50 protein-coding genes (2 of these 50 cut by a window edge) are annotated in these 57671 nt (G+C 42.6%); 20 read left to right on the forward strand and 30 right to left on the reverse strand.

The window, feature by feature from the left end; genetic code table 11:
- The 7 genes from prmA to ORQ98_RS04675 all read left to right on the forward strand — a co-directional run.
- A protein-coding gene (prmA, locus tag ORQ98_RS04645) for a 50S ribosomal protein L11 methyltransferase (RefSeq protein WP_274687616.1) crosses the window boundary here: on the forward strand, nt 1–780 show its 3' portion. It extends 102 nt beyond the left edge of the window; only the last 780 of its 882 coding nucleotides appear in the window; the start codon falls outside the window, past its left edge; its stop codon occupies nt 778–780.
- A gap of 266 nt (nt 781–1046) precedes the next feature.
- On the forward strand, nt 1047–2348 hold the full coding sequence (locus ORQ98_RS04650; RefSeq protein WP_274687617.1) for a DUF3426 domain-containing protein: 1302 nt from the start codon (nt 1047–1049) through the stop codon (nt 2346–2348).
- A gap of 388 nt (nt 2349–2736) precedes the next feature.
- A complete protein-coding gene (gene dusB / locus ORQ98_RS04655) occupies nt 2737–3726 on the forward strand; it encodes a tRNA dihydrouridine synthase DusB (protein ID WP_274687618.1) in 990 nt (329 codons plus the stop codon).
- The gene (gene fis, locus ORQ98_RS04660; RefSeq protein ID WP_274687619.1) at nt 3723–4043 is read left to right on the forward strand and encodes a DNA-binding transcriptional regulator Fis; all 321 of its coding nucleotides are present in this window, start codon (nt 3723–3725) and stop codon (nt 4041–4043) included. The genes dusB and fis overlap by 4 nt, the downstream gene beginning before the upstream one ends.
- Nucleotides 4044–4121: 78 nt before the next feature.
- Nucleotides 4122–5699, forward strand: coding sequence for a bifunctional phosphoribosylaminoimidazolecarboxamide formyltransferase/IMP cyclohydrolase (purH, locus tag ORQ98_RS04665; RefSeq protein WP_274687620.1), 1578 nt, complete (start codon nt 4122–4124; stop codon nt 5697–5699).
- Nucleotides 5700–5713: 14 nt separating this feature from the next.
- Nucleotides 5714–7000 carry a phosphoribosylamine--glycine ligase gene (gene purD, locus ORQ98_RS04670; RefSeq protein WP_274687621.1) on the forward strand — a complete coding sequence of 429 codons (1287 nt, stop codon included), beginning with the start codon at nt 5714–5716 and terminating at the stop codon, nt 6998–7000.
- Between the two features lie 150 nt (nt 7001–7150).
- The gene (locus ORQ98_RS04675) at nt 7151–9967 is read left to right on the forward strand and encodes a hybrid sensor histidine kinase/response regulator (RefSeq protein WP_274687622.1); all 2817 of its coding nucleotides are present in this window, start codon (nt 7151–7153) and stop codon (nt 9965–9967) included.
- Nucleotides 9968–9979: 12 nt separating this feature from the next.
- Here ORQ98_RS04675 and ORQ98_RS04680 read toward each other — a convergent pair whose 3' ends face one another.
- From ORQ98_RS04680 to ORQ98_RS04780, 21 genes are all read right to left on the reverse strand, one after another.
- Nucleotides 9980–10888, reverse strand: a complete 909-nt coding sequence (locus ORQ98_RS04680; protein ID WP_274687623.1) for a hypothetical protein — start codon at nt 10886–10888, stop codon at nt 9980–9982.
- A gap of 108 nt (nt 10889–10996) precedes the next feature.
- The gene (gene dnaB, locus ORQ98_RS04685; RefSeq protein WP_274687624.1) at nt 10997–12391 is read right to left on the reverse strand and encodes a replicative DNA helicase; all 1395 of its coding nucleotides are present in this window, start codon (nt 12389–12391) and stop codon (nt 10997–10999) included.
- Between the two features lie 189 nt (nt 12392–12580).
- Nucleotides 12581–13027, reverse strand: coding sequence for a 50S ribosomal protein L9 (rplI, locus tag ORQ98_RS04690; protein ID WP_180568713.1), 447 nt, complete (start codon nt 13025–13027; stop codon nt 12581–12583).
- A gap of 32 nt (nt 13028–13059) precedes the next feature.
- On the reverse strand, nt 13060–13941 hold the full coding sequence (locus ORQ98_RS04695; RefSeq protein ID WP_274687625.1) for a hypothetical protein: 882 nt from the start codon (nt 13939–13941) through the stop codon (nt 13060–13062).
- Between the two features lie 40 nt (nt 13942–13981).
- On the reverse strand, nt 13982–14206 hold the full coding sequence (gene rpsR, locus ORQ98_RS04700; protein WP_274687626.1) for a 30S ribosomal protein S18: 225 nt from the start codon (nt 14204–14206) through the stop codon (nt 13982–13984).
- A gap of 41 nt (nt 14207–14247) precedes the next feature.
- On the reverse strand, nt 14248–14637 hold the full coding sequence (rpsF, locus tag ORQ98_RS04705; RefSeq protein WP_274687627.1) for a 30S ribosomal protein S6: 390 nt from the start codon (nt 14635–14637) through the stop codon (nt 14248–14250).
- A gap of 259 nt (nt 14638–14896) precedes the next feature.
- Nucleotides 14897–15862 carry a D-2-hydroxyacid dehydrogenase gene (locus ORQ98_RS04710; RefSeq protein ID WP_274687628.1) on the reverse strand — a complete coding sequence of 322 codons (966 nt, stop codon included), beginning with the start codon at nt 15860–15862 and terminating at the stop codon, nt 14897–14899.
- A gap of 5 nt (nt 15863–15867) precedes the next feature.
- Complete coding sequence (rlmB, locus tag ORQ98_RS04715; RefSeq protein ID WP_274687629.1) at nt 15868–16629, reverse strand: 23S rRNA (guanosine(2251)-2'-O)-methyltransferase RlmB; 762 nt, start codon at nt 16627–16629, stop codon at nt 15868–15870.
- Between the two features lie 51 nt (nt 16630–16680).
- On the reverse strand, nt 16681–19215 hold the full coding sequence (gene rnr / locus ORQ98_RS04720) for a ribonuclease R (protein WP_274687630.1): 2535 nt from the start codon (nt 19213–19215) through the stop codon (nt 16681–16683).
- Nucleotides 19216–19630: 415 nt separating this feature from the next.
- Nucleotides 19631–20923 carry an adenylosuccinate synthase gene (locus tag ORQ98_RS04725; RefSeq protein ID WP_274687631.1) on the reverse strand — a complete coding sequence of 431 codons (1293 nt, stop codon included), beginning with the start codon at nt 20921–20923 and terminating at the stop codon, nt 19631–19633.
- A 63-nt stretch (nt 20924–20986) separates the two neighbouring features.
- Nucleotides 20987–22159 (reverse strand): ATP phosphoribosyltransferase regulatory subunit, encoded by a 1173-nt coding sequence (locus tag ORQ98_RS04730; RefSeq protein WP_274687632.1) that lies wholly within the window; start codon nt 22157–22159, stop codon nt 20987–20989.
- Nucleotides 22160–22308: 149 nt separating this feature from the next.
- The gene (locus tag ORQ98_RS04735; RefSeq protein WP_274687633.1) at nt 22309–22503 is read right to left on the reverse strand and encodes a DUF2065 domain-containing protein; all 195 of its coding nucleotides are present in this window, start codon (nt 22501–22503) and stop codon (nt 22309–22311) included.
- Between the two features lie 151 nt (nt 22504–22654).
- Nucleotides 22655–23731, reverse strand: a complete 1077-nt coding sequence (gene hflC, locus ORQ98_RS04740; RefSeq protein ID WP_274687634.1) for a protease modulator HflC — start codon at nt 23729–23731, stop codon at nt 22655–22657.
- Complete coding sequence (gene hflK / locus ORQ98_RS04745) at nt 23728–24909, reverse strand: FtsH protease activity modulator HflK (protein WP_274687635.1); 1182 nt, start codon at nt 24907–24909, stop codon at nt 23728–23730. The genes hflC and hflK overlap by 4 nt, the downstream gene beginning before the upstream one ends.
- A 187-nt stretch (nt 24910–25096) precedes the next feature.
- Entirely contained in the window at nt 25097–26392 is a 1296-nt protein-coding gene (gene hflX / locus ORQ98_RS04750; protein WP_274687636.1) for a ribosome rescue GTPase HflX, read from the reverse strand.
- Between the two features lie 11 nt (nt 26393–26403).
- Entirely contained in the window at nt 26404–26658 is a 255-nt protein-coding gene (gene hfq, locus ORQ98_RS04755; protein ID WP_163831748.1) for an RNA chaperone Hfq, read from the reverse strand.
- Between the two features lie 271 nt (nt 26659–26929).
- Nucleotides 26930–27841: a tRNA (adenosine(37)-N6)-dimethylallyltransferase MiaA gene (gene miaA, locus ORQ98_RS04760; RefSeq protein WP_274687799.1), complete on the reverse strand. Its 912-nt coding sequence runs from the start codon at nt 27839–27841 to the stop codon at nt 26930–26932.
- A 93-nt stretch (nt 27842–27934) separates the two neighbouring features.
- A complete protein-coding gene (mutL, locus tag ORQ98_RS04765; RefSeq protein WP_274687637.1) occupies nt 27935–29836 on the reverse strand; it encodes a DNA mismatch repair endonuclease MutL in 1902 nt (633 codons plus the stop codon).
- A 38-nt stretch (nt 29837–29874) separates the two neighbouring features.
- Nucleotides 29875–31194 (reverse strand): N-acetylmuramoyl-L-alanine amidase, encoded by a 1320-nt coding sequence (locus ORQ98_RS04770; protein WP_274687638.1) that lies wholly within the window; start codon nt 31192–31194, stop codon nt 29875–29877.
- 81 nt (nt 31195–31275) lie between these two features.
- The gene (gene tsaE / locus ORQ98_RS04775; RefSeq protein WP_274687639.1) at nt 31276–31743 is read right to left on the reverse strand and encodes a tRNA (adenosine(37)-N6)-threonylcarbamoyltransferase complex ATPase subunit type 1 TsaE; all 468 of its coding nucleotides are present in this window, start codon (nt 31741–31743) and stop codon (nt 31276–31278) included.
- A complete protein-coding gene (locus tag ORQ98_RS04780; protein ID WP_274687640.1) occupies nt 31736–33271 on the reverse strand; it encodes an NAD(P)H-hydrate dehydratase in 1536 nt (511 codons plus the stop codon). Before ORQ98_RS04780 ends, tsaE begins: the two co-directional genes overlap by 8 nt.
- Nucleotides 33272–33525: 254 nt before the next feature.
- Here ORQ98_RS04780 and queG point away from each other — a divergent pair, with 254 nt between their 5' ends.
- Complete coding sequence (gene queG / locus ORQ98_RS04785; RefSeq protein WP_274687641.1) at nt 33526–34620, forward strand: tRNA epoxyqueuosine(34) reductase QueG; 1095 nt, start codon at nt 33526–33528, stop codon at nt 34618–34620.
- On the opposite strand, the gene orn is transcribed toward queG, so the two are convergent.
- Entirely contained in the window at nt 34617–35183 is a 567-nt protein-coding gene (orn, locus tag ORQ98_RS04790) for an oligoribonuclease (RefSeq protein WP_274687642.1), read from the reverse strand. The genes queG and orn overlap by 4 nt on opposite strands.
- 149 nt (nt 35184–35332) lie before the next feature.
- Here orn and rsgA point away from each other — a divergent pair, with 149 nt between their 5' ends.
- Entirely contained in the window at nt 35333–36367 is a 1035-nt protein-coding gene (gene rsgA / locus ORQ98_RS04795) for a small ribosomal subunit biogenesis GTPase RsgA (RefSeq protein ID WP_274687643.1), read from the forward strand.
- Nucleotides 36368–36399: 32 nt separating this feature from the next.
- On the opposite strand, the gene motB is transcribed toward rsgA, so the two are convergent.
- Nucleotides 36400–37365, reverse strand: coding sequence for a flagellar motor protein MotB (motB, locus tag ORQ98_RS04800; RefSeq protein ID WP_274687644.1), 966 nt, complete (start codon nt 37363–37365; stop codon nt 36400–36402).
- Between the two features lie 2 nt (nt 37366–37367).
- A complete protein-coding gene (motA, locus tag ORQ98_RS04805; protein WP_274687645.1) occupies nt 37368–38219 on the reverse strand; it encodes a flagellar motor stator protein MotA in 852 nt (283 codons plus the stop codon).
- 234 nt (nt 38220–38453) lie between these two features.
- On the opposite strand from motA, the gene ORQ98_RS04810 reads away from it, so the two are divergent.
- The 5 genes from ORQ98_RS04810 (at nt 38454) to ORQ98_RS04830 (ending at nt 43644) form a co-directional block, all read left to right on the forward strand.
- A complete protein-coding gene (locus ORQ98_RS04810) occupies nt 38454–40115 on the forward strand; it encodes an HDOD domain-containing protein (RefSeq protein ID WP_274687646.1) in 1662 nt (553 codons plus the stop codon).
- A gap of 645 nt (nt 40116–40760) precedes the next feature.
- Nucleotides 40761–41753 carry a penicillin-insensitive murein endopeptidase gene (locus tag ORQ98_RS04815; RefSeq protein ID WP_274687647.1) on the forward strand — a complete coding sequence of 331 codons (993 nt, stop codon included), beginning with the start codon at nt 40761–40763 and terminating at the stop codon, nt 41751–41753.
- 5 nt (nt 41754–41758) lie between these two features.
- Nucleotides 41759–42889 (forward strand): HEAT repeat domain-containing protein, encoded by a 1131-nt coding sequence (locus ORQ98_RS04820; RefSeq protein WP_274687648.1) that lies wholly within the window; start codon nt 41759–41761, stop codon nt 42887–42889.
- Nucleotides 42890–43000: 111 nt separating this feature from the next.
- Nucleotides 43001–43288, forward strand: a complete 288-nt coding sequence (locus tag ORQ98_RS04825; protein WP_274687649.1) for a hypothetical protein — start codon at nt 43001–43003, stop codon at nt 43286–43288.
- Entirely contained in the window at nt 43267–43644 is a 378-nt protein-coding gene (locus ORQ98_RS04830) for a Na+/H+ antiporter NhaC family protein (protein WP_274687650.1), read from the forward strand. Before ORQ98_RS04825 ends, ORQ98_RS04830 begins: the two co-directional genes overlap by 22 nt.
- An 87-nt stretch (nt 43645–43731) precedes the next feature.
- Here the strand turns inward: ORQ98_RS04830 and ORQ98_RS04835 are convergent, their stop codons facing one another.
- The 3 genes from ORQ98_RS04835 to ORQ98_RS04845 form a co-directional block, all read right to left on the reverse strand.
- Entirely contained in the window at nt 43732–44367 is a 636-nt protein-coding gene (locus ORQ98_RS04835; protein ID WP_274687651.1) for a LysE family translocator, read from the reverse strand.
- Nucleotides 44368–44547: 180 nt separating this feature from the next.
- Nucleotides 44548–45129, reverse strand: a complete 582-nt coding sequence (locus ORQ98_RS04840) for a CBS domain-containing protein (RefSeq protein ID WP_274687652.1) — start codon at nt 45127–45129, stop codon at nt 44548–44550.
- Between the two features lie 74 nt (nt 45130–45203).
- Nucleotides 45204–45497: a hypothetical protein gene (locus ORQ98_RS04845; protein WP_274687653.1), complete on the reverse strand. Its 294-nt coding sequence runs from the start codon at nt 45495–45497 to the stop codon at nt 45204–45206.
- Between the two features lie 251 nt (nt 45498–45748).
- On the opposite strand from ORQ98_RS04845, the gene ORQ98_RS04850 reads away from it, so the two are divergent.
- Nucleotides 45749–46567, forward strand: coding sequence for a sulfurtransferase (locus ORQ98_RS04850; RefSeq protein WP_274687654.1), 819 nt, complete (start codon nt 45749–45751; stop codon nt 46565–46567).
- Between the two features lie 46 nt (nt 46568–46613).
- Complete coding sequence (gene asd / locus ORQ98_RS04855) at nt 46614–47480, forward strand: archaetidylserine decarboxylase (RefSeq protein ID WP_274687655.1); 867 nt, start codon at nt 46614–46616, stop codon at nt 47478–47480.
- Nucleotides 47481–47571: 91 nt separating this feature from the next.
- On the opposite strand, the gene ORQ98_RS04860 is transcribed toward asd, so the two are convergent.
- On the reverse strand, nt 47572–49470 hold the full coding sequence (locus ORQ98_RS04860; protein ID WP_274687656.1) for a flavin monoamine oxidase family protein: 1899 nt from the start codon (nt 49468–49470) through the stop codon (nt 47572–47574).
- Nucleotides 49471–49710: 240 nt separating this feature from the next.
- A complete protein-coding gene (locus ORQ98_RS04865) occupies nt 49711–50838 on the reverse strand; it encodes an extracellular solute-binding protein (protein ID WP_274687657.1) in 1128 nt (375 codons plus the stop codon).
- A gap of 818 nt (nt 50839–51656) precedes the next feature.
- Here ORQ98_RS04865 and ORQ98_RS04870 point away from each other — a divergent pair.
- The gene (locus ORQ98_RS04870; protein ID WP_274687658.1) at nt 51657–52580 is read left to right on the forward strand and encodes a DNA-binding protein; all 924 of its coding nucleotides are present in this window, start codon (nt 51657–51659) and stop codon (nt 52578–52580) included.
- Between the two features lie 118 nt (nt 52581–52698).
- On the opposite strand, the gene ORQ98_RS04875 is transcribed toward ORQ98_RS04870, so the two are convergent.
- Nucleotides 52699–53142, reverse strand: coding sequence for a hypothetical protein (locus ORQ98_RS04875; protein WP_274687659.1), 444 nt, complete (start codon nt 53140–53142; stop codon nt 52699–52701).
- Nucleotides 53143–54341: 1199 nt separating this feature from the next.
- On the opposite strand from ORQ98_RS04875, the gene ORQ98_RS04880 reads away from it, so the two are divergent.
- The 3 genes from ORQ98_RS04880 to ORQ98_RS04890 all read left to right on the forward strand — a co-directional run.
- Nucleotides 54342–55622: an aminotransferase class III-fold pyridoxal phosphate-dependent enzyme gene (locus ORQ98_RS04880; RefSeq protein WP_274687660.1), complete on the forward strand. Its 1281-nt coding sequence runs from the start codon at nt 54342–54344 to the stop codon at nt 55620–55622.
- A 490-nt stretch (nt 55623–56112) separates the two neighbouring features.
- On the forward strand, nt 56113–57252 hold the full coding sequence (locus tag ORQ98_RS04885; protein ID WP_274687661.1) for a hypothetical protein: 1140 nt from the start codon (nt 56113–56115) through the stop codon (nt 57250–57252).
- An 11-nt stretch (nt 57253–57263) separates the two neighbouring features.
- Nucleotides 57264–57671, forward strand: the 5' portion of a protein-coding gene (locus tag ORQ98_RS04890) for a hypothetical protein (RefSeq protein WP_274687662.1). The gene runs 261 nt beyond the window's last position; the window shows 408 of its 669 coding nt (coding positions 1–408); its start codon is at nt 57264–57266; the stop codon falls past the right edge of the window.

Here is a 57671-nt window from a genome sequence, read left to right on the forward strand (position 1 = left end):
GGCCAAGATCAACCAGTATTTGAGCCAGCCTTAGGTACAACACCACTTTGGGATAATACCCAGGTCATTGGCTTGTTTGAGGCAAACACAGAAATAGACTTGGTATTGGCATATTTAGCTAATGAACTTAGCCCACAACCATTACCCAACTACAAAGTAGAAATAGTTGAAGATAAGGATTGGGAACGGGAGTGGATGGATAACTACCATCCTATTCAATTTGGGAAAAGGCTCTGGGTTTGCCCAAGCTGGCGAGAAATTCCTGACCCTAATGCAGCTAACTTAATTTTAGACCCAGGCCTGGCCTTTGGCACTGGCACTCACCCTACCACAGCGCTGTGCTTAGAATGGCTAGGTAACAATGAAGTCACTAATCAACAAGTGATTGACTATGGCTGTGGCTCAGGGATCTTAGGTATTGCTGCATTAATTCTGGGTGCAGCCAATGTGGTTGCTATTGATAATGACCCTCAAGCATTAGAAGCAACGATTGCTAATGGCCAGCGTAATAATATAGCAGCTAACCGTTTATACACCTTTTTACCTGAACAGGCACCTGATCAGCCTGTAGACATTATGCTAGCGAATATCCTAGCAGGACCTTTAATCAGCCTTGCAGAACGGTTAGCTTCTTTAACCAAAACTGGTGGTAAAATCCTGCTTTCAGGCATCCTCAAAGAGCAAGCTGAAGCCGTAGCAGAATGTTATAGCCAGTGGTTTACAATGGAGCCACCAACAATCAGGGAAGACTGGGTCAGCATTTGCGGAGTGAAAAACTAATTCATACTGGTTATGTCGTCATTATTTGCCGTGGTGAGTAGCAACTACAAACTTAAACCTTAATGGAAACACCTTGCAAATATGAGGTCATATTTTTAGCCAACGCTAGTAATTGTAGTGTCTATAAAGCGAACATAAAAACTGCGAATACCTACACAATACTGGCTATTATTACTAATCATTAGTTAAGATATACCCCATGTGTAGGGCTTAGCCACCCACATTGGGTATAACACCAATTCAGTCGCTGGGAAGTTACGCGTACTATGGCAGAAACCTGGGTAACCCGCTGTCCTCAATGTGGCACCTCCTTTAGGTTAACCAAAAGCCAACTTAATGCCGCCAACGGCTCTGTACGTTGTGGTTCCTGCTTGCATGTCTTTCTTGCAACCAACTACTTAGTACCTGAAAAACAGTACTCCCAACAGTCTTCTGCTGTTAATTCACCAGAGAGCATTTCATCATCAAAACACCAGTCTTCTTCACCACCACAAGTGGATTATGATGAGCAGGGAAACGACAATGGCCTGCTGATTCATGATGATATGGATGAAGATGATGATACTGATCTTAGTGATGAAGTGTTGGCCATTGACAAGAAACCTGAGCCTAGCGCTTCACCAGCAAGCAAACCCGCTACTGACCATGAGCATAATAACAATACTGATGAGTCTTGGGCTCTAGCACTCTTAGAAGAACTAGAGCAAGAGGAACAGCGAGAAGCAGACGTTATTAACCAGCATTCCACCCAAAAAAAAGCGCAAGAGCACAAATATACTCCAGCGCCTCAACCAGCTGCGACCAGGGCACCTCAATCAACCCCAGCACCAGCAGTCAAGATCAGCAAACCTGCTATTGAAACAGCTGAACCGAAAGTTGAGCCTAACGTTGCTAAAAAGCAGGGTGTAGAGAAACCTGCAGTTTCATCTAAACCCTCAGTTGCTGAACCACCTACCAGATCATTGGCAGAAGCAACTGCTGTGAAAAGGCAGCCACCACTTGAAGCTTCTACAAACGACCATGATGACCTTTTGGGTGACCTTAAAGCAGACCCTATTGAGTTGGTTTACCCCAGCAAGTTTGCATGGCTGAGAAAAATCGGATGGTTATCAGTTAACCTGATAGCGATTGCTGCTATTGTCACCCAGCTGGCCTGGTATAACTTTGACGAATATGCCACTAAGCTCAGTTGGCGCCCGTATTATGCAACCGCTTGCAAACTGATTGGCTGTGAGCTCCCACCACTGGTTGATGTTGGTAAAGTAGTCAGCCGCAAGTTGATTGTAAGAAGCCACCCTAAATTCCAAAACGCTTTAGTTATTGATACCGTCATCATTAATAAGGCTAGATTCCAACAACCTTTCCCACTTATTGAGTTCAGCTTTTCAGACTTAAGTGGCCAGCTGGTTGCCACCAGACAATTTGCACCTGATGAGTATTTATCAGGAGAAGCAGCAGGCTTGACGATGATGCCTTCAAATGTACCAGTCAGACTATCTCTTGATGTAGTAGACCCAGGCCCTACTGCGGTTAACTACAATATTAGCTTTTCTCCAACCCCTAACTAAGTTAAACCCTATCGTTTTCAAGTTAAGCGGAGCCACCACCTTTCACTCATGTTTAGTCATCATAAATGCTTAAAGACATGATTTAACAGAATGTTTTAGAGCAACAGCTATGGTGAGTGAGTTAATGAACAAACCTCAATGAACTAGCCAACTTACAGCATTTACTTAACCTGGCTACTGATATCCACAGATTACTGACTTTAAAACAAACAATTTTTTCTTTCAGGTGCTTTATCCATAGCCAGCAACAGAGTATGATAGCCACCCCTTCCAATCAGTGAAGACGAACCCTAAAAACCTAATCGCTATTCAATCAATCAATAGTATCTGATATGTTTGATTGATGAGGCGATTTGTTTGTAATTTAACCAGATACTAAAGGCAAACAGTGTTTCAAATTGGCCCCTATGCAATTGAACCACCTGTTGTACTTGCACCTATGGCTGGTGTAACTGACAGGCCCTTTCGGCAGCTATGCAAGCGCATGGGAGCAGGCCTGGTCGTATCTGAAATGGTAACGTCAGATACCCGCTTATGGCACAGTAGAAAATCTCAGCTTCGCCTGGATCATACAGGAGAAACTGAGCCTCGCTCCGTGCAAATTGCTGGTGGTGACCCAAAAATGATGGCTGAAGCCGCAGCCATGAACGCCGACCGAGGCGCTCAAATCATTGATATTAATATGGGCTGTCCTGCGAAAAAAGTATGTAATAAAGCAGCAGGCTCAGCGTTACTGAAAGACGAACAATTAGTAGAAGCTATTTTAAAAGCGGTTGTTCAGGCTGTGTCCCTACCGGTCACCCTGAAAATACGCACCGGTTGGGATCAAGCAAACCGTAATGGTATAACCATTGCCAAAATTGCTGAGGACTGCGGTATCGCTGCACTCGCTGTACATGGCCGAACTCGTGCTTGTGGTTATAAAGGCGAAGCAGAATACGACACCATCGCAGCAATCAAACAATCGATCAATATCCCGGTTATTGCCAATGGGGATATTCGATCACCTGAACAAGCCAAAGCGGTTTTAGATTACACCGGTGCTGACGCGGTAATGATCGGCCGGGCTGCTCAAGGGCGACCCTGGCTATTTCAAGAAATTAACCATTTCCTGCAAACAGGCTCACATTTACCGCCTCCCAGCCTCAGTGAAATCAAAGCAATACTGCTCACACATTTGGATCACCTGTATCAGTTTTATGGCGACTATATGGGGATACGTATTGCTCGAAAACACGTCGGCTGGTATTTGGCAGCGCAACCTGGTGGTAGCTGTTTTCGCAAGCAGTTTAACCAGCTTGAAACAATTAGTGCTCAGCGCGCCTGCGTTCAGGAGTATTTTGAACGTTTAATTAACGGAGAGGACATTGCGGCATGACTGCATCTGAAACTACTTCTCAAGAACAAGCTCACTCTGCAACTGAAAACCTTGAGCTTCGTCAACACTTGACTAGCCCAGAGCAAGAGTCACAAACATTACGTGACAGTGTAGAAAAAGCTCTTAGTAATTACTTTTCTCACCTTGAGGGTCAGTCTGTAACTGATGTTTACCAAATGGTGCTTTCTGAAGTTGAGGCTCCTCTACTAGAAGTAGTCATGAGCTATGTCAAAGGTAACCAAACCAAAGCTTCACAAATTCTTGGCTTAAACCGAGGTACACTTCGGAAAAAGCTAAAGCAGTATGGCCTGCTATAATTAGTTCAAAAAACAAAAGGCGGATTATATCCGCCTTTTTTATTTAACTTTAAAAAACTGCCACTTTGTAATATCGCTATGCAAACTCCAACCATTCGACGCGCGTTGATCAGTGTTTCTGATAAAACTGGCATTGTAGAATTCGCCTCAGCACTTCACCAACAAGGTATTGAAATTCTCTCCACTGGCGGCACATTTAAACTACTTCAAGAACAGTCCATTCCAGCTATTGAGGTTTCTGACTACACAGGCTTTCCAGAAATGATGGATGGGCGAGTAAAAACCCTTCACCCAAAAGTACATGGTGCTATTTTGGGGCGCCGAGGCCAGGATGACCAAATCATGGCTGAACATGGCATCCAAGCCATCGATTTAGTTGTTGTCAATCTCTACCCCTTTTCCCAAACCGTTGCAAAGCCAGACTGTTTACTAGCCGATGCCATTGAAAATATTGATATTGGTGGCCCGACTATGGTACGTGCAGCAGCGAAAAACCATAACGATGTCGCCATCGTTGTTAATAGCACGGACTACTCAGACGTATTAAAAGAGCTGACAGAAAATAACAATGGTTTGAGTGACCGTACTCGTTTCGATTTAGCAGTAAAAGCCTTTGAGCATACAGCTGGCTATGATGCAGCCATTGCTAATTACTTAGGCAAACAAGTATTGCTATCAGGCGATCAAACTACTGATTTTCCTCGCACACTAAACTTGCAGTTCAATAAAGTGGAAGATATGCGCTATGGTGAAAATCCTCACCAGCAGGCCGCTTTTTATGTGGAAGCAAACCCAGTAGAAGCCAGTGTCGCCACTGCCAAACAGTTACAAGGTAAAGCACTCTCTTTCAATAATGTAGCTGATACAGATGCTGCTTTAGAGTGCGTCAAATCCTTTGCTGAACCCGCCTGTGTCATTGTTAAACATGCCAATCCCTGTGGAGTCTCCGTGAGCAGCGATATTTTGCAGGCCTATAACCTAGCCTACCAAACTGATCCTACCTCAGCTTTTGGTGGCATTATCGCCTTTAACCGGCCACTGGACTCGCTCACCGCTCAAGCCATTATCGAGCGCCAGTTTGTTGAAGTAATTATTGCCCCTGAAATTGATGAACCCGCTTTAAACATTCTTAGCCAAAAGCAGAATGTGCGAGTGCTTCAGTGCGGTGAGCTACCACAGATACCTAGCCCCCAGCTCGATTACAAAAGGGTAAATGGCGGGATATTGGTTCAAGATAGCGATATCCATCAAATCAGCATAGAAGATTTAAAAGTCGTTACTGATCGTCAGCCTACTCAAGAAGAGCTGATAGACCTACAGTTTGCCTGGAATGTAGCAAAGTTTGTGAAGTCCAATGCTATCGTCTATGCCAAGAACGGCCAAACCATTGGGGTGGGTGCAGGACAAATGAGTCGGGTATACAGTGCCAAAATTGCTGGTATTAAGGCCAAAGATGAAAATTTAACTGTTGCTGGCTCAGTCATGGCATCCGATGCATTCTTCCCTTTCAGAGATGGAATTGATGCAGCCGCAGCTGCAGGCATTACCGCAGTCATTCAGCCTGGAGGCTCCATGCGTGATGAAGAGGTTATCCAAGCTGCCAATGAAGCTGGGATGGCTATGGTGTTTACTGGGGTTCGTCACTTCCGTCACTAAGGTTAAATAACAGAATGAAAGTATTAATTATTGGTAGTGGTGGGCGTGAACATGCCCTGGCCTGGAAAGCAGCTCAAGATGAGCAAGTCACTGAAGTGTTTGTTGCCCCCGGTAATGCAGGTACCGCACTGGAGCCAAAGCTTACCAATGTAGCAATTGATGTATTAGCAATTGATGAGCTAATAGCCTTTGCTCAGACTAATGATATTGGCCTAACCATTGTTGGCCCTGAAGCACCGCTAGTAGCGGGTGTTGTTGATGCTTTTGAAGCAGCCGGTTTAGCTTGTTTTGGTCCCTCTAAAGGAGCAGCTCAACTAGAAGGCTCAAAAGCCTTTACCAAAGACTTCTTAGCTAGACACAAGATTCCTACTGCAGAATACCAAAACTTCACGGAAATTGAGCCAGCTAAAGCCTATATCCATGAAAAAGGTACGCCCATCGTAATTAAGGCCGACGGTTTAGCTGCTGGTAAGGGCGTTATCATTGCCCAAACTGAAGCTGAAGCATTTGCTGCTATTGATGACATGTTGGCTGGTAATGCCTTTGGTGAGGCCGGCCACCGCGTGGTGGTAGAAGAGTTTCTGCAAGGGGAAGAAGCCAGTTTTATCGTGATGGTTGATGGTGAGCAGGTTTTACCACTGGCAACATCACAAGACCATAAAGCCCGTGATGATGGTGATAAAGGTCCAAACACAGGTGGAATGGGTGCTTATTCTCCAGCACCAGTCGTTACGCCAGAAATTCACCAGCGCGCCATGGAAGAAGTGATTATGCCAACCGTTCGTGGCATGGCTGCTGAAGGTAATCGCTACCGAGGTTTTCTTTATGCTGGCTTAATGATAGCTGAAGACGGCACACCTAAAGTACTGGAGTACAACTGCCGGTTTGGCGACCCAGAAACACAGCCAATTATGATGCGCCTAAAATCCAGCCTGATTGAGCTTTGCCTGGCGGCTATTGGAGGCAAGTTGGATCAAGCTAAATGTGAGTGGGAAAATCAAGTAGCGCTCGGAGTGGTTATGGCAGCAGGAGGCTATCCAGAAAGCTATGCCAAGGGTGACACAATCAATGGCTTGAGCAATGTTACCGATGCCAAGGTTTTTCATGCAGGAACCAAGCAACAAAACAACCAGGTTGTCACTAATGGCGGCCGGGTACTCTGTGTTACTGCGTTAGGTAAGACTGTCCAACAGGCGCAGCAAGCGGCTTATCAGGCAACCCAGCAAATTTCCTGGAATAATGTCTACTACCGAAAAGATATTGGTCACAGGGCTATTGCAAGAGAGCAAGCTAAGTCATAATACATAAGCAACCTACCACCCAGTCTGTATTTTCACTAATAATAACTGGGTGGCAGCCTAAAAAAGCAGCATAAGTTTATGAAATCTATAGGTTAAACAACCTTTTCACATTCGTTATAATGGTAATTTAGTCTAGAAGGGATATCGCTCGTGCACAGGTCTGAAGTACAGGCTAACCGCCACAACATGCTCCAATACCTGCTTGCGATACTGCTCTGGGCTTGTCTGCCTGCAACAGCTGAAGTTGTTATCAACAACACTAATTACCAAATCGATCTAGCTAACTACTTTGAAATCTACGAAGACAAACAAGCGCAGCTAGCTATCGACCAGGTAAAGTCAGAGGGTTACACCCATCGATTTGCCCCCTACCGGCAAAAGTTTTTCCAATTTGAACAAAGCCCATCAGCAATTTGGCTTCGTACAGCGATTCATAACAATACCGCTACTGCTCAGTCACCTTTTATCACCTTAGTAGGGACCAACCTCAACTGGATTGATGTGTATATTGAGCAAGATAACCAGCTAAAAAAAGTAACCTCCAGTAATCAACGTCAAACGAATGGCCCACTGACCAGCCACCACCGTTTGCTCATTCCATTACACTTAGCCCCAAACCAAACAGCGGTTGTTTTTCTACGCATTCAACCCCAGCAGCCTCTTCACTTTGCCAGTCATTTAAAGTCACCCTCACAAGCACTTGTCAGCAGTAACCGTAACCAATGGCTAAGCGGGTTATTATTTGGCCTATTTTCCTGTGTGGCGATATATAATCTGCTGGCGTTTTTTCATCTAAAAGAGCGCAACTTTTTGTATATGTTTGCCTTGGTTAGCTGCTCTTTGATATTCCAAGGCACCTGGCAAGGGGTATTCAGCCAATTTAGCACTCTATCTGTTGCATCCCAATCACAGCTTAGTAATATCGCTCTGCTACTTGGCTGTGCCTTTGCTAGCCACCTTAACCGTCGTTACTATCAAATTGGTATCGACCACCCCAAATTAGACCTCTACTTTGCCTGGCTTTGCGGCCTTTGTCTGCTTGCTACACTGTTTGGCATCTTGTTTCCTGCTTGGCAGCCCACCGAGCTGAGCTTGTGGCTAACCAGCTTTATCGTGTTGAATATTTTTGGTTGTTCCCTGTACTACCTAAAGCAAGGAAATAAATATGCCCGCTTTATGCTAGCTGCTCAGTCCCCGTGCGCATTAGCAATTTTGATTAATATTGCCCTTACTCTCAATATTATTCAGCTAGCACCGTATAAAGCTGACTGGCTATTACTAAGCATTACCAGCTTAACCTTATTCGGTGTTTCATATGCATTTAGCTTACAGTTTCATTTACAAGCTAAGGAGAAACTAGCTGCTGCTGAACAACTTACCAGGCGCCCAAATAACCAGTTAAATCAAGCGGATTTTCTTGGCAAAGTTAGTCATGAATTACGTGGTCCAATGAATGGCATCCTGGGAATGAGTGAGTTGCTGATGGATACCAGCCTTACCCCCAAACAACAGGACTATGCCAACACCATTTACCATGCAGGGAATGAACTGCTTAACCAATTAAACCAAATGCTCGACATCAGCCGCTTAGAGCAAGATACCCTTAAGTTGGAAAAGGTTGATTTTGAGTTACCAGGATTAGTCGAAGCTTGCGTTAATATGTTCAGGCTAACGGCTGAGCAGCGTAGTATTGAGTTGATCAGCTATCTACAACCCGATGTTCCCGCGGTGATTAATAGCGACCCAAATCGACTCCAACAAATACTGCTTTCGTTGTTAAACCATGCTTTCAAGCAAACGAATGCTGGCGAAATACTATTGGCGGGAACTGCTGAGCAAAGCGAGCAGGGCCAGCAATTACGCATTGTTATTAAAGATACCAGTGAGGGCATGAGCCAATTTGAAAGACAGCAACTGTTAGCTAAAAAAGTGACGACAGCTGAATTACTTAGCAGTAATCAGCCTGACATTGCCATTGGTATTATTGTCGCCAAAGCACTGATTCAAAAAATGGGTGGTACCTTTGGTATCAAGAGTGAAATAGGTATAGGCACTACCTTTTGGTTTACCCTGCCACTGACACCAGTGAAACAAGCTAAGCAGCCACAGCAGGACTTCGACTTTAAAGGTGTTCGCGTATTAGTTGTTGATGATAATGAAACCTGTAGAAAAGTCCTTACCCAACAATGCCTAAGCCTGGGTATGGATGTAACATCTGCACAAAATGGTAAAGAAGCCTTAGCTCTACTACGAACCAAAGCAAACCTACAAGCGCATTATGATTTAGTTATTTTGGATCAAAATATGCCTGTAATGAATGGGCTACAACTATCGGCAAAAATCAAAGAAGACCCCAATATCAGCAATGATGTTCTGGTCATCATGCTCACAGGTGTCAGCCATATGCCTAGCATTGTTGAGGCCAGAAATGCCGGGGTTAAGCGAATTCTAACCAAGCCTATTGCTCACTACACCCTAGAGAGCGCACTAAAAGAAGAGCTGGCCAAATTTCAACCTCAGTCCAGCACAATGGCAAAAGACTTTTTAACCCAACAAGAACTGCCACAAAACTTAAAAGTACTGGTGGTTGAGGATAACCCCACCAGTGCAAAAGTCATCAAAGGAATGCTTGCCAAGTTGAGTGTAACCCCAGAGATAGCTGCGAATGGTAATGAAGCAGTTGAAGTGTTCAAGAGTAAGCGCTTTCAGATTGTTTTTATGGACTGTGAAATGCCTATTATGGATGGCTTTGAGGCGACTGAGCGGATTCGCCAATGGGAACAGCAGCAAAGCCTATCCCCTACGCCCATTATTGCACTCAGTGCCCATGGAATTCAGGATCAAAAGCAGCGAATCGCTGCGGTAGGCATGAACGGGCAGTTAACCAAACCCCTTGAGCTGGCAGCACTTCATGAAGTACTCCAGGTTTGGGCACTACCCACAGCCGAGCCTGTAGTCGAAAGCTAACCTCTTTCCTTATCACACATCAAATGACTCAATAATCTGCCGTTCTTGATCACTTAAGGCTACTTGCCGGAATTGATCAATCGCTGCAGCAGTGACAGTAGTTGCTGGTTCTTCCACTGTGGTAGCTGCTGCAGTAGCATTATTAGGCTGCTCTGCAGCTACTTCATTAGCAGGTGGGTTAAGGTTTGGGTTAGCAATTGTTACCCCTCCTGCTTGAGCATTTACTTCACTGGCAACAGTTATGTCGTTTTCTGCATCTGCCCCCACATTGACAGTTTGATCAGCTGAGCTTGCCTGATTTTGCTGAGCTTGATTAACTACCTGCTCACTTTCCTCATCAGCATCAGGAATCACTTCCCGAATATCAATAGCTAATACCACTTCATTGGTTATTTCATTATTAGCTGGTTGATTTAAAGATGCTTGGGGTTGACTAACCACTGTCGACTGAACACTTCCATTGGTAGCCGCAGGTTGATTAGTGGGGGTGTTTTCAGCAGTTGTGTTTTGTGGGTTACCAGCTGCTTGCTGGGTAGGTTGCTGCACTGTTTGTGCTTGCTGTGTTTGTGCAGTCGTTTGCTCAGGAGCCTGCGCAGGCTGCCTTGCTTCAGTATTATTATTAGGTAAGGCACTGACATCCCTCTCTGCCACACGAGCCTGAGGCTCATTATTCAAACTAACAGTGACAGGCCTTGATTCAATCGCGCTCGTTTGTGCACTTGGGGGTGGTTCTGAAAGGGTTAGTGGCTGAGTGGCTAAACTGGCTTGAGAAGCAAGTGTATTACGTGCCTCACGGCTGATCTGTACTTCTACCCCAACAGGCTGCTGGGTTCTAGCTTCTCGTTGCTGTTGCTCTTGGTTTAATTCAGGGCGTTGTGCCACTCTATTAGATACAACCGCTAAAGTATGACTCACTTCCATCGTCTGAACCACCATTAACCTTGGCTAATACCCCTTTTATAGCATATCTGCTCAGCATCTTTTAATGATGGTTAGATGGTTTATTAATAACCATTATGGCTTTATGGTCTATTCAAACCCCTCATAAGCACCTGGAGCCAAGTTTTCAAAACGAGTGTACTTGCCAATAAAGGCCAGTTTAACAGCTCCGATAGGGCCATTCCGTTGCTTACCAATAATGATTTCTGCCACCCCTTTCTGTTCAGTGTCAGGGTTATAAACTTCATCTCGGTAAACAAACATGATTACGTCAGCATCCTGCTCAATCGCTCCAGATTCCCGCAAGTCAGAGTTAACCGGACGTTTGTTAGGTCGCTGCTCAAGACTCCGGTTAAGCTGGGAAAGCGCAACAACTGGGGTATTAAACTCTTTTGCCAGTGCTTTTAGGGAGCGCGAGATTTCTGATATTTCATTAGTTCGGCCTTCGTTATTACCAGGCACTTGCATCAGTTGCAGGTAGTCCACCATGACTAAGCCAATATCTCCATGCTCTCGAACAATCCGGCGTGCTCTTGAGCGCATTTCGGTTGGACTGATACCGGCCGTATCATCTACAAACAGTTTTTTTTCATTGATCATGTTGACCGCTGCCGCAAGCTTTGGCCAATCATCTTCTTCCAGTTTACCGGTCCGAACCTTGGTTTGATCTATTCTCCCAAGTGACGATAACATCCGCATCATCAACTGCTCTGCAGGCATCTCCAAGCTAAAGACCAGTACAGCTTTATCAGAGTTGAGTAGCGCGTTTTCTACCAGGTTCATGGCAAAGGTTGTCTTACCCATCGAAGGACGCCCTGCCACAATCACCATATCTGATGGCTGCAACCCTGCTGTCATGTCATCAAGGTCATTAAAGCCGGTGGTGATACCTGTTAAGCTATCACCGGCATTGAATAATTCATCAATTCTATCAATGGCTTTATTCAGCAGCTCTTTTACACCAACAGGCCCACCATCTTTGGGTCTGTCTTCAGCAATCTGAAAAACTTCACGCTCAGCCTCATCAAGAATTTCACTACTGGAGCTACCATTAGGGTTATAAGCTCGATCAGCAATCCCTTGGCTTACTTTGATCAGCCGCCGTAAGATGGACCGTTCATACACAATGTCAGCGTAAGCACGAATATTTGCTGTACTGGGCGTGTTTTGTGCCAGATCGGTTAAATAAGCTAAGCCTCCACTTCCTTCCAACTGGTCAAGCTGAGTTAGCTCTTCAACAATGGTAACTGGGTCAAAGGGTTTTCCAGCGGCTACTGAGCTGGCAATAATTCGAAAAATATCTCGATGCGGGCGGTGATAAAAATCAGCAGAAGTAATTCGATCAGATACTGAATCCCAGGCATTATTGTCTAATAACAAACCACCAATGACAGACTGTTCAGCCTCCATAGAATGAGGAGACTCCCGTAATGACAGGGCTGTCTGTTCAGCTTGTTCAGTTTCTAAAGTGGGGCCTTGATCCATTGCCTACATTACCTGTTCGGCTAGGTATTCAATACAGGTCATCAATCCATACACTACTTACAATTTACTCATACACTATAAGCAGTATAGTTAGATCGATTTATAGAAAAATGCTTATAACACAGAATAAAAAGCACCCGCAATTACAAGCATTGCGAGTGCTTTTTACAGACTGAGTAAATAATTTAATTACTCAGCTTCTACAGTCACTTTCAGGGTTGCATCGACGTCAGTGTGCAGATGAATATTTACATCAAACTCACCGATGTGACGCAGAGGCCCTTCAGGTAAACGAATCTCACTCTTACTGACTTCAACACCTGCAGCAGAAATTGCTTCAGCCAAGTCACGAGTACCGATAGATCCAAATAGTTTACCTTCATCACCTGCTTTAGCAGTTAAAGTAAGCTCAAGCTCACCAATAACTTCTGCGCGTTTTTGCGCAGCTGCTAAGTTTTCTGCAGCAGCTTTTTCCAGCTCAGCACGACGAGCTTCAAACTCAGCTACATTCGATTTAGTAGCAGGAACAGCCTTATTGAAAGGGATCAGAAAGTTACGGCCATAGCCAGGCTTTACTGAAACCTTGTCTCCTAAATTGCCAAGGTTGGCAATTTTCTCTAACAAAATCACTTCCATCTTGCTTACCTCAAGATATTTTCCCACATAGACTAGCCTACTGGCTTATTCAGCCGACCACGAAAGTCAATAAAGCTATCTAAGAGGGCAACTAAAACCGTCAAAAAGAACATAATTGGGGCGAGTAAGATTTGCGCTGCATAAAATATTGCTAAGCCTAGAGTATTATTGCCTTTAGCCACAATAATGGAATGACACATTGCTAGACCAGCAAAGAATAGTGGTGTTAAAACAATTGGCAGTGTAGCTGCAAAACCAATCCCTACATTTACCCCTAAAAAAAACAATATCAATATTGTTATTGCTACCCTAGGAGGGAAACGCAGGTTAAATAGCTCTTTATAGAACCCACCAGGTACATAAAGTACTGATTGCCACCACCGAGCGAGCATCAGTGCTACCACTGATAATAATAAACACCTGCTAGCTTTCGAGCCGGCTGCTGCTGGCAGTAAAAACTCTTTGACATAGCCAACAACTTGTTCACCACTAGGCTCATTTGATAGCTGCTGATAAAAGCCTGCCTGAGTTAACGCCTGATGAAGCTGCCCAGCGACTGCTTTTAAGACATCAGGCTGAAATATCAACAGCGCTAACATCATGACTAAACCAACCAAAATACTGGTTAGCAAAGCCACCTGCCAGGATATTGATTTTCTTAATACCAGAGCTAAAACACTCGCGCCCAGAATAGTCATGACTGGGCTAATATCATGCTGAAAGGCTACCAGCCCTATTGCTGGCACCAGCCCCCAGGCTAATACCATACTACCGGCCTGCCAGCCTCGGCGTAAAATTACCAGGGCTACCGTAGCAGCGCTTAACCAATATGCAAAAGGCACTATAGCAGCTACAGCGGCTACACCCGCTGCATGCCTAGGGCTACGCATAATGAGTTCAGCTAAGCCTCGCATTATATTCCCTTTATACTCAACAACCGTCGCCGACTACTGATTAGTGACGATCAGTGTATGGTAGTAATGCGATATAACGCGCACGCTTGACAGCTGTTGCCAACTGGCGCTGATACTTCGCTTTAGTACCTGTAATCCGGCTTGGGACGATCTTGCCAGTTTCAGAAACATAGGCCTTCAGGGTATTGGTATCTTTGTAATCGATTTCCTTTACGCCTTCAGCGGTAAAGCGACAAAACTTTCTGCGACGAAAAAAACGTGCCATAGCAACGTCTCCTATTAAGTGTTAGGAAAAACCCAAATGAATTAATCTTCCGCTTGATCAGCTTCTTCAATATCAGCTTTTGCTTGATCATCACGACGCTGCTCACGAGTATCTTCTGGCTTCATAATAATTGAAGGCTCAGTGATAGCTTCGTTACGACGAACCACCATATGGCGAATAACTGCATCGTTGAAACGGAAAGAGTTTTGCAATTCATCTAGTGCTTCATTGCCGCACTCAACGTTCATCATCACATAGTGTGCTTTATGAACTTTCTGAATTGGGTAAGCAAGCTGGCGACGTCCCCAATCTTCTAAACGATGGATCTTACCTTCACCCTGTTCAATCAGCTTGGTATAGCGATCGACCATGGCGCCAACTTGTTCACTTTGATCAGGGTGAACGAGAAATACAATTTCATAATGACGCATAGCATCTCCTTTCGGATTAATAGCCTTCTGCTCAAGCTAACAGCACTATTGCTATTAACTGCAGTAAGGCAAGGAGCTAAGAGGGTTGTTTAACAACACTGCCTGACAGTGTATTAAGACAACTTCATTGACTAGCCAGAAAGTCAATTAGATTTATTTCTGGCTTAAGGGTACCTCTAAGTGAACCGCGCATTCTAGTGAAGCCGGCTCAAACTTGCAAGCACCTACAAGCTTAGCTTGAATTTGCAACCTTGATTATCTAGCAAACCTGATTAATAGGCTTTCCTGATAAAAAAGCAGCCAGGTTTTCACCCGCCATATTCACCAAGGTCTGTCTCGCCGCTTGAGTTCCCCAAGCGTTGTGAGGTGTAATATAAAGGTTAGGAATACTGGACTGAAATAAGGGATGATCAACAGGTGGAGGCTCTTCGCTCACCACATCCAGTGCAGCACCACCCAGCCACCCAGCGTGTAAGGCATCAACCAGCGCTTGCTCTTCAATGAGTCCGCCTCTCGCAGTATTTATTAGCAGTGCACCAGGTTTAACTAGACGCAAAGTATGGCGGTTAAATAAATGCTCTGTTTGCTCAGACAAAGGACAGTGCAAGGAAATAACATCAGCTTGCGGTAACGCAGCTTCAAAAGGCAAGCGCTCAACTCCCTGAACTGACTGACTTTGATGCCCTTCAAAGGTTGCTGCAATTACCTTCATTCCCAGCGCTTTAACCAGTTTAGCCACAGCCTGCCCCAACTCACCCAAACCAACAATAAGACAGGTTTTACCAGCCAGCTCTAGTATAGGTTGATTTAATAGACAGAAGTGTTCGCTTTGCTGCCACTGCCCCTGCTTAACGGCAGCTAAGTAATCTGGCTGACGGGTAGCCAGATTAAGAATTAAGCCTAAAGTATGTTGGGCAACACTATGAGTACCATACCCTCGAACATTGCTCACCACTATCTGGCGAGCTTTAGCTGTTGCTAAATCAACATTATTTGTGCCTGTTGCTAATACACCAATATATTTAATTTGCGGATTTTCAACTAAAACCGCTTCAGTCATAGCCACTTTATTAGTTAATACTATTTCTGCACCAACCAACCTTTCATTTAATTGCTGAGCTGTCGTTTGGCCATAACTCTGCCACTCCTCCAGCTGTCGTGTAATTGGCTGCAAATTGAGATCATCCGGTGCTAATGAAGCGACATCAAGAATAATCCCTTTCATAAAAGCTACTCCACAGTTGGTTTTTGCTTTAATTGACGCTGGCGAACTGCCTCAAATAAACACACCCCAGTGGCAACAGATACATTTAAGCTGGAAACTGTACCAGCCATCGGGATATTAACTAAATAGTCACAATGTTCTCTGGTCAGGCGACGCATACCTTTGCCCTCTGCTCCCATGACTAAGGCAATTGAACCACCTAGCTCAATATCATAAACCGTTTGCTCTGATTCTCCTGCGGTGCCCACAATCCAAATGCCTAACTCTTGGATTTGCTTAAGTGTACGCGCCAAATTAGTCACAGAAAATAATGGTATGGCTTCTGCCGCACCACAGGCCACTTTTCTAACCGTAGTATTTAACCCAGCTGATTTATCTTTGGGGATAATAACTGCATCAACGCCTGCTGCATCAGCTGTTCTTAAGCAGGCCCCTAAATTATGGGGATCAGTTACCCCATCAAGGATTAGCAACAAGGGATCATGGGATAAACCTTGTAAAAAGCTTGTTAGCTCTTTTTCTCCTGCTGCAGTGATCGGTTTGACTTTTGCCAACACACCTTGATGCACTCCAGCAATATCTCTAAAAAATGTCTTATCGGGATAGCTGACTCGAACTCCATACTGATGAGCCAACTCCGTCAATTTAACCAGGCGGTCTGGTAGTTTTTTCGCTTGCTGAACATTCAACTCAATCACTTGCTCAGGGTGCTGTTCTAATAATGCTTGAACCGCATGCACCCCTATAACCCAATCTGGTTTTGACATATGTTTACTATCAGTTACTAAAAAAACAATTTATGCTGTTTAACCCAAGTTTCAACTTACAGACTTTCGTTTAGCTGGCCGCTTTCTTGGTGTTTTTGCTCCACTGTTAGGAGTTACTGCCTGACCAAGTGTCTCTTGATTAGAAGACTTCTTGTTTTTATGTTTAGGCTTATTTTTCCTTTTCACATTTTTTTCTGAGTCAGCTTTGACAGCTTTTCGCTTTTTTTTACCTGACTGCGCCTTTTCTGCTGAGCCTCTAGAGAGAGATTTTCTTTTAGTTGTTTTTTTTCTCGATTTATCTGCTGACTTAGCTTCTTTTCTTTTTCCTTTATGCTTTCCTTTGCGTTTGGAAGGAGTAAACTCAGCCACTTCAAAATCAATTTTCTTGTCGTCTAAATTAACGCGAGCAACAGTAACAGTAATCGGATCTCCCAAACGATAAGTCACGCCAGTGCGCTCACCCCGCAAACGTTGATGAGCAGGATCAAAATGATAATAATCTCCTGGCAGATTACTAATATGCACTAACCCTTCAATATAAAAATCAGTCAGCTCAACAAAAATACCAAACCCAGTTACTGCTGAGATTACTCCAGAGTAGGTTTCACCAATATGACCCTGAATAAACTCACATTTTAACCAATCAACAACGTCACGAGTTGCATCATCTGCACGCCTTTCTGTCATTGAGCAATGCTCACCCAGTGCCATCATATCCGCTGGCTGGTATGGGAGAATATTTTTCTTGGCTATCACCCGAGCACCCTTTGCTCGTTTCACATTCACCGATTCTTTATTGCTACGAATAACATGACGAATGGCCCTGTGAACCAGCAAGTCAGGGTAACGACGAATAGGTGAGGTAAAATGGGTATAGGCCTTATAAGCTAAACCAAAATGTCCTTTATTTTCTGGCTGATAAACAGCCTGACTTAATGAACGTAATAACATGGTTTGAATAATATGAGCATCTGGCCGATCAGCTATTTGCCCCATTAAATCCTGGTAGTCAGCAGGCTTTGGCTTATTCGACTTTAGGGTCAATCCCAACTCGCCTAAAAAGCTCTTTAAATTAAGCAGCTTTTCTGACTTTGGCCCTTCATGTACTCGATATAATGCTGGCAACTGATGTTTTTCCAAAAACCGCGCAGTGGCAACATTAGCACACAGCATACACTCTTCAATTAGCTTATGAGCTTCATTGCGCTCTGTTGGAATGATCCGCTCAATTTTACGGTTTTCACCAAAAACAATTTGTGTTTCTGTCGTTTCAAAATCAATCGCCCCCCGTTTTTCTCGGGTTTCACGCAGCACATGATAAAGGCCAAATAAATTATTCAAATGCGGCAACAGTGGTGCAAACTGTTTACCCAATGACCTCCCTTCCTGGCTGTGGGCCTGAGTCAACATTTTATTAACCTGGTTATACGTGAGTCGGGCATGAGAGTGAATCACAGCCTCATAAAAACAATAACCACTGAGTTTACCTTTGGCGCTTACAGTCATTTCACAAACCATTGCCAACCGATCAACTTTTGGGTTTAACGAGCACAAGCCATTGGACAACACCTCTGGCAACATAGGTACTACATGCTCTGGAAAATAAACTGAGTTGCCTCGTAAAAATGCTTCTTTATCTAGCGCCCCATCTACTTTTACATAGTGAGATACATCTGCAATTGCAACGTATAGCCGCCAGCCTCCACCGCGCTTGACCTCACAATAAACTGCATCATCAAAGTCTTTGGCATCCTCACCATCAATGGTAACAAAAGGCAGCTGCCGTAAGTCATGACGGGCTTTTTTATCTGCTTCATCAACATGATCAGTAAACTGCTGAGTTTCTGTCAGCACCGGTTCTGGCCATTGATGGGGAATATTATGGGCACGAATGGCCACATCAATTTCCATCCCTGGCGCCATATGATCACCTAACACTTCTTTAACGATACCAATAGGCTGTCGGTGTAGAGAGGGCTGTTCAACCAGCTCAACTATCACATATTGGCCGTGTACTGCCTGCAAAGGACCAGGCTCAATTTGAATATCAACACTGACTCGTTTGTTATCTGGCACCACAAAGGAAACACCACTTTCAGTAAAATAGCGCCCCACTAACTGTTGGGTATTACGTTCCAGCACCTCAACAATTACACCTTCTCTTTTCCCTTTTCGGTCTACCGAGGCCACGCGGGCCATTACCCGATCACCATCCAACACCTGACGCATTTGTTTAGCAGATAAAAATAAATCATCACTGCCATCTTGCGGGATTAAAAAACCGTAACCATCTCGGTGCCCCATTACCAAACCTTGGACCAAGTCCATTTTGGACGCCAAACCAAATGCGCCTCGACGAGTTTGCAGGAGCTGTCCATCCCTTTGCATGGCTCGCAGCCGCCTGCGAAGGGCTTCTTTATGTTCATCAGAAGTTAAATCAAGTGCTTTGCAAATTGCTGCATGACTAGCCGGTGCTCCACGCTCCTCAAGTAGCTCCATGATCAGCTCTCGGCTAGGAATAGGATTTGCGTATTTTTCTGCTTCTTCCGCTGCTTGCGGGTCTTTTTCTTTCCACCATTCAGGCATATTGTTACTTTTTTTCCTAAATATTGTGGGCTGTTAGCCCTTAATGGCTAAATATAAATGCCCTTAAATTGTTAATTATAAAACCTCCTTTTTGAAGGTCAGTATATATACACACGACTTGTCGTAACAAAGGCTATGGATAATCTTCAAACCAACAACGTTCATCTTACATCATTAAAAGATGTTGTCAGTGGACTGTTAGCTCATCGTCAACTAAAGAATATACCTTTAGTGCTGGCTATTCAAAAATGAGAGGATCTATTGGAAGGCTACAACTTTTTTTCTAACGTGATATCAATTTTTACTTCGCTGTTTATTTTTAATTATAAATCACACTGCTTACTAATGAGCTTGCTTATAAAAATACTACCTCACCCAGAACACAAGTAAGGTAGATTTTTAGACTGCTCAAAGTTTAACTAAAAGGATGCCGTAATACAATTGTTTCCTTTCTGTCTGGCCCTGTTGAAATAATATCAATAGGCGCACCAACCAGCTCTTCTACTCGCCTAATATAAGCTTTAGCATTTTCAGGCAGCTGATCATAAGACTGTAAGCCGATGGTAGACTCCTGCCAACCAGGCATTTCTTCGTAAATTGGCTTCATATCTTGATAATTATCAGCATCAAATGGTGAGCCGGTAATATTTTCACCCTTAGCTTGATAGCCTTTACAAATTTTAATGGTTTCCAGGCCATCCAACACATCCAGCTTGGTTAAGCACAACCCAGAGATACTGTTAATTTGTACGGAGTAACGTAAAGCCTCTGCATCAAACCAGCCACACCGGCGTGCACGCCCAGTAGTCGCTCCAAACTCATGGCCTTTTTCAGCCAGATGTTTACCAACACTACAGTCTAATTCTGTTGGAAATGGGCCTGCTCCAACACGTGTTGTGTAGGCTTTGGTAATCCCTAACACATAATCTAAATATAACGGACCAAAACCACTACCAGTGGCTGTACCGCCTGCGGTTGTATTGGAAGAAGTTACAAATGGGTAAGTGCCATGGTCGATATCAAGCAGTGAGCCCTGGGCACCTTCAAATAAAATATCATCACCCGCTTTACGATAGTTATGTAAGTCTTCTACAACATTACTAATTAGTGGCGTAAGCTGTTCTGCCATTGCCAAAGCATCAGCTAATACCTGCTGATAATCTAAAGGTTGTTCTTGATAATATTGAGTAAGGACAAAATTGTGATAGTCCATTACTTCTTTTAGCTTAGTTGCAAACCGCTCTTTATTCAGCAAGTCACCTAGCCGTAAGCCACGACGAGCCACTTTATCTTCATAAGCCGGACCAATACCACGGCCAGTGGTACCAATTTTTTCTTTACCACGGAATTTTTCGCGCGCTAAATCCAGAGCAACATGGAAAGGTAAAATTAACGGACAAGCAGGGCTAAGGCGTAGCCGCTCTCTGACAGGCACACCATTTTTTTCCAGCTCAGCCATTTCTTTTAGCAATGCATCAGGTGCCAACACTACTCCATTACCGATATAACACTTGACGTTATCGCGTAAAATGCCAGAAGGAATTAAATGCAATACTGTTTTTTTGCCATCAATTACCAAGGTATGACCTGCATTATGGCCACCCTGAAAGCGTGCAACAGCTGCTACACGTTCTGTAAGCAAATCAACAATTTTCCCTTTGCCTTCATCACCCCATTGTGTGCCAAGCACAACAACATTTTTACCCATGATCACATCTCTAAATTTAAATTAACTTAAATAACCTTTAGTCACTTATTAACCAAAAACAAATCAAAATGGAGCGATTTGCCAGCTCTCATTTATAAATTGCAGTTTTCGGTTGCATCCTAACTCTTTTGGCTGTTGCTCTTGATCAGGCAACTCTCTGATAACCCTCTCTCCCTGAGTTCGCAAAGCCTGGATAGTTTCAAACGGCACTTCAACAGGTGCCCAAACAGCATTATCAGCAGGTTCAGTAGGTGCTATTAAATCAAGCAATACTTTTAAATCAGAGCTAAACCCTGTTGCCGGGCGAGAACGACCAAATACTTTACCAATACCATCATATCGGCCACCTTGCGCTACTGCCTGCCCCTGGCCAGGCACATAGGCCGCAAATAAAATACCTGTATGGTAGTTATAACCTCTTAACTCACACAGATCGAAATAAATCGTTAGCGATGGGCTAAACTGGCGAATAGCTAACCCTACTTGCTCTAAAGTGCGAATGGCATTATGAACGTTTTCATTAGCATTCGATAAAACGTCTCTGGCTTCTTTTAAAATATCAAAATCACCCGCCAATTCAGGTAAGGCCAACAGCATGTTGGCAACATCAACGTCATCGATATTATTAGCAACAAAACTCGACAGTTCAGTGGCATCTTTGCGCTGTAAAATATCAAACAACTCCTGCTGCAATTCCTCTGATAGTTGAGCCTGAGCCACTAAGCCACGAAATATACCCACATGCCCCATATCCAAATAAACATTTTGAATACTTAAGCTGCTCAGGGTTTCCAACATTAAGCTAATGACTTCAACATCACTGGCTATACCAGAATGACCATACAGCTCAGCACCAACTTGAATGGGGCTACGAGATGCTACCAATGAACAAGGCTTAGTATGAAAAACACTGCCTGCATAACAGAGCCTGACTGGGCCTTCACGCTTTAATGTATGGGCATCAATTCTTGCTACAGAAGGCGTAGTATCAGCACGCAGCCCTAATAATCGCCCAGTTAGCTGATCGATTATTTTAAAGGTTTGTAAATCGAGATCATGGCCCGCTCCTGCTTGGAGGGATTCTAGATATTCAAGATGAGGAGGAATAACCAGGTCATAGCCCCAGCAATGATAAAGGTCAAGTAGCTGCCGCCTTAGCTGCTCAATTTTCATTGCTGCAGGCGGTAGCACTTCATCTATACCGTCCGGCAATAACCAACGATCTGCAATTGTCATGTTATATCCGGCCTTTTTATGGACAGTGTCTCTATATGCTTTTTTAACTTCAGCTTCTTTAAATTAAAAAAAGCTCTCAATCTATTTAGCTTAAGGAGTGCACACTTACAATCTACACTGACAAGAATCTTTTGGGCTTTACCCGCCAGCTACGAGTTAATTAAATATAACAAGCCAGTTCCTACCAACATACTGACCAAACCAGCTAGTCGTAATTGACGATCATCGAAGGTCGCTAGTTTTGCCACTAAGTCGCGCCACCGGCTGGGGTATAAGAAAGGAATAATCCCTTCAATAACCAACATCAGGCAAAATGCAACTAATAACTCGTGCCAAAAATTCATGCTTTCCCTTAGGCAATAAAAAAACCGGGTGATAACCCGGTTTGGATGATACTAACATGATTTATTAGCAGAATTGAAGCGATTTCAACCAGCTTATTACAAGCAGCTGATCAAATAACCAGCTACTTTGCCAATAGTACTTCCACCATGTTTATTGATTAATTTCTGCACTAGAAGTATTTGTTATTGCATGAGGTGCTTTCAAATATTTAAAGAAATCACTTTCAGGCTTTAATACCATAATATCGCCTTGCTGGTTAAAGGCCTGACGATACGCTTGTAAGCTGCGGTAAAAGTTATAAAACTCTTGGTCACTACCATAAGCCTCTGCATAGACACCAGCTGCCTCCTGATCACCTTCGCCTCGTAACTGCTCAGCAATCTGATAGGCTTGCGCCAACAACTCACGACGCTCACGGTCTGCTTCAGCACGAATTTCTTCTGCTTTTTGCTTACCAAATGAACGAATTTCCTGAGCCTCTTTTTCCCGTTCAGTTATCATCCTTTCATATACTGAATCACTGACCTGCTCTGGCAAATCAATGCGCTTAAAGCGTACATCTACGATTTCAATGCCATATTTTTCTTTAATTTTCACTTGCTCATTCAAGCTTTTTTTAATGCTGAAAATCAGCCTATCACGTAGGTCTGCAGGTTCTTCTTCTGTAGCATTTACGGATTTAGCTGCTTTTTGCTGTGCTTGTGCGGCAGCTTGTGCTACATCAACGCCTGAAGCAAGCTGAACTACACTGTCATCCAGTATTAGCGTTTCCTTGGCACATTTAAAGCGAGAACGCTTCTTAATGTTAGGCTTACCTGAAACAACTTCTTTTAGCTCACACTGAGCAATTAAGTTACGCAAGCCTGACTCAATCAGCTGCGAGAGTAATCGGTTAGCCTGGACAATATTGCCTGATGTTGCAGTATAAAAGCGTTGCACATCAGCAATTCGCCACTTAACAAAAGAGTCTACTACTAGCGCCTTTTTTTCCTGAGTAAAAAAGCGCTCTTGAGCTGCATCTAACGTTAGTAGTCGGCCATCAAAGATTTTCACCTTATCAATAAAGGGCACTTTGAAATGGAGACCGGCAGGTACATCTGGGTTTTTAACTTGACCAAACCGTAACACCACTGCCCGCTCACGCTCGCTGACAATGTAAGCTGACTCCCAGCCAATAATGACAATGACCAAGGCAATAATAATGGTTGCTAAGCTTTTACCTGTCATCTTGCAACCCTCCCACCAGTTCGATTTGAAGAAGTACGCTTACGTAATTGTCCAGCTACTTTATCAGCTATGGCATCCATCTCTTGCTGAGTAAGAACAGGCTGACCCGTTAGGGTGGTAGTTGCCTTTGAGCTAGCTCCCATCAGTTTGTCCAGCGGTAAATACATCAGGTTATTACCACCTTCCACATCAACAATCACTTTATTGGTTTCACCTAGTACATCTTGAATCGTTTCTATATACATCCGACTACGGGTAATTTCTGGTGCTTTTTTATACTCAACTAACACTTGCTTAAAGCGAGCAGTTTCACCATTGGCCTTCGCCGTTATTTCAGCTTTATAGGCTTGAGCCTCTTCTGTTATCCGCTTACTTTTACCCTTTGCCTGAGGAATAATGGCATTGCGATAAGCGATGGCCTTATTTTGTACTCGCTCACGGTCTTCACGCGCACGAATCACATCATCAAAAGCTGCTTGGACTTCTCTTGGAGGCTGAGTGCTTTCTACGTTGATTTTGCTAATGTAAAGCCCAGAATTATAGTCATTCAGGTAAGCTTGCAGTCTTTCTGCTACATCAGCAGCAATAATGCTACGGCCTTCTGTTAATACTGAGTGCATTTTTGAAGTACCGACTACATGACGCAAGGCACTTTGAGTCGCCTGCTCCAATGTACTGATTGGATCAGCAATTTTCAGCACATAATTTTTCAGGTTAGAAATGTTGTATTGAACTGACAAAGAAACCTCGACGATATTTTCGTCTTCAGTCAGCATCTTCTGTCTTACATTGTAAGTCCGCAGCTCAGTTACATTTTCCTGATACTTAGAGTCAATGGGTGGAAAATAAAAGTGCAAGCCAGGCCCCACGGTTTCTTTATATTCACCAAACCGCAAGATAACCACTTGCTCCTTTTCATCCACAGTAAATGCAGCATTCCAAATATATAAGATGGCAAGCAAAACAAAAGCGAGAGGGAAAATACCACCCGCAGCAGAGCCAGATGATCTGCCTCCTTTACCACCGCCTTTACCACCAAACAGACTGCCAATTTTTTCATTTAATTTACGGAAGGCTTCATCCAGATCAGGGGGCCCCTGGTTGTTATTGCCACGATTCCCCCCGCTGCCCCAGGGATCTTTATCATTTCCGTTACCACCCGGTTCGTTCCAGGCCATAAACTTCTCCATTACACCAGTGTTGGATTAGTAAGCTAATAGGCGCACTTCCCAATAACACACTCGTTATATATAGAAGGTGCTCCTGAACAAAGTTGTTGTTATGGCTATGATACTTGTTAATTCGGATAAATCTACGACTGTGCATTGTAAGAGCGACAGTTGCTACCTTCAACCTGTACTCTTGTTAATGAGCTTCTGACAATAAAGCTTCTGGTTTTACCCCAGAACGACCTAACAATCTGTCGTAGTCTTGTTTTGGCATTCTGATTTTTACTAGTGTATTACCAGCTGCATCTATTGATTCAGACTGTACTGCTCCCAACTCATAAAACTGCGCTCTTAACCGGCTTTGCTGAGGGGTTAAAGTAATTGTTTGCTGAATTAATTGATCCCCCATATGCTCAGCAATGGCTTTCGCTAATAACTCAGTACCATTACCTTGTTGAGCAGACAACCAAACCCGGGTGGGCACTCCCTGTTCATTATAATCGACTCGTGGCTGTACATCAGACAATTGGTCTATCTTGTTGTACACCTGAAGACTAGGCAACTCATTTGCACCAATTTCTTTTAGAACAGCTTCCACCTGCTCAATATTGTCTTGATAATTTGGGTCACTAACATCAACTACATGAACCAACAGATCAGCCATTACGGTTTCTTCAAGAGTTGCCCTAAAAGCCTCTACCAACTTATGCGGCAAATGCCGAATAAAGCCCACAGTATCAGCTAAAACAACCGAGCCTAAATCTGGTACTTTTATTCTTCTTAGGGTTGGGTCCAGTGTCGCAAATAATTGGTCAGCAGCATAGACATCAGCTGCTGTTAAATAATTAAATAACGTTGATTTACCAGCGTTGGTATATCCTACAAAGGAGACACTTGGTACTTCTGCCCGTTTGCGAGCTCGACGCCCTTGGTCACGCTGTTTTCGCACTTTTTCCAAACGTTTAGTAATTGACTTAATTCGTGCACGAAGCAAGCGCCGGTCTGTTTCTAACTGAGTTTCACCAGGTCCACGTAAGCCTATCCCACCTTTTTGTCTTTCTAAGTGAGTCCAACCTCTTACCAAGCGTGTACTCATATGTTGAAGCTGAGCCAGCTCGACCTGCAATTTACCTTCATGGGTGCGCGCTCGCTGGGCAAAAATATCCAGAATCAGACCAGTACGGTCTAGCACTCGACACTGTAATTCTTTTTCCAGATTGCGTTCTTGAGAAGGACTTAAAGCGTGATTAAAAATCACCAGCTCTGCTTTATGGGCTTTAACCTGCTGGCGAATTTCTTCGAGCTTACCACTACCCACCAGGTATTTCGGGTTGGGTTGTTGCTTGGAGATGGTTAGAAAGGCTACTGGGTTCGCCCCCGCAGAGCTAACCAGCTCTTTAAACTCACGGGGGTCTTCCCTATCTTGGTCACTGATTAACTCAGGATGTACCAATACCGCTTGTTCGCCACCTTGATGGCGTTCAAAAAACAACGACAAACTCCTTAATTATTACCGGGCTCGCCACTTTGCTCCTGCCCTTGCATTGGCAGTCTGACTGCACGGGTGGGAACCACTGTAGAAATAGCATGTTTATATACCATCTGGCTGACAGTGTTTTTCAGCAAAATAACAAACTGATCAAAAGACTCAATTTGTCCTTGCAGCTTAATACCATTAACCAGGTAAATGGAAACAGGTATACGGTCTTTGCGCAACACGTTCAAGTAAGGGTCTTGTAGAGAATGCCCTTTTGACATTGCTGTACTCCTTTAATTAAATATCAAAAAAAATTAAAAAATGCTTACTAATAAATAAAATAATCCGCTTATAAAACTTCAAACCTAGAAGTTATACCCAACACGTAGTGTAAAATCATTTATGTCGGGTATAGGTCAACTGCTTTAGCAAAGCCAATAGCTCTAGTTAAAGCCTCTATACCTGTTACCATTTCCAGTGTTAGCAGCGATAAGCGCAAACGTTAATAGCCGAGCTAGCTGTATATGATAGCTTAAAATTAAAACTTAAGCTCTATATAAGTGCCTGCTCCACAAATTTCAAGGCCTGAGCTGGTAAATCCTGATCAAGGCTATCAAACCAATGCAGCTCAGGCCAACTGCGCAACCAAGTGAACTGGCGCTTAGCCAGCTGACGCGTAGCAACAATGCCTTTTTCGATCATCTCTTCATAGCTTAGTTCCCCCGCCAGATAATCCCAAGCCTGGCGATAACCCACCGAGCGGATTGATGGCAGGTTACGATTGAGGTCAGAGCGCTGCTTAAGTGCTTTTACTTCTGCCAAAAAACCTTGATCAATCATTTGTAAAAAACGCTTTTCAATACGTTGATGCAAGACTTTGCGCTCTTCAGGCGCAACAGCCAAACTAACGATCCGATAAGGAAAACACTGCTGCTGAAGCTGCTGCTCCTGTCGAAATTGAGTCATGGTTTTTCCAGAACATCTATACACCTCCAGCGCCCGTTGCAACCGTTGCGGGTCATTTGGGTGAATCCGTTGTGCAGACTCTGGATCAACAGCTGCTAATTGAGCATGGATATAGGTCCAACCATGTTCGCTTGCTTCAACAGAAATCTGTTGTCTAATTGCGTCATCAGCCGCAGGCATTTCCGCAAGCCCATCTTTAAGGGCTTTAAAATAAAGCATGGTACCCCCTACCAATAAGGGAGTTTTTTTTCTGGCGATAATGTCTGCTATTAATTGCATTGCATCAATACAAAAATCAGCTGCAGAGTAAGACTCAGCAGGGTCTTTTATATCAATTAAATGATGAGGGAACTCAGCTAATATTTCAGGTGCTGGCTTTGCCGTACCAATATCCATCCCTTTGTATACCAGTGCCGAATCGACACTAATCAACTCACAGGGTAATTGCTTATAAATTTCTATGGCTAAATCAGTTTTTCCTGATGCTGTCGGCCCCATTAAAAAAATAACAGGAGGCTTAATCTGACTGGTCAAGTTATTTTGAATATCTTTCACTACTTACTACGCTTTAATCACAATATTTTTTAAGGGTTATCGGCCCCTTAAAAATAGTTTATCCAGCTCAGCAAGAGAGAGCTGTGTCCAGGTGGGTCGGCCGTGATTACATTGACCACTTCGCTCGGTTCGCTCCATATCACGAAGCAATGCATTCATCTCTGGGTGAGTGAGTTTACGGTTAGCACGCACTGAACCATGACAGGCTATTGTCGCCAAAATTTCATTGATATGTGCCTGTATACGATCGCTGGTACCATGCTCCATTAAATCAGCCAGCACATCACGAACCAATTGGCTGATATTGGCTTGCTTTAACAGCGTGGGAATCGCTTTAGCTACTATAGTTTCAGGCCCCATTCTTAATAGTTCAAAGCCCAGACTGGTAAATAATGTTTGAAATTCTTCAGCACAGTCTGCTTCTCGCTGGCTCACTGCTACAGACTCCGGCACCAGCACCGGTTGACACTTAATTCCTTCGGCTTGATATGACTGTTTCATCCGCTCATAGGTAATTCGCTCATGAGCCGCATGCATATCTACCAACACTAAGCCATGCTGGTTCTCAGCCAAAATATAGATGCCTTTTAGCTGCGCTAAGGCAAAACCCAGTGGCGGCACTTCTGGCTCACTATGCTCATCAGTGGATTCATCTGAGGAGGCAACGACATCAGACTGGGCTGCAATAATTTCATCAGCTGCTTCTGCCAACTTGCCATAGCCAGCCAGTTGCTCAGCAACCTGATGCTTGTTTGGTGGCTGAATTGGCACCTTAGGCTGACTACCAAAAATAGATTGGCTAGCTGCAGGTTGATTAAAGCGAATTTGTTCTTGCTCTTTAAACTCTCCTACAGATGCACCTGTAGCAGCTGTACCTGTAACCACAGTTGAACGGCTGTCAGCAGCAGGTGTTGCAGAAGACAGCTGATCACCAGGACGAACCTCTGCTAAGGCATGATGCAAAGTGCTGAATAAAAAGTTATGAACAGTACGACTATCTCGAAACCGCACCTCATGCTTGGTGGGATGAACATTGACATCCACTGTGGCAGGATCAACGCTCAAGTACAATACAAAGGTTGGATGTCGGCCATTATAGAGCACATCCCGATAAGCCTGCCTCACTGCATGGCTTACTAGTTTGTCACGAATCACCCGGCCATTAACAAAGAAATACTGCAAATCTGCCTGACTGCGCGAATAGGTAGGTAGCCCAACCCAGCCCCATAGCCTCATACCTGCCGACTCAACATCCAAGCAAACCGCATTTTCAATAAAATCTGGACCACAGGCTTGAGCCACTCGCCGATCTTTTTCCTGCTGAGTAGTAGCTGCTTTTAGCTGATGAATAGTGCGTTGGTTATGTCGCAAATTAAAATTAACATCAAAGCGGCTTAAAGCCAGTCGTTTAACTACTTCTTCCAGGTGGCCAAATTCAGTTTTTTCTGTTTTAAGAAACTTACGCCTGGCAGGCGTATTAAAAAATAAATCCCTAACTTCAACCGTAGTACCTACCGGATGAGCAGAAGGTGACACCACTGGCTGCATATCACGCCCTTCAGTTTGTACGCGCCAGGCACTGGATTGCCCTTTAACTGCTGAGGTAAGTGTCAACCGAGAAACCGAGCTGATACTTGCCAGCGCTTCCCCTCTAAAGCCTAAACTAGAAACAGCTTCAAGGTCTTCCAGCTCAGTAATTTTACTGGTGGCATGACGGCTTAACGACAACGGCAAATCATCTTTGACAATACCTGAACCATTATCTCGGACTTTGAGCAGTTTGATACCACCCTGCTCTACCTCAATATCAATACGAGTTGCCCCAGCATCAACGGCGTTTTCCAGCAGCTCTTTGGCAACCGATGCAGGCCTTTCTACTACCTCACCAGCCGCAATCTGGTTAGCTAATCGAGTACTTAATAATTGAATTCGTTTCATACAGCGTCAGTTCAGTCGACTAGTTTTATTTCAAGCCGTTAGTTAGGAATTTGCAGGACCTGTCCTTCACGTATCACATCGACTGCCAATTTATTGGCTCGACGGATACTAGCAACAGACACTTTGTGACGAGCAGCAATAGTAGAAAGGGTATCCCCTCTGCGAATGACATAATGAGTAAGCGTACGGCTTACTCTAGCGGCCAGTAGTGTACCTGGTGGCGGGCGATCTTCAAAATATTCTTTAATGCCTGAAAAAATAGCCCTAGCCAATTGCCGCTGGTGCGATTTATTAGCAAGCTTCTTTGACTCTGCTGGATTCGAAATAAAACCAGTTTCTACCAAGATAGAAGGAATATCTGGTGACTTCAGCACCACAAAAGCGGCTTGTTCCACATGCCGTTTATGCAGTCGATTAAAGCCTCCCAAGCGCCTTAACACCTTGCTACCTACATCCAGGCTGGCGGTTAAACTAGCTGTCATTGATAGATCCAGCAACACCCCCGCTAGGACTTTATCTTTATCATCCAAGCTGACACTACCGACCCCACCAATCAGGTCTGCATTATTTTCACGACTTGCCAGCCAACGAGCAGCTTCAGAGGTTGCCCCCTTCTGCGATAATGCAAATACAGAAGCTCCCCGGGCACGCCGGTTTTTAAACGCATCAGCATGAACTGAAATAAACATATCTGCATTGGCTTCTCTAGCCATTTGGGTTCTGCGTCTTAGTCCAATGTAATAGTCCCCTTTACGCAGCAATACCGGTTTAAAGCCCGGCTCTTGCTCCAGCAAGTACGCCAACTTTCTGGCAATCGATAGTACTACGTCTTTTTCTCTCAGCCGACCAAAGCCAATGGCTCCTGGATCCTCACCGCCATGACCAGCATCAATTGCAATAATGACATCTCGCTGACCAATAGGTGCCGTAGTTTTAGCTACATGATCAACTGACTTGATAGGGGTTTTAACCTGATCATATAAATCAATAACTAGGCGATTGCCATAGGTACTATTAGGCTTCAGCACAAAGCTTTTTGGCTTAAGTGGCTGCTTTAAGTCCAACACCACTCGAAGGCCTCCGGTATTACGGCGGCCCGAGCGGATTTTCTGAATAGGTGTTTTACTTATATTCAACTTATCAAGCGATGTTTTCAGGCTGGCTGACTCTAGATCAATCACCAACCGATCTGGGTTATCCAGCTTAAATACTTTATGCTCAACAGGGCCTGACAGGTCAAATACCAGCCGGGTATTATCAGGAGCCGGCCAAACCCGGACCCCTTCTACTATTGCGGCTTGGCTGCCTGTCACCCCCAAGCCAAGCCAGATTAAGACAAAAAGACAACTGAGTCTCATCTATCTGATGACTCCTTATGATCATTTGTTAGAGGCCGTGCAAAATGTCATGTGCTATAGCGTTTTGCAAGGCACTTGTCGTCATTTATTCGTTATTCTGTGACAAACCTGCCGACCCTTTTCTGTATGAGCAACAAGCTTAACCGTCCTCCCTTGACCTTGATAACTCAGTGTCACCGTAAGGTCTGCTACGGGTAAAAAGCCTTCTCCTCTTTCTGGCCACTCAATCAAGCACAGGTTATCATCCAGCAGATAATCTCTTACCCCTAAGAACTCCAGCTCTTCGGGTTCTCCTAATCGATATAAGTCAAAGTGGTAAACCTTATAGCTGGCTAGTTCATAAGGCTCAACCAAGGTATAGGTAGGGCTTTTTACTGAACCTTGATGGCCTAGTGCTTGCAGCACACCTCGACACAATGTAGTTTTTCCAGCCCCTAAATTACCTTCTAAATAAAAAATTCCTTTACCACCTGCGGCTAATGCAAGCTGCTTACCAAAATCAACCGTTGCAGCCTCATTTGCCAGCAAAAATGTAATATCTTCAACCATACTTACTCTTCACTGCGATCTGGTTTATCTGCTTTCTAATCAAGGGAATCAGCTCTGTTGGCTTCAACCCGTAATGACCACCGACTATCTCTGCCAGCTGGTCAGCGCTACGGCTATGCAACCAAGTACCTAGCCCTGCAGCTTTAGCTGTCGTCATTCCTTGCGCTAACAACGCACCAAGTAAACCACTTAACACATCTCCCATTCCCCCTACAGCCATCCCAGGGTTACCTACATTAGCCAACTGAATCAGCCCTTTGGTGCAGACCAAGCTGCCTGCACCTTTCAGTACAACCGTACTTTGGTATTGGTTGGCTAGCTGCTCCACTGAGGCAAAGCGGTTTTTTTGTATCTGCTGGGTAGATACTCCTAGCATCCGCGCTGCCTCACCCGGATGGGGTGTCAATAACCAGTCGCTTTGCTTGTGCTCCAGCAAAGTTGGCTCCATTGCAAGTAAATTCAACCCATCTGCATCGATTACCAAGGGTAAGCCTGAATTAATGGCTGCCAATAAGCACTGCCGTGACCAGGGACTCTGGCCTAGCCCAGGCCCAATAACAAGCGTTGTTTTCTCAATCAGTAATCGGGGGATTTGGTCAGGATTGTCACAACCGACTGTCATGATTTCTGGACAGCGCGCCTGTAAACCACCAACATGAGCAGGGCGAGTCACTACTGAAACCAGCCCAACACCTGCATGCAAGGCTGTTTCAGCTGCCATGGTAATAGCCCCCCCCATACCATGATCACCACCAATCAGCACCAAGTGGCCAAACTCCTTTTTATGGCTGTTTTTGTGGCGCCTTGGTAAAGCACTCACGAAGTGGCTGGGGTCAAGCAAGTAGCTACTACAAGGCGTCGTATGATAGACCATCTCAGGCACAGCTAAACCAGCAAAGTGAACGTCGCCCGCCAGCTCCCGTCCTTGATGGGTATAGAGGCCCTGCTTACGCCCAATAAAAGTGATGGTGTGGCTTGCTTTAACCGCTACTCCTAATTCAGCACCTGTATCTGCACACAGGCCAGAGGGAATATCAACCGCAATAACTGGCTTGTAGGTATTATTAAGCTGTTCAATAACATGAGCATAGGTTTCTCTAACTGGGCCTTTTAATCCTGTGCCCAGTAATGCATCCACAAACACATCAGCAGTTAGCTGTAGATCTGTTTGCCAGGGGATTATTGGCACCGACTGTTCCTGACACCACTGGTATGCAGTCAGAGCATCCCCTTTGAGCTTATCAGGATCACCTACAGCCACGACTTTAACGTCAATACCTTTTTGCCCTGCTAAACCAGCAACAATATAGCCATCACCCGCATTATTACCTGAACCACACAACACCTGTAGTTGGTAAGCATCTGTACCAAACCATTGCTGACAACATCGCAGGAGTAATTGAAAAGCAGCTTTACCAGCAAGTTCCATTAAGGCATAGCCAGGTATACCCTGGTGTTGAATCGCATTATGATCTAGCTGCCGAACTTGTTCGGCAGTATAAAGTGCATGTGATAAACTGTTGGCCATAAGCGTTGTTGGTGTTGATCCTCCAATAAGCTTTGAAAATGCACTTTGAAATTACATTTTCTGAAACTGAAATGAATGTTGAAATTAAATGTATTTAGCAATTATACGTCAGCTATCTTCTGTCACCAATGAAAGCTAGTTTTTGCGTAGTCTGTCTGCTGCTGGCATACCAATACCAGCATGTAGAAATATTAGTTCGACCAATAGCCAACTATTCAAGTTCCCAATAGTCGTAGCCAGATCCCTCTCCTATCATGAAGCAGTTACCTGAAACTAAGCTGAATTCACTTGTAACCGATATAAAACACTGGGGAAGAGAGCTCGGCTTTCAAGCAATTGGTATCAGTAGCATTAATCTTGGCCCCCACGAGCAGTACTTAAACGATTGGCTGGCTGCTGGATATCATGGTGAGTTAGACTATATGGCAGCTCACGGTACTAAACGCAGTCGCCCTGCAGAGCTTGTGCCTGGCACATTAACGGTGATTAGCGCCAGAATGGACTACTTACCTGGTGATACGGAAGCTGTTCGAATGCTAGATGACCCCAGCCAGGCTTACATTTCTCGCTATGCGCTTGGGCGTGACTACCATAAAGTTATTCGCAAGCGCTTAGCCAAACTGGCGACCAGAATCACCGAGGCTGTTGGCGAGTTCGGCTATCGAGCCTTTGTCGACAGTGCCCCTGTTTTAGAAAAAGCCATTGCCGAACAAGCAGGTTTAGGCTGGATTGGCAAAAATACACTAGTACTTAATCGGAAAGCAGGCTCCTGGTTTTTCTTGGGTGAGCTATTTACTGACTTACCATTACCTGTTGATCCTCCCACCAACAAAGATCATTGCGGTCGATGCACAGCCTGCCTGGATATTTGTCCAACTAATGCTTTTGTTGGCCCTTATCAGCTGGACGCCAGGCGCTGTATTTCTTACCTGACTATTGAACTGAAGGGCTCGATTCCTGTTGAGCTTAGAAGCAAAATGGGTAACAGAGTGTTTGGCTGTGATGACTGTCAGCTGGTTTGCCCATGGAATCGGTTTGCCAAGCCCACCCAGGAAACAGATTTTTTGCCCCGTCATAAACTGGATAGCTCATCTTTAGTAGAACTGTTTTTATGGACTGAAGAAGAGTTTCTAAGTCGTACTGCAGGTTCGCCTATCCGTCGTTCAGGGTATCAAGGCTGGCTTCGAAACTTAGCGGTTGGCCTTGGCAATGCGCCTACCTCAACAGCCGTGATAGAGGCTCTGAAAAGCCGCTTGGCAGACGCTTCTGAGCTGGTCAGAGAACACATAGAATGGGCTCTCGCACAGCATGTTAAACCCAGCCCTCTGACACAAGAAAATGGAAACTAGCTATGCTCTTTTGACTTGGCATCTAAGCGAATAAAGTGCTCTCGATAATAGCGAAGCTCTTCAATTGATTCGCGAATATCTTCTAAGGCTAGGTGAGAGTTCTTCTTATTGATGTGCTTCAGAATTTCTGGGGTCCAGCGTTGAGCAAGTTCTTTGAGAGTGCTGACATCAATACTGCGATAATGAAAGAATTTTTCCAGCTTAGGCATGTACCTAACCAAAAAGCGCCGATCCTGACCAATAGTATTACCACACATCGGTGATACCCCAGCATCAACATATTGCTGTAAAAACTCAATAGTGAGCTTTTCTGCATGCGCTTCATCGATATTGCTATTTTTTACTCGTTCAGTAAGCCCAGTTTGCCCATGCGTCGTGGTACACCACTCATCCATAGCTAGCATATGCTCTTCTGGCTGATGAACAGCAAATACAGGGCCTTCAGCAATCACTTCTAAATCCCGATCTGTTACGATAGTAGCAATCTCTATAATCCGGTGCTGTTCAGGGTCTAGCCCTGTCATTTCAAGGTCAATCCAGATCAGGTTTTCAGCTTTCGACATCAACGCATCCTTAATCGGATAAAGCGGCTTACATTTAATTTAAACGCGCCTTAATACATAGTGATAGTATTGATTCACAATTTTCGCCCAATGATAATGCCGATTAATGGCTTCTAGCAAACTGTTTGGAATTATGAAATACCACTTTTATGAGTAAACGCCGCCTAAACCGCCGCCAAGCTTGGCGAATTGAAAAAATCCAACAAGAGCGAGCCAAGCGAGCCGAAAAAAAAGGCGACTCGTTTGAGCAGCAACTGACTTCAGGCAAACTTGGCCCTGAACAGCATGGGCTTATTACTACCCACTATGGCACTCAAATTGATGTTGAGCCATTAAATCAGCCTGGTGCTCGCTATCGCTGTCATATTCGAGCCAACCTACCCGCCTTAGTAACTGGTGACCAGATTGTTTGGCGTGCTGGTGCCGACTTTACTGGAGTAGTTGTTGCCAGCCTGCCAAGGAAGTCTCTCCTGTCTCGTCCTGATAGTCGAGGCCAATTAAAACCCGTAGCTGCCAATATAGATTATATCGTGATTGTAGTGGCTCCGCGGCCCACACCTTATGCAAATTTAATTGACCGCTACTTGGTTGCTGCTGAGCTGACTGATATAGAGCCTGTTATCCTGCTCAACAAAACTGACTTACTAACTACTGAACCTGAGCTTGAAGCACCACTGGCAGAAATGCTAAAGATTTACAGCGATATTGGCTACCAGGTATTGCAAGCTTCTACTACCCTTGAGCACGGCCTGGATCAGCTCACTACTCTACTTGATGCCCACACTAGTGTATTTGTTGGCCAGTCTGGGGTTGGCAAGTCATCTTTAGTTAACATGCTGCTACCTGATGTCGAAGCCAAAGTAGGTGACTTATCAGCGGTCTCTGGAAAAGGCACCCATACCACAACAGCCGCAACCCTATTTCACTTCCCTACTGGCGGTAAGCTGATTGACTCACCAGGCATTCGTGAGTTCGCCCTTTGGTCAATGGACCGTTTTACTTTAGCGCAGGGTTTTAAAGAGTTTAGGGAAGTGCTCGGTCTGTGCAAATTTCGCAACTGCCAACATGAACAAGAACCTGGCTGCGCTTTACGCCAAGCGGTAAAAGATGGAAAAATTCATCCAGACCGAGTGGCCAGCTTCAAGCACATCGCCCAGTCTTTAGAGGATAACAATAGCTACTAACATCTCCCTTCAGCACACCCGCTTGCTAGAACTTATGGCTGATTTAACTTAGCTTTATCTTGAGCATCAAAGATATTTAGCTGTTTACGTTCTAGTAATGGTTGTTGCGGGTTAGCAGACTCTTTCTCCACAGCTTTGGATTTGCCCGATACTCCCGATAAATTCAATTCGGCTTGCTTGCTTAAAATTAAAATATCAATTCGGCGGTTAACCGGACTCTTCGGTTTTTTAACATCAAATAATACGGAGTCTCCCAGCCCTACCACTTGTGCTATTTGCTGTTTTTTTACACCTCCAAATAACAAGGTTCTCCGTGCAGTATTAGCCCTGTCAGCAGAGAGCTCCCAGTTGCCATAATCATCCCGGGTGCCAAATGGAGTAGCATCTGTATGGCCACTGATGCTTATTTTATTGGGCACTGAAGCCACCATGGGGGCCAGCTCTAATAAAATATCTTCAAAGTAAAATTTTAACTCAGCACTACCACTAGCAAACATAGGCTTTTTATCTGCATCAACAATCTGAATGCGCAAGCCATTTGGTGTAACATCCATAATCAATTGATCTTTAAACTTCCTTAATACGGGATTTTCTTTTACTTTTTTCTTTAGCTCCGTCAGCAAAGACTCCAGTCGTTGCTTTTCCATTTGTTCAGCCATAGTGGTCTTGGCACCCACCTCGGTTAGCTCATCCATCTTATCTTGCTGTTTTTTGTATTCTTTTGGTGAGCCAATACCAGCTTGATTGGCAACCATTGGACTACCACCTAAATCAATTGCATAGGGGCTGGCTTTGTCGCTTTGGCCTGAAGGGTCTTGAAAGTAGCCCGCAATTATAACTTTTTGCTCTTCTGTGGATTGGGATATCAACCAGAGGACCAGAAAAAACGCCATCATTGCTGTAGCGAAATCAGCAAATGCAATCTTCCATGAGCCTCCATGATGGCCATGCCCCCCTTTTTTATACCGCTTGATGACTATTGATTCTTCACGTTCCATAACTACCGTGATCTAATATGCTGCTCCAATTCAACGAAGGATGGGCGAGAGTGTGCATAGAGTGCCTTACGGCCAAATTCGACTGATAATGCTGGCGGCATTCCTCCTAGAGATGCCACCAAACATGCTTTCACACACTCATATGCATTGAGTTCTTCCTGTACATTATGTTCCATTGCCTGAGCCATAGGGCCTACAAAACCATAGGCAAATAAAATCCCTAAAAAAGTCCCAACCAGTGCTGCGGCAACATGAGCACCCAGCTCTTCAGCAGGCCCACCCAGATCTTTCATAGTAATGACAATGCCTAATACTGCAGCCACAATCCCAAACCCTGGTAAACCGTCAGCTACTTTAGTGACTGCATGATAGGGGTGCTCCAGTTCTTCAGCTCGGGTTTCTATTTCCATATCAAACAGACTTTCCAGCTCATGCGGTGCCATATTGCCAGACGACATCAACCGTAAGTAGTCAGCAATAAACTCGGTCAAGTGATGATCACGTAAAATAACGGGATAGCGGGAAAAGATGGCACTGCCAGCAGGGTCTTCCAAATCAGCTTCAATTGCCATCATGCCATCACGACGACTTTTATTTAAAAGTTCATATAATAAACCCAATAAATCCATAAAAAAGGCATTATTAAATTTTGAACCAAATAAAACAGTAGGAATTTGCTTCACTACATCAGCAAATGTAGAAAGGGGATTAGCAATAAAAAAAGCGCCTAACGCAGCCCCACAAATAATTAATAGCTCAAGAGGTTGCCAAATAGCTAACAGCTCTCCTTTTGCCAGGACATAGCCACCTAGCACGCTACCAATAACTGTCAAAATACCTATGATCTTAAACATCTTCGCTTAAGCTCCAAGGTTAAACAAACTCCACCTGATGACAAGTTGATAATCATGACAATATTTTCTAAATACAGCATTTAATAGTCAGGATAGCGGGGTTTACACAGCTCCGGTTGTGTTTCACTCTATTGTCATTAATGTTTAAGCAGAAAAGCTAAAATTCACCAATACTTAATAACCACTGACTATAATCAAGTAAAGGCCATTTGACTGTTTTAGACAAATTCAACCATGGAAACAACACAACCAGTGCATGGAGTTGCCGCATGGCAGCAGCTATTAAAAAAACAGACGTTACCAATTCCAACAACCACCCAAGCTGCGCTATCAGAAGCTATCACTGAAAATAATACCCTACCTCCACTGGCAGCTATTATCAGGCATTGCCCGTTGACCGCTTTCCATATGTTTCATCAAGCAAATAAAAGCCGTGAAACTACTCATGACATTCGGGTAAAAAGCCTTGAGCATGCTATGGCAATGCTCGGTGTAGATGCTATTAAAGTGTTTATCAATTCAGTTAGGACTTTCAATCCACTCAGTGACAATCCAAAAACCAATTGCCTTACAAAAGAAGTAAGCAATAGCATTCACGCCGCCCATCAAGCCCAATACTGGTTCAAGCAAAAAACCCGTAAAACCAGTGAAGAAGTTTTCTGGTCAGCACTTTTTTTTAATGTCACCCGCTGGGCACTGGCTTTACAAACCCCTACACAAATGCAGCTCATCCAGCAGAGTGGCGGTAAGCATGCGCAGGCAATAGAGCGTCAAATATTAGGCTGTACTATTTCAACCCTGCAGTTAGCCTTAGATGACTACTGGTCACTACCTTGTATTAGCCACCATGCGTGGGAGCAACTTCGAGCAACCAAGCCCAGCAGCTGGATTGCCATGAGCCGATTTGGCAGGCAAAAACCAGAGCATGGTTATACCCACGCCAGTGAGAGGGCTGAACGACGCTTTCAAGACAAAAAGGAGCAAGACCCACAGTTTAGATTGTTACTGGGTACTCCCGCTGCATTTATATTTTGGGCAAATGCCCTAGCTCAATGCAGTCGCTATAGCTGGTTTAGTATAAATAGCAGCCGGCTCAGTGGTCTAATGGCAGCGCTACTTAATAAAGGCTGGGATAAAACCACACAAACAATCCATCAAGAAGCTGTTAACCTTTCCCACAAACTAACTTATGGCTATGGACCTGCACCTGCAGTAGGGCTGGTTAATAGTGAAGTTCTTTACCATGAACCTAAATTAACTAGGCCCCAGAAAAAGCCCTCGCCTACCAGCCCTTCTCAAACCAAAGAAGCTAAGCCCACAACGCCTGCGATTAAACCTATACCTGCACCTGTCACACCACAAAGCATTGCTGAAAAGCAGGGGGATATAGCTCACTTTGAGCAAATTGTTGAAAATCTAAAGGAGCAACCAGAAAGATATCCAACACTAGCATCTCTAATTGATATCTTAACGGAAGCAATCATAGAGGGTTTAGCCTATGAACGGTTAATTATTGCCTTAACCAATAAAGAAAGAACCCGGCTAAAAAGCTATCGCTGCCACCCCAAAACAGAAAAAGTACAATTTGAAATAGTTCTAGCAACTGCTCCTTTTTTTAATGACTTACTAAAAAAACAACAAACTATTTGGGTTAAAGGTAAAGAACAACCCGATACTTGGGCTAAAATACCCGGCTCATTTAAAAAGGCAGTTGAACATGACCACTTCATGCTACAAACCCTCACCATGCCAAGAAAAGCAATTGGAATGCTATATGTAGATATGCCCTACTCTAATAGCTTATTTAAAGTGGCTGACTTCAGATATTTACAAGCTTTAGGAAACGCTAGCCGTATAACACTGCTATCAATGGCGCAAAGCAAAAAGCGGCGTTAGGCCAAATATTTCCTTAGGCCTCAGTCATGTCACATAAAGCTTAACACATAAAAATCTCTGTAAATTTCACTGACAAATCAACACTGATAAAACCAACATTAACTATCCATTCAGTTATTTTAATATTGGCTACTGTCACTAACGCAAAATAAGTTTATCCACTCTTTACTAACCAGCCTTTTTTAGTCAGCTTTATTAAGCCCTTAGCCTAGACAGTTAATTTGGAATATATTTTACCTCCCCCAAAAATAAGAACTGCACCACAAATAAAAGAGAGCACATCAACACTCTTTTAAAAATTTGATCAGTTTTACATCAACAAAATAAATACACGCGAAGAAGAATATAAAGCTAACCAAATTCTTGGAATCATTCAAAGTATTACGCCTCTAATGCTTGCTAAAAAAAATCACGTGAGTATTTTAATTAAACATCGTATATGACCTGACAGCAGTTTATTAGGTAAATAAAAAAGTAATCTGCAATCAGCTAAATCAATAAAGCCTTATATTTAATAGCGCTTTATATAAATAAGTTTGACATACAACTAACTATTTTTGTGACTCTTTTCAATTAATAACTGATTTTCTATTAACAGGTTTAGTAGCAATTAACTTTTATACCAATAACCAGAGGAGCTATTGAATGTCCCAATCAAACAGAACAAAGCTATACCAGTGGTGTAGTCTCTTGCTTTGTCTGGTGGGCAATATGTTCAGTAGTTCTGCCATTGCCAGCCAAACAGTTCGTATTGAAGTCGACCGGCTTAATGTAAGAGCTGCTCCTAATACCCAAGCCAGTGTCATAGGCACTGTTTCTGTGGGCCAGGTTTATGTAAGCATTGCTAGCCAAAGTGGCTGGAGAAGAATCTGGTTTGATAGTCGCACGGGTTGGGTAAGCAGCCGTTATGTCAGCCGTACAAGCAAAAAGTCCAAAAAAGTTAAAGTGGGATCGTTAAATGTCAGAAGTGGCCCTGGTACTCACTATCGAACTATTGGCCAAACCTCTAATAATGCAGAATGGGCTATTGCAGAAACGCGGGGAGGCTGGGACAAAATTTACTTTGGAGGCAGTCATCGCTGGATTTATGGCAAGTTCCTCAACAACCCCAACCCCCCCCGAGCGCCAAAATCCAATGCAGGCTTTATTCAGCTTCCAGCCAAAGGAAAAGGCTTTTATTCAACTAAGCCAGCCAACCGTTCCTGGGGATTACCTCGCTTAGTCTATGGCTTACAAAAATCTTCTTTAGCCTGGCATCGCGATCATCCTAACTGGGGCAAAATTGGCATAGGCGACCTTTCTCTTAAGCAAGGTGGCCGAATGTCAGGCCATGTCAGCCACCAACGTGGAGAGGATGTTGATATCCGACTTATTCGCAAAGATGGTGCAGCCAAAGGCACGACAATTTATCAAAAACACTACTCCAGCAAAAGAAATCTAGAATATATAAAAACCTATCTCAAAAAATACTTTGAAGTTGATTTAATTTTCTTTAATGACAACAAAGTTTTTAGCATGCTGCCTTCACACAATGGCAAGCGCTACGGCGATTGCCGTAAAAAACCTGGTACTACAGGTGTAGCCTATGTGATGTGCTGGCCTAATCATCATGATCACTTTCACCTACGTATTAAGTGATAGATATGGACGTTACAGGACTCATCAACCAAACCGAGCAGAAACTAAAAAAACAGCTTGCTATCAGTATTTGTATTTCTAGCCTGATCAGCGGTGCTATTGGCTACTCACTTGGGCAATATAATACAGTTGCAACAGATACTCAGATTGCTGCAACTGAATCACCTTCTCAAGAAAAACCCGTTGTTCAAGACAGTCCATTTACAGCTTCACCTAAACCAGAAAATCAAGAATTAGCTGTTGATGAAGAAGCTGCTAGCCAACAAAATGAACCAGGAAAGAGCAGTGAAGTTGTAAAAGCTCGTCCAGAACAGGTAATTATTGATTTATTTGCAAAATTAGAGTCGCTAGCTGGACACCCAACACCTTTTGCTGAAGGGCTGCAACAACAATTAGAAGCAAAGCTTTTACAAGAAATACAACAAAACCCAGCAGCATTAAAGTGGGCAATTGCCAAATTCCGCTCTAACCTAAACGAAATACCAGGACAAATGCTTGGTGTATTACTTGGCACCATCCAAGACCCTGAAGTAGAAGAATTATCTTTAGAACTAACTGGCAGCACAGTTAAATCTGAAAAAGTCGCTGGCTTAGAATTAATGAGCCGCCTGGGGATCTTCCAGGAAAAGCAGCGAGATAAAATTCTCAATGTTATTAATAGTGAAACTGATCCCGAAGTATTAGGTGCGGCTATCTTTGCAATGCAAAAACACCCTACCAGCCCCGATGATTCCCAACTAATAATGGATAGCTTTCAATCATTAAGTCAGCACCCAAACCCCGAGTTAAGAAGGCGATCCTTAATAGCTATTGCCGACTGGGCCTCTAGCACAGACCAACTCCAACCGGTAGTAACAGCTTTAAGCGATAACTCTGTGGATGTACGTGCTGGTGCTGCATTCGCCTTAGCACGATCACGATTTGTTAATGAGTCAGCTACCAGCGCCCTCATCAGCACCCTGCAAGATAATGAAGAAGATTGGGCTGTACGAGAACTTGCCTGGCAAGCGCTAGCTGAAATACCCATGAGCAAAGAGCAATATCAAGCTTTTAAAGAGTTTGATGATCAACGCGCAGTGATGTTTGAAGCAAAAGATTACTCACCTGGTGCAAATACTGATGTGATGGCACCTTAGTCTATCCTATATTTGTCGTATCTCTCCTTTTACTGGTCGTATTCAATACCCTAACACTTTGAGGAGTTGTTAGGGTATGGTCATTTTCGTTACGGAATGACCTAAAGAATAATGACTCACCTAGCCAGTAAAAAAGAACCCAGCTTTATTATTGCCACTCTCCCTATCGCTATTACTCTGCTCCTGATGTGTTGTCAGATTCTTTATTTTGGTGACTTTACTCCCCATATACCGCTCATAATAGGGATTATCGTCACAGGTATGACAGGCAAATATTTAGGTATCAGCTGGTTAAGGCTTGAAAGCGCTATCGTTAAGGTAGTCAAAGCTGGGCTACCTTCAATTTACAAAATGGCTACTCAATTAAAGCCAGCATCGTGGCTGTCGATCAATTACTAAATCGGGGCGGTATATTATCAATAGCATTACCGGGTCGAATGTTTGCTCCTGCCTATAAAAAGATCGGCTATTCTAAATTAAACTTATCTCGTGCTATAGAAGAAGGTGGTACCCTTATTTCCCCTTTAATTCCTTGGAATGCTGGTGGTGCAGTTGTTATTACAGCCCTGAGGCTAGGAATCACTGCTGATAATTTAGAGAACTTATTATATATGCCATTGGCTTTTGCCTGCTGGCTATCACCTATTATTAGAATCACTTACGCCTATTTGGGGATATTCAGTCCAAAAGAGTCGAGCCAGCCAGTCAATAGATCTCAAAAAAACAGAGTAAGAATGGATATAACTACAGCTTAAGAAGGGGAACCTGTCCCCTCTGTTAAGGAATATAAAATTATAAGTCAGGAAATCGTTGTTTGTATCGACCTGTTATTTAAATAAGGCCTAGGCTTGACTATTTTTGAGTTTCAGTAACGAAAGCCCCATCATAATGAATAAGCCACCAGTGATACGATGAAACCACTGCATAAATACACGCTTTGCTAATAACCCCTTGGCCGATTTTGAGATAAACCCATAACTTAAAAGACTGATAAATGACAGCAGCATAAAGATGCCTGTGAGTACTAAAAACTGTGGTAATAGGGCATGTTGCACATTTAAGAACTGAGGAAATAGTGCAACAAAAAATAAAATTGGTTTAGGGTTTGTAGCAGCAACAATAAAGCTTTCAGTAAAGTAAGACAATGCACTGCGTTTAGGTAAAGCTTCTGGAGTATTTAATACTCTAATGGATCGTGCGATAAGAAATTGTTTTACACCCAAATAAATCAAATAAGCTGCACCAACAATTTTGACCGTACTAAACAACAGAGCAGAACTGAGTAGTAATGCACCGAGGCCCAGCATAGAAACGGTGGAAAGCAATAATAAACCTAACACATTGCCGGCAGAGGAAATGGCAACAGTATTTAGATTGGTAGTGACGCCATTGGTAATGGCTAGAAATACGGCTGGCCCTGGGCTAATAATATAAAAAAAAGACACCATAGTATAGACGATAATCAGTTGTATATCCATTGCCCAGCCCCTCATAATAAAGTTGTGAGAATTACATATCCCAACTATTTATCTAATCTAGCTTCAAGTAAACTACAGCGTTTTGTAATAGAAGGCAATAATTAGAAGGATAACCCAGAATGTAAAAAGGGAGCAAAGGCTCCCTTTTTACATTCTTTACATTCAGCTCAGCTACACAACCTAAAGCGCTTGATGGTTATGTACCACATTAAAAATATCAGAAAAATTTTGAGCTTTTTCTTGGATATTTAAAGCAGTGTCAGTGACTCTAGATAGATAAGCAGAGGATACCACGCCTATCATGGCATCTCCTGCAATTACTAATAAGTGCTGTGCGCCTTGTTGCTGTAAGGTTTTCACTAGATCCCCTACTTTAGCATGGCAAATATCAGAGTATTTTAAAGTACCCAGATATTCAATGGGTACCATGATGTCTTTTACTGTTAGCTCCTGCCGTTGTTTATCCATTTTATTGGCAATAGCCAGCACTTTACGTCCTTCCAAATCTGCAGTAGTAACAATACCGAGAATTTCATCATCATTATTAACCACAAACTTGAGACAATCATGGCTGTTATGCATGATCAATAAGGCTGTATTAATATTGGTTTCTGCTTCCATTACATGGGCTTCAAGCTGTACAAACCGTAATAAAGCTTCTTCAGCAGGGCTCTCGAAACGGAGCCGTTTGGTCATGACGGCTGCTTTATTAACTTTAAATTCATTTTTCATAACCACAGGAAGTTCATTGAAGCTAGTCATTTTAATACCCTCAATTATAATTTTAAAATTTATCTATACGTTTTAGGAAGATGAATTATCTACGATGATAGTTTTTATACTGGAGGGGCTCTAGCTTCTAAATGTTTTCTATACTGAGAAAAAGGATAAGCAGGTTTTGAATAAGGAAACTCTTGATTAATTAAGTGGGGAGTCAGGAATGTTTTTTGAGAAACACTCAAATCCAGGCCATCGCTTTCACTATCTTCAATAGCAAATAATTCAACGTTGCTGATTTCTACATCAACGACGACCAACTTCTGATTTGAAATCAAACCAACAGCAATAGCGCTGATAAGCAAAAAGCTTAAAAGATATTGTATATAGCTGTTGTATTTGAGACTTTTCATGACTTACCCCAAAACCATGGGTAAAGGTTATAAATTGTTTGTAATTAATTTATAGGCCTCAATAGCATCAATCTCAATTAGTAGTAATACGTAACCAAATAGTAAAACATACCAAGCTCTATTTAGCCTTGCATAGAAAACCTGGGGCAATAGACTTCAAAACCTCTTATTTTGTATACACATCATGAGTGGTAGCCATTGTATCGATCCATTACAATCCCCTTAAAACCAACTGATAGCGATGACCCAATATGACACAGCCATCACAATTGCCTTTACTATTAGAGCCAGAAGAACTGCTACCTCTGCTGTCAAACCCAGACATACTGTTAGTTGACCTGTCTCGTCAAGAGATCTACCTACAACAACATTTGCCTGGCGCTCATCATATTACGCCACAGCAGCTAATGTCAGGACAGCCACCCGCACCTGGTAAGTTGCCACCCAAAGCCCAGATTGAGCAATTGTTAAGCAGTATTGGCTTCACGGGTGATCAGCATGTGGTTGTTTATGATGATGAAGGTGGCGGTTGGGCTGGCCGCTTTATCTGGACCCTCGATGTTATTGGCCATCAACAGTACTCCTATTTAAATGGCGGCTTGCATGCCTGGTTGGGCCATGGCTTACCAGTGACGGCTGAAATACCTCCCCAGCCACAACCAACCCAAATATCTGTAACCATTGATACCACCCCAATTGCTGATGTCGACTATATAAAAAGCCTGTTAAATACCCCTGATTTTGTGGTTTGGGATGCTCGCTCACCAGCAGAGTACCAAGGCATTAAAGTATTAGCTCAGCGCGGCGGCCATATACCAGGGGCTATCAACTTTGAGTGGACTCGCGGTATGGATCAGCAGAATCATTTAAAAATACGTGATGATATTCAAAAGCTACTAGCAGATTGTGGTATTACAGCAGACAAAACCATAGTGACTCATTGCCAAAGCCATCATCGCTCAGGTTTTACCTATTTAGTGGCAAAGTCTTTGGGCTTTAAAAATATCAAGGCCTATGATGGCTCTTGGTCAGAATGGGGCAACCTGGCAGATACTCCCATTGAGAAGTAGAATTCTGAATATTTTGCTATTTATTGCTTGTTTTAAGAGGTAGTGTGTGAAGACTCCATTTTTTGTTAAATTGCAGCACTTAATGCCACATCATTGTATATCCCGAGCTGCGCATTGGGTAGCTGAATGCCGTTGTGGCTGGTTTAAAAACGCTTTTATAAAATGGTTTATCAAGCGCTACCAGGTTGATATGGGCTTGGCTGAAAATGAAAACCCTGAGTCATTTGCGCATTTCAACGACTTCTTTACTCGCCCCCTCAAAGCTGGTGCTCGCCCTATTCCAGCTGATGAAAGTATTATTGTCAGCCCTGCTGATGGTGCTATTAGCCAACTAGGTAAAATAGAATATGGCCGTATATTCCAAGCAAAAGGCCATGACTATAGCCTTACAGAGCTAGTCGGCGGAGATGTCAAGCTAGCTCAAGAGTTTAATGATGGTTCTTTTGCAACCGTTTATTTATCACCCAAAGACTACCATCGTGTTCATATGCCCTATGGCGGTACACTGCGCTCGATGATTTATGTACCTGGCCGGTTATTCTCCGTAAATCAAACTACGACTGAACACCTACCTGGTTTATTCGCCCGTAATGAGAGAGTGGTTTGTATTTTCGATACCAATATTGGTCCGATGGCAGTAATTATGGTGGGAGCAATGATTGTTGCCAGTATCGAAACGACTTGGGCAGGATTAGTTACTCCTCCTAGACGCCAGTTGAAGCAAACTGATTATACTGAAGCCGCCAGACAACCAATTAAATTAGCTAAAGGCGATGAAATGGGCCGTTTTAAATTAGGCTCTACGGCTATTGTTTTATTTGGTAAGGATGCCATTAATTGGGAAGAAAGCTTGACGGCAGACACTGATGTATTAATGGGAAGCAAACTCGGACAAAAAACTGCCTCTAACTAAGACTATGTTGCTAAAGAGTACTGAGTAATAAATATGACAATAAGTACAAAGTAACAAAGCAATAATAGAAAAGGGCGTTTATCGCCCTTTTCTATTTAATAAACAGCTCACCTACCGCACGGTGCGCCTGATCAATCGCAATATCAGTATAAGCATCCCCACCCGAATCAGCATTTGCAATGGTAATTGGACCAAAAGGCTTACGCCCTTTTATATGCGGGCCATTTTCTTCAAAATCATCACCCTCGTTTAAATCAGAGTAATAATAAGAATATCCATGCCCCCAACGATTAATGGTAATAGCTTCAATATCCCGATCAGCATCAAACCCAGCAGGGCCTAACATCCCATTTAAATGATCTTTAATTTCTTTTTCAAACTGAGCATAAGTGATACGCAACAACTCTCTCCTGCCCGCTTTGAATTGCTCTTTAACAGGCTGCCCCACTTTTCCCATCGGTACAGCAATCATTGTTAAACTCATAGGCATATCAGGAGTAGCACTATGGCGATAGCTACCAATATCAACAGGGTAATCCACCTGAACAATTGTGTGAAAATTACCTGGACAGTAAGCGACAGCAAGCCCCTGTTTTTGTACTGCCTGCCAATTTTTTAATAATACAGTACTATAAATCAATGGCATTTTGACTAATTCAGACAAAGCCTCTTTTTGTGCTTTAGGTAACTGCGGCACTAAATGAGGAATCATCATATTGTAGCAAGCCATCACACAGTGCTTACTTTTAACTTCAAAGGCTTTATTGTTATTCACATAAGAAACAGTGACACCATTAGCTTCACGCTTAACATTATAAACCGTACTATTCAACCGCAGCCTGACTAATGAACTAGGCCTATCCAAACGATCATAATGGAACCTGGTTGTCACTAGATCTTCCATGGTTTTACCACTTGCCACACCAGGAATCAGTTGTCGTACTAATGCTCTGGCAATAGAAGCGTTACCATCGGGGAAATGATAAATATAATCTTCCTCTTCATCATCCCCGAGGTCTTCTCCTGCTGCTTCCAGTATTTCATACATTTGGTCAGCATCAATACCAGGGCAACCACTATCAACCGCCTCATAAACGGACAACGTATCTGTACCCATCGCCCAGTCGTCAGCAATCATATAACGCAGCAAACGCAATACCAATGGATCAGTTACCCCATATTCATCTTGTACGAACTGGTAATAAGACGTGTTATGTAAGTACTTTGCCTGTTTTTCAACCGACATAGTTAACAGCTTTTTCGGCTTACCTGTAGCTAAACGCAATAATTGCTGGCGACCCTGCTCTGACAAAGGCATTTGTTTAATGGCTTGCTCTGCATCAATAGCATTACCTTTTATCCCGGTCATAAACTCAGCAAGCTCTTTAAATACAAAAGGTACTATTGCATCTTTACCATATGCTGACTTATTAAAATAAGTTACCCCTTGCAAATTATTTCGTTTAAAAAAATCTTTTTTATAAGCTTTTTCGAAAAATAAGGGTTCAATACCTAGTTCTTTGAGCAGTTGCTTAGCGACTTTACTATAAGAGCCGGGGTTTTCAATTGATTGAGTACCACCATAGCCCAGTCGCATTTGGCCATTAATAGTAAACTCATTACGGCGCGCATGGCCACCAAAGTCATCATGATTATCTAGCAACAAAATACGGGCCTTGTTGCCCAGTTGTTTTTGATAAAAATAAGCCGCTGAAAGGCCACTGATACCTGCTCCCACTATAATTAAATCATACTCTTCTTTTAATTGGTCGGGAGTACCAAAATCTTTTTTTCCAGCCCAAGCAACTGAGTGAGCAGAATCATAAGACCCTGGTTGGCTCCCTCTCATACCTGTTTTTGAAGGTGGGTAATCTACTAGCTCACCAGCGGAAGCCGAACCTGAAACACCCAGTACGCCAAGCTGCGTCAGTGGTGCAACCGTAGTGCTAAGCAATACGCCATTCAGGAAATCCCTGCGTGTTATAGACATGACTATGCCTCGTAATAATTATATACCCTTCGTGAATGACTTTTAGGGTTTGTTGTCGTCACTGACCACCATGGATGGTGGGAATGCAGTTTATACAGGAGCAATAAACTGTCTTCACCCCAATCATTTATAAAAACATAAACTCATGGGGCTTCATCGCTCGACAGCCGCCCCTAAAAACCATTCACTTTGGCTATAAGTTTTGATATAAAGTTAATTGAAAGTTACCTGTAAATCCATTTATAACCCTGGAAGCCCCGAAATGGGTGCTCTACATTGCTCAGTAGAGTGGGCACACTTCACCCGAGACCAATACCTTACCATTGAGCGTTGTAGTCGTAAGTCATACTTTGGAATAGAGAAAAGTTGTGCTTGCACACTCTCTGTTGGATAAATCGCTTGGTCACTCACTATTGCTTCATCCAATAAGACAGTTGAAGCAGGAATATTATTAGCATACCAAACATAATTAGTAATTTTGGCGATTACTTCTGGTTCCATTAGATAGTTTAAAAAGGCATGGGCAAGCTCAGGGTTAGATGTATTGCTGGGTATAGCTACGGCATCTATCCAACGAGAGGTTCCCTCTTCTGGAATGATATACTGTAACTCAACACCTTGCTGGGCCTCTTGCGCTTGTGAAATAGCTTGAAAAATATCGCCAGAGTAACCTATGGCAACACACACTTTACCCTCTTGCAAACGATCTAAATAGCTTTCAGAATCAAAGTAAGTGATCGTTGAAGCTAACTTTCTTAAATACTTAGAGGCATATACTATGTCTGTTCGTTTTTTTGAGTCACCATGCCTGCCCAGATAGTTTAAAGCTAATGGAAAAATTTCAATTTCACTATCTAGATATGAAATACCACAAGATGCTAGCTTTTCAGCATATTCTGGTTTAAATACCAAATCCCAGGATTGTGGCACCTCATCCATATTAAGTGCTTTTTTTACTTGCTGTACGTTGATACCAAGTCCAACAGTTCCCCACAAATAAGGATGTACATAGCTGTTTGCTGAATCATACTTTTTCAAGTCTGATAATGCTGTTTTAGATAAGTTTTTAATATTTGGCAGTAGTTTATTATTAAGCTTATATAATATATTTCGTTCAATGAGGGCTGGAATATAGTCGACTGGTGGGAATATTATATCATAAGCTCCTTCAGGGTTTTTGACTAAAAACTTTTGCCTGAAGCCATCAATATCGTCAAAAGTGTCGTATATCACATCTACATTATATTTGTCACCAAAGTCTTTAAGTACTGATTCATCAATATAAGCAACCCAGTTTAAAATCCTAAATGTCTTTGCAACCGTCATTTCTGAAAAGACCAGAACAATAAAAGCAAGCAAATACTTCATATGACAACTATTATTTAACACCATTGGACAATGATTATGATCCTAACATAAAAGAAAACGAGACGCACTCTAGTATCAGCTTGTTAATAAACATCCTGCCCAACAAAACTGCTTATGTTTTATACTGACTTTACCTGAAGGATTAAGGACTGTTTAACTGCTTGTATTTTAACCAACCCAATTGACCCCATACTAATCGCTACTCATTAATAATATGTAAAAAAATTAATAAGAATACTCACAAACATATCAGGAATTTACCTACTGATCGGGTCATCAAACTCCATTACATTCTAATAATTATTAAAAATATAATTTAAAATAAATCTATAAGTAATTAACCACCAATTTTGTTCTTATTATCAAGTGACAGAAATTTAATATCAGTTTTTTTCTTGTTAGGCTTTACCAATTTACCACCCCTCCCTATTATTTATTGAACGCTCCAAAAAAATTCTATAAAGGCCTCACTTACTCAAATAGCACTAAAAAAGCAGACATTCAAAAACAATATACAAAATTAAATAAATCAACATATTTAAATAAACATGCTTTTGTGAACTAATTGGCTCTTTGTTTATGCACTTTTTATAGTATAATTTTTCAGACAAAAGCTTAGCGACATGTCTGTAACATTCATGCTTAGGAAAGCAAGCAAAGCAACTTAATATATACCCAAAGCGTAGGGTATAGCTACTTAGCTCAGGGTATGGCTACTTGGCGCAGGGTTCAGCTGCTTGGCGTAGGGTATAGCCGCTTGAAAAACATACATTTTCGTAAACGTTCCTTGGTTGCTTAATTATATTTAGGTTAGCAATATGAGATCCACCGATATCACTCCTGAACAGGTTATTAAAACCGGCGAACAGCTAGAACATGCAGGTATGTTAGTAACAGGGTTTGCTTTACGCAAAAACCTCAAAGCAGGCGATCCGAAAACATTGATGGAAATATGGAAACATCATATTGCAGATAGGAAAATTCTTGATCCTAACCTAACCGATCAGTTTGTTTCTGCCATTTCTATTAGCCTTGAACAGCAACTAGAAAAATTAGAGGCCAGTTTTCATCGCAACTATCAAGCAATTAGTCAAGATGCCACAGCCGCTATCGAAGAATTAGAAATTGAATTAGAAGCAGCTAAAGCTCAAACCGAACAACTCAACGAACAGCTGAAGCAAGCGGAACAACAGACACAAGTCAATTCAGAAGAGTTTTCCAGCTTAAACAAAGAAAATACAGCTCTTATTGAACACCAACAACAGCTTACCCAACAGCTGTCGATAGCAGAACAACAAACAGATAGTTTACGATCTGAGCTCAAACAAGCTAATGATTTTATTGATCACCTAAAATCTGACAAAACAATGCTATGCCAACAATCCCAACAAGCAGATAAAGAGCTTAACGAGCTATATAGCCAACTACATCAAGAGCAACAAAAATCTATTCTTTTAGAACAGTCTAAAGTAACACTGCAAAAACAAATAAACGAACTCACCCAACAGCTTGAAAACATTCAACAAGAAACAGCAGCAACCACTCAATCAACAGCTCAATATCAAGGTAAAACCCAGCAGTTACAAATTGAATGTGCCGAGCTAAAAACACTTAATACAGAATTAAAAAACCAGTTAACCACTGCATTAACCCAACAAGATAAACTGTTATCTCACAATCAAGAGCTGGAAAAACAAGTAATTGCACTGGTCAATAAATATCGAATTTTATTAAAACAATAAATTTAATCCTCTCTAGCTATAGAGTAGGCTGGAATGAAATTTCAGCCTACTCTATTCCCCCCTCTTTTAGTTACGATCCACGAACAACAGACCCTAGTATTTATTTACAACATTTTTATTAGGCAGCTACGAATAAATTTTCTTTATTTTTTTGATGGCAACGACTAAGGATTGAGCAAGGTGTTTGCATAACCATAAAATGTTGTTTACTTACACCATGACCAGTAAATTGCCAGCGATGAACCGTAAAGGTATCACTGAGATCTAGCGAATCAGGACATACTGACAATTCAATAAAACTCCCAGACTCTACATAAGGAGCAATGGGAATCAACAGGTCATCAATATCTGCATCAGGGGTATTGATTAACACTAAACTATTCAAATTACCTTGACGATCAAAGCCAACCGAAAAGCCCAGCTGCTTAAATTCATCAATGATAAAGGGTTGTTGATTCTGCTCATTAATATCACAACGGTGATAGCACAAGGACACAAGTATTGGGATAAATTGTAACTGATGAATAAACACCTGGGCATGATAATGGCAATACCGCAACATGATTACCCCCCTCCTAACCAAAGGAACATGCTTTTAACAAAAACTATACAGACTAGCCGAAGACAACAGTGGCGTCTCAATCTATGCAGCATACTACTTGGCTTTATGTGATTGAGAGATCTGCATTTCTAATCACCTAATACTGTATATATTTACAGTATTTTAACCTAAAGCCAGAATCCCACAATCAGTAATTTCTATTAATGAAGTAGTAGCTGATAGAGAGTTAATCTTCCTGTTTTTCTGTAGCAGGCTTAGAGAACTCGAAAGCGCCCCCTTGGAGCCAACTTCTACCCACTAGCGTAATAGCGCCCTGTTGCCAAAGAAGTCTTTCTGAATTAAAAGAGTGTAGAACTTAAGGAGATTACTTGGCTGTCAGGATCACTGAGTTTTAGCTAAATCATCCATGAGCACCAAGTTATAGAATGGCTTTGAGTTAAGCAGGGTAAAGAGAGTAGATCAGTTTACTTTTTTGTGACTAACACTTATCAACCTGATAATTGACTATAACCTAAATACTGTAGCGCAACTGGTAGCACGCGCAGTGTGTTGTGTCATACACCCATTATAGAATAGCTTTTTCTATAATATTTTGTTGCTGACTTTTAATTATATCCAATATAAAGGGTGTAAATTGGCGAATGCCAATGAGACTACATTGTTAATGTCCGGGTCGCAGGTTCAAGTCCTGCCCATCTAGCAATTGCTCGCTAAGAGTATAGATGGTAGCTCAGCTGGTAGAGCAGGAAAATGTCTCATTAATCTTTGTCGCCAATGCTTCTGCGCAGTGAATGCTGCTAAAGCTATACTCTTCGCGAATGATTTTTAGACCCACCATTACAAAAAAGCTTTTCCATTATATTTTTCTAAAAACCCCTCTTATCTAGACAAAAACGAAAAGGCTTAACTAAGGATTAAACTTATTTTATTAGAAAAGAAATAACCTATACAGTTATTTTGAATAAATACGGTATATCCTAAAAATAAAGCACTCACTTCCCTGTTAAGCAATTGTTGTTTGTCGAGAAGTAAAACAAGTTGTTTATCTATAAATACAGCTCTGTTGATATACAGCGAAAGAGCCAGCTTAAGAGGTATTTACCTCCTAACATTGAAAACACAAACGCAAATCATTATCATTTGAGAGATAGCTATAGCACCACTCAAAATGACTATAAACTTCTTTCAAAGGTACTATCGTGAACCTAAACCAACTCTCTCAAAAACTTTTCTCTCAAGCAGACACATTAACTTTAACTCGGTCGACTGAGCTATCTGATCAAGCTACAAAACTAGTTGCAGGTTTTACTCAATCGATGATGAAAAAACCCCAACAGTTTGCCCCAGGCCACTTTCCTGTCTATTTAGAGTCAGGAGAAGGCGCTTTAGTAAAAGATGTTGATGGCAATATCTATATCGACTTTATTTGTGGCCTGGCCGCCAATACCCTTGGCCATAATCATCCTGCAATAGTAGACACTATTCGTGAACACTTAGGCAAAGGCATCATTCACTCATTGCCAGCCCCTGTTGAAATCAAAACAGCACAAGCTTTGGTGGATTTCATTCCTGGTGGCGAGATGGTGCGCTTTTTTAAAACCGGCGCCGATGCAAACTCAGCAGCAATCCGTTTAGCTCGCCACATTACCAATAAAGAAAAGATAATTGCTATTGGCTACAATGGTTGGCACGATCAATATATGTTTGATACCCCCGGTGTGCCCGATGTAATTAAAGACTACACATATCGCATGCCACTGTTTACGCCAGACAATGAACAGCCTGTCTTAGACCTCATTACAGAACAAGGTGATACTCTAGCTGCTGTTTTATTGTCAGTGCCCTACAACCGAGTACTAACAACAGAATTTGTACAACAACTGAGGGAGTTGTGCGATAAGCATCAAGTACTACTAGTAATGGATGAAGTGGTCACTGGTTTCCGGTTAGCACTGGGTGGTGCCCAAGAATATTTTGGCGTAAAAGCAGATTTAGTTACCTTATCGAAAGGTATTGCTGCAGGTATGCCATTGTCTGCTGTGGTGGGTGGCACTGAATTTATGAGTAAAATGGAGCAATTGCAGGTATCTACTACCTTTGGTGGAGAGATGTTATCACTGGAAGTGTGCTGTAGTGTTCTTAACGAATATAAAACCACCAACTATATTGAACATATTGCAACATTAGGCCGCCAACTGAAAAATGGTATTAATCAGGTATCAACAGAACTTAGTGCACCATTGACCATTGTTGGTAATGACCCAATCCCCTTATTTTTGTTTTCAAAAAATCCTGAGCAGCAAGCTAAATACGCCGAGTTATTTCTCGCTCAAATGGCTAAACGTGGGGTATTACTACGCCGTGATGTTAACTTTATTTGTGGGGCACATACAACTGAACAAATTGATCACACAATTGCTGCTACCAAAGCATCACTCATAGAACTGATAGAAAAAGATGAGTTACCTAAAGTCGCTTAATACCTTTAGATTTCTCTAAATATGCTTTTTTGATAGCCACTTTCTTACCGCAATCAATCTTGGCACGCTTAGAGATAGTATTGCTTTACTCACCCCTGGCCAGTATTCGTGATGGGTTTAGTTTTCTAAACTCTTCGCGAATAGCGTTTAGACTAAATGACTTTAGAAGTACCTTTTAGTGCATACAAGCAATACCAATATAGTGGCACACCATCTTTTCATTGGCCGTTTATTCAACCGCTAGATCAATATTTAATGACTCAATTCATATAAATAAATTGTCGGATAGTTAGTTTCCATCACCATCCTAAAAATGATAATTACTCTAAAGATTGAATAACTTATTATAGTTTAGTGTCTTGCTCTAACTGCACAATTTTTTGTTCAGTATGATTCATTAAGATAACTCATGACAGCTATATTATTTAACTTAATATTTAAGTTGTAATATTACAGAAAAACCAAACAACAATAAATCGAAGGAAAATTTATGATGAATAAGTATAAATTATTTGTCGTATGCACCTGCTTATGCTCAGTGATAAGCAATGCATCTGCCCGTGAACCAACGTTTAGTGAAGCCAAACAGCTAAATTCACCTGTGAAAGCATTACGCTGGGCAATTAAACACAGTGGAAACCAACACAACTTAACAGACACACGGCTTAAAAACCTTTTATTAGTTGAGCCCAATAAATTATATTCATCAGCCAGAGACTACAGCGCAGTTACCCAGCTCGCCACTAATCAAGAAAAACAAATTCTATCAAGTGCTGAAAGTGCTTGGGATGTTTTTGTAATGACGCAAAATCATCCACCAGGTACCTACCCTTTTTTTGCAGAATTAAAAAAGCAATTAGGTTATGAAAAGGCTACATCACCCGGTGCACCTGATAAGTTTATATCATTACAACGTGAACTCGCGGGTGTTGATGACGACATTTATAATATCGTTAAGGATAAAATCCCAGGCATTGCCATGAGAGCTAAATATGCCATGGCAGCTCAACTAATGAGAGAACAACAGCAGCTAATACCTGAAAATCAATGGTTCATTAATGGTATCGATACAACTGCATTAGCAAATTTGACTACTAATGGTAAAACAATCAATGCAGAAGACTTACATTCTCTCAATGACTATTTGAGCTTTCAATTATCTCAGGGAAACTACCAGTTTAAAGGCAAACTACCGACAGCCTTTCGCTTGGTAAGGCTAGCAGCAGCCTACCGAAATGACGCAGGCTTTTTATTTGGGGCTGTTTGCACCAAAGAAGGAACTCATATTTATGACCAAAGCTATGTCGACAGATTCTGCCTCAGTGACATGTCAAATAAGCAGTTATATGACCGCTGGTTTCCACGACAGCTGAAAATTGATCATCAGCGTTTAAAAAGGAGTAACCAAAAGCCTACCTTTGGACAGAAACTATTGGAACTGGTTGGAGTATTTTTTGCCATTGATGGTTTAGGAGCTGCTTTCTTAGACTTTTTTGAAGCAGCCGAGGCTACAGAACTATCAGAAGCAGGGTTACTAGAGCAAGAAGAAGTAACTGCCTTAGAGTCTGAAGCCGCTTCTGAAGAAGCTTTAGCAGCAGAAGAATATCAAGGTCAATTCTGTCGTTTATAAGGTACATGATTATGAAAAAACTTACTACAATATCAGCACTTTTTAGCCTTTTAATAAACCTGCCATTACAAGCTATCGAAATCACTACTGTAGAGCCTACAAAATGGATGGATAATCGGCTTAAAACAGGTATTAGAATGCAAACCCATTACCATGTTGAACAAAAAGGTAAGATTGGTAATGTAAAGTATAAAAACATTACTAATAACACTATAAAAAAAGGCACAATTTCATTTTGGGAATATAAACCTCCCAATGGCAAAACAGTTAGATGGTACGCAAGAAGTAACAAGCTTCCAGATACTATAGAGCCAACTGTAAAATGGCATCATCCTTTTGCAAAATATGATGCAGAAGCAGCTAAAACATATACTGGAAGAACGACAGCTGATGGTGCCAAACGGTTTTATGACTCAGAA

It is taken from the genome of Spartinivicinus poritis (assembly GCF_028858535.1).
Lineage (GTDB): Bacteria > Pseudomonadota > Gammaproteobacteria > Pseudomonadales > Zooshikellaceae > Spartinivicinus > Spartinivicinus poritis.

Excerpts from the sequence above, each read along its gene's own strand:
- ORQ98_RS04650 (WP_274687617.1), top strand. The coding sequence starts at position 1,047 with ATGGCAGAAACCTGGGTAACCCGCTGTCCTCAATGTGGCACCTCCTTT.
- fis (WP_274687619.1), top strand. The coding sequence starts at position 3,723 with ATGACTGCATCTGAAACTACTTCTCAAGAACAAGCTCACTCTGCAACT.
- purH (WP_274687620.1), top strand. The coding sequence starts at position 4,122 with ATGCAAACTCCAACCATTCGACGCGCGTTGATCAGTGTTTCTGATAAA.
- purD (WP_274687621.1), top strand. The coding sequence starts at position 5,714 with ATGAAAGTATTAATTATTGGTAGTGGTGGGCGTGAACATGCCCTGGCC.
- ORQ98_RS04680 (WP_274687623.1), bottom strand. The coding sequence starts at position 10,888 with ATGGAAGTGAGTCATACTTTAGCGGTTGTATCTAATAGAGTGGCACAA.
- dnaB (WP_274687624.1), bottom strand. The coding sequence starts at position 12,391 with ATGGATCAAGGCCCCACTTTAGAAACTGAACAAGCTGAACAGACAGCC.
- rplI (WP_180568713.1), bottom strand. The coding sequence starts at position 13,027 with ATGGAAGTGATTTTGTTAGAGAAAATTGCCAACCTTGGCAATTTAGGA.
- ORQ98_RS04695 (WP_274687625.1), bottom strand. The coding sequence starts at position 13,941 with ATGCGAGGCTTAGCTGAACTCATTATGCGTAGCCCTAGGCATGCAGCG.
- rpsR (WP_274687626.1), bottom strand. The coding sequence starts at position 14,206 with ATGGCACGTTTTTTTCGTCGCAGAAAGTTTTGTCGCTTTACCGCTGAA.
- rpsF (WP_274687627.1), bottom strand. The coding sequence starts at position 14,637 with ATGCGTCATTATGAAATTGTATTTCTCGTTCACCCTGATCAAAGTGAA.
- ORQ98_RS04710 (WP_274687628.1), bottom strand. The coding sequence starts at position 15,862 with ATGAAAGGGATTATTCTTGATGTCGCTTCATTAGCACCGGATGATCTC.
- rlmB (WP_274687629.1), bottom strand. The coding sequence starts at position 16,629 with ATGTCAAAACCAGATTGGGTTATAGGGGTGCATGCGGTTCAAGCATTA.
- rnr (WP_274687630.1), bottom strand. The coding sequence starts at position 19,215 with ATGCCTGAATGGTGGAAAGAAAAAGACCCGCAAGCAGCGGAAGAAGCA.
- ORQ98_RS04725 (WP_274687631.1), bottom strand. The coding sequence starts at position 20,923 with ATGGGTAAAAATGTTGTTGTGCTTGGCACACAATGGGGTGATGAAGGC.
- ORQ98_RS04730 (WP_274687632.1), bottom strand. The coding sequence starts at position 22,159 with ATGACAATTGCAGATCGTTGGTTATTGCCGGACGGTATAGATGAAGTG.
- ORQ98_RS04735 (WP_274687633.1), bottom strand. The coding sequence starts at position 22,503 with ATGAATTTTTGGCACGAGTTATTAGTTGCATTTTGCCTGATGTTGGTT.
- hflC (WP_274687634.1), bottom strand. The coding sequence starts at position 23,731 with ATGACAGGTAAAAGCTTAGCAACCATTATTATTGCCTTGGTCATTGTC.
- hflK (WP_274687635.1), bottom strand. The coding sequence starts at position 24,909 with ATGGCCTGGAACGAACCGGGTGGTAACGGAAATGATAAAGATCCCTGG.
- hfq (WP_163831748.1), bottom strand. The coding sequence starts at position 26,658 with ATGTCAAAAGGGCATTCTCTACAAGACCCTTACTTGAACGTGTTGCGC.
- miaA (WP_274687799.1), bottom strand. The coding sequence starts at position 27,841 with ATGGGGCCGACAGCATCAGGAAAAACTGATTTAGCCATAGAAATTTAT.
- mutL (WP_274687637.1), bottom strand. The coding sequence starts at position 29,836 with ATGAAACGAATTCAATTATTAAGTACTCGATTAGCTAACCAGATTGCG.
- ORQ98_RS04770 (WP_274687638.1), bottom strand. The coding sequence starts at position 31,194 with ATGAGACTCAGTTGTCTTTTTGTCTTAATCTGGCTTGGCTTGGGGGTG.
- tsaE (WP_274687639.1), bottom strand. The coding sequence starts at position 31,743 with ATGGTTGAAGATATTACATTTTTGCTGGCAAATGAGGCTGCAACGGTT.
- ORQ98_RS04780 (WP_274687640.1), bottom strand. The coding sequence starts at position 33,271 with ATGGCCAACAGTTTATCACATGCACTTTATACTGCCGAACAAGTTCGG.
- queG (WP_274687641.1), top strand. The coding sequence starts at position 33,526 with ATGAAGCAGTTACCTGAAACTAAGCTGAATTCACTTGTAACCGATATA.
- orn (WP_274687642.1), bottom strand. The coding sequence starts at position 35,183 with ATGTCGAAAGCTGAAAACCTGATCTGGATTGACCTTGAAATGACAGGG.
- rsgA (WP_274687643.1), top strand. The coding sequence starts at position 35,333 with ATGAGTAAACGCCGCCTAAACCGCCGCCAAGCTTGGCGAATTGAAAAA.
- motB (WP_274687644.1), bottom strand. The coding sequence starts at position 37,365 with ATGGAACGTGAAGAATCAATAGTCATCAAGCGGTATAAAAAAGGGGGG.
- motA (WP_274687645.1), bottom strand. The coding sequence starts at position 38,219 with ATGTTTAAGATCATAGGTATTTTGACAGTTATTGGTAGCGTGCTAGGT.
- ORQ98_RS04810 (WP_274687646.1), top strand. The coding sequence starts at position 38,454 with ATGGAAACAACACAACCAGTGCATGGAGTTGCCGCATGGCAGCAGCTA.
- ORQ98_RS04815 (WP_274687647.1), top strand. The coding sequence starts at position 40,761 with ATGTCCCAATCAAACAGAACAAAGCTATACCAGTGGTGTAGTCTCTTG.
- ORQ98_RS04820 (WP_274687648.1), top strand. The coding sequence starts at position 41,759 with ATGGACGTTACAGGACTCATCAACCAAACCGAGCAGAAACTAAAAAAA.
- ORQ98_RS04825 (WP_274687649.1), top strand. The coding sequence starts at position 43,001 with ATGACTCACCTAGCCAGTAAAAAAGAACCCAGCTTTATTATTGCCACT.
- ORQ98_RS04835 (WP_274687651.1), bottom strand. The coding sequence starts at position 44,367 with ATGGATATACAACTGATTATCGTCTATACTATGGTGTCTTTTTTTTAT.
- ORQ98_RS04840 (WP_274687652.1), bottom strand. The coding sequence starts at position 45,129 with ATGACTAGCTTCAATGAACTTCCTGTGGTTATGAAAAATGAATTTAAA.
- ORQ98_RS04845 (WP_274687653.1), bottom strand. The coding sequence starts at position 45,497 with ATGAAAAGTCTCAAATACAACAGCTATATACAATATCTTTTAAGCTTT.
- ORQ98_RS04850 (WP_274687654.1), top strand. The coding sequence starts at position 45,749 with ATGACACAGCCATCACAATTGCCTTTACTATTAGAGCCAGAAGAACTG.
- ORQ98_RS04860 (WP_274687656.1), bottom strand. The coding sequence starts at position 49,470 with ATGTCTATAACACGCAGGGATTTCCTGAATGGCGTATTGCTTAGCACT.
- ORQ98_RS04865 (WP_274687657.1), bottom strand. The coding sequence starts at position 50,838 with ATGAAGTATTTGCTTGCTTTTATTGTTCTGGTCTTTTCAGAAATGACG.
- ORQ98_RS04870 (WP_274687658.1), top strand. The coding sequence starts at position 51,657 with ATGAGATCCACCGATATCACTCCTGAACAGGTTATTAAAACCGGCGAA.
- ORQ98_RS04875 (WP_274687659.1), bottom strand. The coding sequence starts at position 53,142 with ATGTTGCGGTATTGCCATTATCATGCCCAGGTGTTTATTCATCAGTTA.
- ORQ98_RS04885 (WP_274687661.1), top strand. The coding sequence starts at position 56,113 with ATGATGAATAAGTATAAATTATTTGTCGTATGCACCTGCTTATGCTCA.